Genomic DNA, 57,671 nt, shown 5'->3' on the forward strand with positions numbered 1-57,671 from the left:
GCCGGATCGCCTGAAGCTGCGTAAACCTTTCGAAAAGCTGATCTACACCGGTAGCCGGGCCAGCTTCCGCATGGCCGCCGAGCGCGCGGTGAAGAACAGCCGCGGCCCGCGCCAGGTCGATCCGGATGCGCTGTTCGACCTGTCGTTGTCCGATGAACAGCAGATGCTGGTGGAGATGCTGGAAAGTTTCGCCAGCGAAGTACTGCGCCCGGCGGCCCATGATGCCGATGCCAATGCGGCGCTGTCCGCCGAGTTGCTCAATCAGGCGCAGGAACTGGGCCTGACCCACTATGGTGTCAGCGAGGTGCATGGCGGTATGGCCGGTGAGCGCACCACGGTCAGCAATGCGCTGATCGCTGAGGCGCTGGCCAAGGGCGATCTGTCCCTGGCGGCGGCTTTGTTGGTGCCACTGTCCGCGGCTAATTGTATTCGCCGCTGGGGCTCGTCCGAACAGCAGGCGCACTGGTTGCCGGCGTTCGTCGGCGAGGATGCGGCGCCGGTCATGGCGATTGCGGTGAATGAGCCGACCGTGCTGTTCGACCCGCTGCAACTGAGCACGTGGGCCAAGCGCAAGGGCAAGCACTATCGCCTGTCCGGGGAGAAGTGCCTGGTGCTGCGCGGGTTGGATGCCAGCCAGTTGATCGTCGCGGCGCAGGCCGAGGACGGCCCTGCGTTATTCGTTGTCGAGGCCGGCACCAAGGGGCTTGAGCGGCATCCGGAACCGGCCATGGGGCTGAAGGCTGGCACGACTGCGCGGCTCAAGTTGAAGAACGTCAAAGTCGCGGTAGAGCAGCGGCTGGCGGCAGAGCATTTCGATTACCAAAGCTTCCTCGACCACGCCGCGTTGGCCTGGTGTGCGTTGGCCGTGGGTACGGCGCAGGCAGCACTGGATTATGTGGTCGGCTACTGCAACGAGAGGCTGGCCTTCGGTGAGCCGATCAGCCACCGCCAGGGCGTAGCCTTTATCGTCGCGGATATCGCCGTTGAGTTGGATGCCATGCGCCTGATGGTCTGGCGCGCCTGTGCTCGCTCCGAGCAGGGGCTGCCATTTCATCGTGAAGCGTACCTGGCGCGCCTGCTGTGTGCTGAGAAGGCGATGAAGATCGGTACCGATGCCGTGCAATTGCTTGGCGGCCACGGCTTTACCAAAGAGCATCCAGCCGAGCGCTGGTATCGCGATTTACGCGCCGTGGCGATCATGGCCGGCGGCCTACAGCTGTGAAGCGGTTTCAGCGCTGTTGCGCTTGTACGGGCGGTGTTGGGAACGGACTCGAAATGCTCATTTACTCATTCGTAAATTGCGCTTTCTCGTCCGTACCCGCCTTGCCCGTCCTGCGCTCACGACGCGCTGAATTCCGCTTCGAGGAAGAACGATGAATCTGGAAACCCCGAAGAAATTCACCGGCCTGGTCAATCAGGCGCACCAAGTGGCGGCCAACTATTTTCGGCCGATCTCGCGTAAGTATGACAAGGCCGAGCACGCCTACCCGAAAGAGCTGGATCTGCTCGCTGCGCTACTCGACGGCATGAACGCCGGCTCGCCGGAAGCCATTGGCGCGACCTCGGCCAGCAAGCGCGGTGCTGCTGCGTCGGTGGAGAGTGGGATCAAGAATGGCGGCAACCTGTCGGCCTGCCTGGGCGTGATCGAGTTGTGCTGGGGCGACGTCGGCCTGCTGCTGGCCATGCCACGGCAGGGGTTGGGCAATGCGGCGATTGCCGCGGTGGCCAATGATGAGCAGCTCAAACGCTTCGGCGGAACCTGGGCGGCGATGGCGATCACCGAGCCGGGCTGTGGCTCCGATTCGGCGGCGATTCGCACCACGGCGCGCAAGGATGGCGAGCACTACGTCCTCAATGGCGAGAAGATTTTCGTCACCTCGGGCGAGCGCGCCGATGCGGTGGTGGTCTGGGCAACGTTGGATAAAGGCCTCGGCCGTGCGGCGATCAAGTCCTTCGTGGTCGAGCACGGCACACCTGGGATGACGGTGACCCGGCTGGAGAAGAAGCTCGGGATCAAGGCATCCGACACTGCCTCGATCAGTTTCAGCGACTGCCGGGTGCCGGCCGCCAACTTGCTGGGCAACCCGGAAATCGATGTACAAAAGGGCTTCGCCGGGGTCATGGAGACCTTCGACAACACCCGGCCGCTGGTGGCGGGGATGGCGATCGGGGTGGCCAAGGCGGCGCTGGATCGCACCCGTGAGCTGTTGCAGAAAGTCTGGCGACTCGACTACGCCAAGCCCTTGCTGGCGGTCAGCCATGCCGAGGCGACCTTGTACCGCCTGGAAGCCGAGTGGGAAGCCGCGCGTCTGCTGACCCTGAAGGCGGCCTGGATGGCCGACAACAAACTACCCAACTCGAAAGAGGCTTCGATCGCCAAAGCCAAAGCCGGGCGGGTGGCCAACGAGGTCACGCTCAAATGCGTGGAGCTGGTGGGCGCCTTGGGTTATGCCGAGGACGAGTTGCTGGAGAAGTGGGCGCGGGATTCGAAGATCCTCGACATCTTCGAGGGCACCCAGCAGATCCAGTTGTTGATCGTCGCCCGGCGCCTGCTCGGGAAAAGCTCCAGCGAGCTCAAATAGTCGTTTCATCATCTGCAAGCCGATATAGCCCCACTTTGCTGGGGCTTTTTTCGCGCTGGCTGGGGGAGATGCTGTTGAGCCAGCCAGTCCTTCCAGCGAATCCGTTCATCGCGCACCAGCCAGCCTTCTTGCGTCGCGAAGCTTTCTGCCAGCCAGATGCCGCGGCTGCTGGCGGGTTGCAGGTTGCCCTTTTTCAGGGTCAGTAGCTCGGCGCAGGGTCGGCCTTGCTCCAGCGGGATCAGGTACAGGTCCGGGCGGCGGCGATCGAGGCGGGCGACCAGTTGGCCATTTTCCAGGCGCTCATCGACATGAAACAAGCTGAGTCGTTTGGCTTCTTTCGGCAGTTCCAGGCGCAGGTCGTAGACCAGTTGCAGCGAGGCGGTGGGTAGGTGGACATAGGCCCGTGGCCGCTCGAGCAAGGTCAGGTTGCCGCAACGTGTCGGGCGCGCGGCGCCGGACAGCGGGCTCAGGCTGAAGCTGATGGCCTCGCGGTAGTGCAGGGGGCCTTGATAGGGTGTCGGCAGCCAGGTGTCGCCGAAGCGCCCGCCGAGCCAGCCATGTGGAGTTTCCAGCAGGCATTCTTCGGCGACCTCTTGAATCGCCGTGAGCAAGGGCAGATTCAGCTCATGGGCCGGCACATAACCGGAGATCAATTTCAGCACTACGTCGCCGCGATCCTTGCGCCGCTGCCGAACCAGCACCCAGTAATCACGGCCTTGCCAACTGAGGGTCAGGCGTACCGAGACCCCGAGGTTGGCCAGCTCCACGGTAAAGCACTCACTATTGGCGATAGCTAGCGGTTGGCGGCGTTCGAGCATCTGGCTGAAATTCAACGGCCGGCCAAGGCTCTGGTAGCTCAGCCCGTTGGGGGTGGCCTCGACGGACAGTGCCAGGGTCTGAAAACTGCTGGGGTCCTTGCGGACGAGGATGCGCGGCATCTCGGCTCCTTCTTGCGTCGGGGTCGGCCGCGACTGTGGCGCTAGGACAGCTCGCGGATCACGCTGGCGGCGGTCGAGACATTATGGGTCAGATGCAGCGGGTTGATGGTGCCGACTATCGCGCTGGTCACTGCGGGGTGGGCGAAGATCAGCTCGAAGCTGGCGCGCACCGGGTCGACGCCCGGCTCCAGGCAAACGTGGCCGCTGGCCAGGGCCTTTTTCAGCAGAATGCCTTTGCCGTGGCTGGCGGCGTAATCCAGCACCGGTCGCTCCTGTTGCTCATTGAGGTTGTAGGTGACCATCGCGCAGTCACCCTGCTCCAGCGCCAGCAAACCGCCCTCGACGGTTTTGCCGGAGAGGCCGAAGCCACGGATTTTCCCTTCGCGTTTCAACTCTGCCAGAGTCTGATAAACGCCGCCGTCGCGCAGGATCGCCAGATCGTTGCCATCCGAGTGCACCAGCACCAGGTCGATAACTTCGGTTTGCAAACGCTTGAGGCTGCGCTCGACGGAGAAACGCGTGTGCTTGGCTGTGAAGTCGAAGCGTGACTGGCCGTTTTCGAACTCTTCGCCGACCTTGCTGACGATCACCCAATCCTGGCGTTGCCCGCGCAGCAGTGGGCCGAGGCGCTCTTCGCTGTTGCCGTAGGCGGGCGCGGTGTCGATCAGGTTGATGCCGAGTTCGCGCGCGAGGTTGAGCAGTTGCCGCGCGGCGGAGTCATCGGGAATGGTAAAGCCGTTGGGGTATTTCACCCCTTGGTCGCGGCCGAGCTTGACCGTGCCCAGGCCGAGCGGCGAGACCAACAGTCCAGTGCTGCCCAGCGGGCGGTGCAGGTCGTGCAGGTTGTTCATGGCAGCAGCGCCTCCCAGACCGGCGGTGCGACTGGCGGGCGCGGCAGGGCCGGCAGCGCCGGGTGCGTGCTGGGTTGGATGCCGTCGCGCGTCAACGCCGTCAGCACGCGGTCGGCGAAGTCCGGTGCCAGCGCCAGCTTGGTTGGCCAGCCGACCAGCAATTTATTTTGCTCGGCGAGGAAGGCATTGTCCGGGCGCACCAGCCCGGATTGTGCCGGCTCGGCGCGATCGACCCGCAGAGTGGCCCAGCGCGCCTGGCTGAGGTCGACCCAGGGCAGCAGGTTGCCCAATTCTTTTTGCGCGGCGGCGATTTGTGCCGTCTCATCGCGGGCCACGCCGTCGGCTTCGGCCAGGTCGCCGCCGAGATACCAGACCCATTGGCCATCGGCCGCCGGATGGCTGGTGACGGTGACGCGCGGCTTCGGTCCGCCGCCGAGGCAGTGGGCGTACAGTGGTTTCAGGCTCGGCGCCTTGACCATCACCATGTGTAGCGGGCGGCACTGCATGGCCGGTTGCGATAGACCGAGGGCACTGAGCAAAGCGGCATTGCCGGCCCCGGCGCTGAGGACGATGCGCTGTGCGCGGATGTCACGGCCGTCGACCCGCAGGCCGACCAGTTCGCCGTTCTCGTGCAGCGGTTCAAGTTGTTCGGCGGCCAGCAGACTGTCACCGGCTAGCTCGGCCAGCCGCTCGATCAGGCTCGGGACGTCGAGCACCAGTTCGCTCAGGCGATAGACCTTGCCCTTGAATTGCGGGTGTTGCAGTGCCGGCGGCAAGTCAGCGCCTTTGACTTGGTCGACGCGGGTGCGCACCGCTTTGCTGGCGAAGAAGCTGGTCAGGTTGCCGGCCAGGGTGCCGGGCGACCACAGGTAATGCGCATCGGAGAGCAGGCGTACGCCAGTCAGATCCACTTCGCCGCTGCCGGCCAACGCCTCGCGCCAGCGGCGCGGCATGTCGGCGATGGCTTCCGAGGCGCCGGTCAGCGCGCCATGCAGGGCGTATTTGGCGCCGCCATGGATGATCCCTTGCGACTTCACGCTCTGCCCGCCGCCGAGGCTGGCGCTCTCCACCAGCAGGGTGGCGAAGCCTTGACGGCGTAGACGGGCATTCAGCCAGAGGCCGGCAATGCCGCCGCCGACAATCAACACGTCAGTGGAAAGGGCTTGGGACATGGAGCGAACTGCCTTAGTCGGAAAACTGGCGGGCAGTATAACCCGTGGCCGGGCGATGCCCGAATGAGGCGGTGGCGTAGGCTGGGTTATCACGTAGGGTGGGCTTCAGCCCACCGATATACGGTGAGTGGTGGGCTGAAGCCCACCCTACAATGCTGTTTGGTGGATTACGCCGCCGTGCGGCTAATCCACCGAGCCGCAGGTTGGAACAGGCTCAATGCCCGGTGCTGGCGGAGAACAGCTGGATTACCACTACCCCGACGACGATCAGGGCCATGCCGAGTACGGCGGGCAGGTCGAGTTTCTGGCCATAGATAAACACCGCGGCGATGCTCACCAATACGATGCCCAGCCCCGCCCAGACGGCATAGGCCACGCCCACCGGAATCGTGCGGACCACTATCGTCAGCATCCAGAACGCGATGGCATAGCCGGCGATGACCAGCAGCAAGGGCAGCGGTTTGTTCACGCCGTCGATGGCTTTCATCGAGGTGGTCGCCACGACTTCGGCGGCGATGGCAATGCCTAAGTAGAGATAGCCGGACATGGGAGTGCACCTGTGAGTGATGGCGGGGATTCTAAGAATCTGTTCAATATCTGCTGCGCTTGGTCATGCGGCGTTGAAAACAGGCTCGGAAATGCTCATTTACCACTCGTAAATTCCGCGTCCTCGCCTGCGTTCGCCTTGCCTGACCTGCGCTCGCAACGATCTTGAGCGGATTCTAAACTGTTGGCTGATGGGATAAAGTCATTACCTATCTGCTTTGAAGATGGGTTGCATGGCCATGCAGTGGAATCTGGATCAACTCCGTTTGTTTGTCAGCGTCGCCGAGCGGCAGTCGTTCTCCGCCGCCGCGCGCCAACTGAATCGCGCGCAATCGGCGGTCAGTAGTGCGATTGCGCTACTGGAAGCAGATTTGGGAATGCTGTTATTCGAGCGCAGCAGTGGTCGCCAACCGCGCTTGACCGAGGCCGGTGTGGCGTTGCTCGAGGATGCGCGGGAAATTCTGCGGCAGTGCGAGAGGCTCGAAGGTCGCGCATTGGGGTTGGTGCGTGGCGAGGAGGCGCGCTTGCGACTGGCGCAGGACGAAGCCATGCCTTACCAGCCGGTGCTCGACAGCCTGGAGGCGCTGGCCCGGCAATTTCCGCTGCTGGAGGTGCAACTGGCCAGCGGCGCCCAGGGCGATGTGGCGCGCAAGCTGCTGGAGCGGCGCGCCGACCTCGGCCTGCTGTTCCACCATGAACGCATGCCGGAAGCGCTGGAGCGGCAGCGGCTCGGCACTATCGAGATGGTCACCGTGTGTGGCGCCGGCCATCCGCTGGCGGGCTCAAGCTACGTCGATCGCCGCGAGCTGGCTCGCCATCGGCAGTTGCTGATGGCGCCGCAAGATAGCCACTATCCCGGTGGCGAGCAGATCAGCCCCGCCGTCTGGCGTACCGACAGCTTCTACGCCATGGCTGAACTGCTGATGCGCAACCTCGGTTGGGCCTGGCTACCGCGCCATGTGGTGCAGTACCCGACTTACCAGAATCAACTGGTCGAGTTGCGCAGCGACTGGACGCCGCCGCCCCTCGTGGTGGAGCTGGTCTGTCGCCGGGATGAAGCGCTAGGCCCGGCGGCGCGCTGGCTGGCCGAGTGTTTTGCCGAGCATCTGCAGGCGATTGGTTGAGCCGAATACGCTCGGCCTGCTCGTACATGGAGTCTTCATCTCCTTGGCTAACCAAGTAAACTCCGCCCCCATGAATCGAAGTCTCTATACCGCCCTGTTTCACCTCGGCCTGCCACTGATCGGTGCGCGTCTGGCATTGCGTGCGCGCAGCGCGCCGGCCTACGCCAAGCGCATCGGCGAGCGCTTTGCCTGCAACCTGCCGCCATTCAAAACGGGCGGGATCTGGGTGCATGCGGTGTCGGTGGGCGAGAGCATTGCCGCCGCGCCGATGATCCGCGAGCTGCTGCTGCGTTACCCGGACTTGCCGATCACCGTGACCTGCATGACGCCAACCGGCTCCGAGCGTATTCGCGCACTGTTCGCCGGCAATGAGTTCGGCGGCCGCGTGCAGCATTGTTATCTGCCCTATGACTTACCGTGGGCGGCCGGGCGTTTCCTTGAGCGGGTTCAGCCGAAGCTGGCGGTGATCATGGAAACCGAGTTGTGGCCCAATCACATTCACCAATGCGCGCTGCGCAAGATTCCCGTGGTATTGGCCAACGCGCGCCTGTCCGAGCGTTCGGCTCGCGGTTATGCGCGCTTTGCCGGGCTGACGGCGCCGATGCTGGCGCAGATGAGCTGGCTGGCGGTGCAAACCGAAGCCGAGGCCGAGCGCTTTCGGGCGCTGGGCGCGCGGCCGGAATGCGTGACAGTGACCGGCTCGATCAAGTTCGACCTGAGCATCGACCCCGAACTGTTGCGGCGCGCGGCGGCTTTACGGGCGGACTGGCAGACCACTGCACGGCCGGTGTGGATCGCCGCCAGCACCCATGCCGGCGAAGATGAGTTGGTCCTCGCCGCGCATCGACAGCTGCTCCAGAGTGACCCCGACGCGCTGTTGATCCTGGTGCCGCGCCATCCCGAGCGCTTCGACAGCGTGTTCGAGCTGTGTAAAAAAGCCGGCATGACCACCGTGCGCCGTTCCAGCGCGGTGGCGCCGACAGCCGAGACCGCCGTGCTGCTTGGCGACAGCATGGGCGAGTTGCTGTTTCTCTATGCCTTGGCCGATGTGGCCATGGTCGGCGGCAGCCTGGTGCCCAATGGCGGGCATAATCTGCTGGAGCCGGCGGCCTTGGGTAAGCCGGTGCTGGCTGGGCCGCATCTGTTCAACTTCCTCGAGATCGCCGCGCAACTGCGTGAGGCCGGCGCGCTGCTGGAGGTGGCTGACACCGCGCAGCTGGCGCAACAGGTCGCCGCGCTGTGGCACGACCCGCAGGCGGCCGAACGGATGCGCGCTGCTGGGCTGGCGGTGCTGAAACGTAACCAGGGGGCGCTGGCGCGTCTGCTCGATGGCTTGGCGCGCCTGCTCGCCAGTGCTGCGCCGCGACCGCGAGGGTAGTTCGCCGCCGATTCAGAAGGTCGGCGGGGTAATCACCCAGAGCACCAGCGCGTCTACCTCGCCAGGATTACCGTAGCGGTGTGGTTCCTGGCTGGAAAAGCTGAAGCTGTCGCCTTCCTTGAGCTGGAAGTGCCGCTCGCCGACCCACAGCTCAAACGTGCCGGAGAGCAGGTAGCCGGCTTCCTCGCCTTCATGGCTGTAGCTCTGCTGGCTGTAAGTGCCGGGCGGAAAGCGTGAATGTAGGATCTCCAGCTGGCGATTGGGTTGCGGAGTCAGCAGCTCGTCGATGATGCCGTCTTCGTAGTGCACGCTGAGCCGGCTGTTCTTGCGCACCACGTAGCCACTGTCCTCGGGGGCCGTCGTGGTTTCGCTGGCGAAGAACCACTGGATGGTCACGCCAAGGCTACGGGCGATGTTGAACAGTGCCGGAATCGACGGGTACGCGAGGTTGCGTTCGAGTTGGCTGATGTAGCCCGCGGTGAGGCTGCTCAGCTCCGCCAGGGTGGCCAAGGTCATGCCGCGGCGCTTGCGCAGGCCGCGAATCCGCGAACCGAGGAAATGCGTTTCCGCCGTACCGCTCGGGCTCCCCATCGGCGGCTCGGAACTGGCGGGCGGCGGGTTGTTGCTGAGGCTCATGGCTTGCTCCGATCCTTGGCCAGGCCCGGTACGTTGGAACGCCCAGGTCTGCCGATGGCGAATCACGGTGAGCGGCAACCGCAGGGCTGCCGCTGACAAAGTGTCGGCATTGTAGAGCAGCTTGCCTAGGCCGTGAGCGTTCTTCCAGCCACAGCACACTAGATCTCCCAGGCAACCTTCATGCCTTCGAAGATAGCTTCCTCGGCCGTGCGCGGCGCCAGGCAATCGCCGATCCGACGGAACTCCACCAGCCCTTGTAGTTCTGCGCCGAGGGTATCCACCGGCTGATGGCCCTGGCAGAGCACCAGGGTGTCGATGCCCTCGAACATGATCGGTTCGCCGCTGGCGGTGTGCTGCATGTATACGGTGCTGTCATCGCAGCCATACAGGCGGGCGTAGGGGGTGATCGGAATGCCCAAACGGTGCAGCTCGCCGACCAGGTGGTCGCGCACATAGAGCGGCAGGCTTTCCCCGCAGTGAGTGCCGTTGACCGCCAGTTGCACCTGATGGCCGGCGCGCACCAGGCGCTCGGCAATGCCAGGGCCGATCCAGTCGCAGCGCCAGTCGACGACGAGTACCGAGCGCCCGAGTTTGACCTCATCGCGCAGCACCTGCCAGGCATCCACCACCTGCAGCTCACCGCCGCGCTCGAACGCCGGCCAATAGGGTTCGGCGCCTGTGGCGACGATCACCAGGTCGGGTTGCTCGCGTTCGACCAAGGCCCGGTCGACCCGGGTGTTGCGTACCACGCGTACGCCGGCCAGCTCCATCTCCCGCTGCAGGTTGGTGCTTGCGCCGCCGAACTCGCTGCGGCGTGGCAGCAGTTGCGCCAGCAGCACCTGGCCGCCGAGTTGCGCGTTGGCCTCGTAGAGTGTCACCTCATGGCCACGCTGCGCGGCCACAGCTGCGGCCTTCATGCCGGCCGGGCCACCGCCGGCGATCATGATGCGCTTGCGCTGCTGCGTGGGCTGCAGGCTGCCGTAGCGCAACTCGCGGCCGGTTTCCGGGTGTTGGATGCAGGAGATCGGTAAGCCCTTGTGGAAGTGCCCGATGCAGGCCTGGTTGCAGGCGATGCAGGCGCGGACGTCGTCGCTGCGACCGGTATCGGCCTTGTTCGGCATTTGCGGGTCGCAGATCAGCGCGCGGGTCATGCCGCAGACATCGGCCTGGCCGCGGGCAACGATTTGTTCGGCTTCCTGGGGTTGGTTGATCCGGCCGGTGACGAACAGCGGAATATCCAGACTGGCCTTGAAGGTTGCCGCATCCTTGGCCAAATAGGCCGCTTCAATCGCCATTGGCGGGACGATATGGATCGCACCACCCAGGGATGCCGAGGTGCCAGCGACTATGTGGACGTAATCCAGCTGCCCTTGTAGTGCTTGTACCGCCGCCAAGGACTCGCCTTCGGTCAGCCCTTCGGGGTCCCGTTCGTCGGCGGAAATGCGCAGGCCGATGATGAACTGTTCGTCCGTGTTGGCCCGCACGGCGGCGATCACTTCGCGCAGAAAACGCAGACGCTGGGGCAGGTCGCCGTTGTAGCCATCGGTGCGCTGATTGATCCGCGGGTTGATGAACTGCGCGGGTAGGTAGCCGTGGCTGGCGACCACTTCCACGCCATCCAGGCCGGCTTGATACAGGCGCCGGGCCGCAGCGCCGTAGCCGGCGATGATTTCGTCGATCATCGCCTGATCGAGCGCGCGGGGCATCACGCGGAAGCGTTCGTTGGGTGCTGCCGAGGACGAGTAGGCCACCGCCAGCAGGCCGTCGCTGGATTCCATGATTTCCCGGCCGGGGTGGAAAATTTGCGAAAGCACCACCGTGCCGTGCTGATGGCAGGTGTCGGCCAGCCGGCGGTAACCCTCGATGCAGGCATCGTCGGTGGCCATCAGCACGTGCGAGGTATAGCGCGCGCTGTCATGTACGCCCGCCACCTGCAGGACGATCAGGCCGGCACCGCCCTCGGCGCGGGCGCGGTGGTAGGCGATCAACTGCTCGTTGACCAGGTTGTCGGTGGGCATGGAGGTATCGTGGCCACTCGACATAATGCGGTTTTTCAGGCGCTTGCCCCGGATCACGAGCGGTTCGAAAAGGTGCGGGAAGGCCTGGGCTGGGGTCGTCATGGTGGCGGTTCTCGGTCTTGTTGTTTTTGGCGTGTTCTAACGACAGCGCGGCTGCTTCAGGCGTTTCTGGCCTGCCAGTCGACCGAGTAGAGCGCGTAGAACACCCGCGCCTGGTCGCCCTCGTAGGCCAGCGGCGTGCGTTCGGGCACCCAGATCACGTCGCCGGGAGTGGCTTCGATCACGCGTTCGCCGACGCGCAGGCGAAAGTGGCCTTCCAGCACCACGATCAATTCGTCATAGAGCACCGTCCACTCGATCGAGCAGCCGTCGAAGCAGGCCAGACCAGCGCCCATGCTGCTGCTGGCGTCGGGGCCGATCAGTCGACAGATCGACGCACGCTCCGGCGGTTGTCCGGAATAGGGCTGGAAGGAGAGCTCATCGCGTTTGAAGTGAATGAGGTTGGACATGCTGCTGCTCCTGGATGCCCGTGGCCGAAAAGGCCTACGGGGAGTTTTCAATAAATCTATGAAAATTTACCAGCAGTAAAAAATCAACTTGTTTTTTTAATTGCGACTCAGTAGTTTCGATTTGCGCCCGCTCGCTGGGTGCGCTCCACAAAAACAACAAGAGGAGATGTGCCATGGGCCGATGGTTATGGCTTCAGTCGCTTCGTCAGGGTTGCGGGTTTTGGCTCGATGCCGGTCATGCCCAGCTTTCCCGATGCGCCCCGCCGATCAGCCCGGCACTCCCGTCTAACCCTTTGCAGAGCCGTCGTCGCCAGTCGTGATGAGACTGCCTTCTCTCGCTCCGCTAAGGACTCAGAAGAGGAACTACTGATGAAAACGCACAAAAATAAAAACGCTTTTTATCCATTGCTCCTGGCCATGACCGCTGGTCTTGGCAGCGCCCAGGCAGCGGAAAATATGGTCGTGGTCGGTTATGGCGGCGCGGGGCAGAAAGCCCAGGACGCAGCCTTCTTCCAGCCCTTCGGCACCGCAGACGGCAGCCCGCTGATGCAAAGCGAATACAACGGTGAGATGGCCCGAATCAAAGTGATGGCCGACACCGGCAACGTCGATTGGGATGTGGTGCAGATCGAAGGGCCGGATCTGGCGCGCGGTTGTGAAGAGGGGATGTTCGAGCGGCTCGACTGGAATCAGCTCGGGCGTGCCGATCAGTTGATTCCGGATGCGGCGCAAGACTGTGGTTCGGCGGCGCTGGTGTGGAGCGTGGCGATTGCCTACGACACCGACAAGCTGGCTCAGGCGCCGGCCTCCTGGGCCGACTTCTGGGATGTGCAGAAGGTCCCGGGCAAGCGTGGGCTGCGCAAGCGTGCCGTCTACAACCTGGAGTTCGCCTTGTTGGCCGATGGGGTGAAAGTCGAGGACGTCTATACCGTGCTGGGTACGCGTGAAGGAGTCGATCGGGCTTTTGCCAAACTCACCGAGTTGAAACCCTATATCCAGTGGTGGGAAGCGGGCGCGCAACCGCCGCAGTGGCTGGCTTCCGGCGACGTGGTGATGACTTCGACCTATAGCGGCCGTGTCGCTGCCGCCGCCCAGGAAGGGCACCACCTGGCGCTGGTCTGGCCGGGCAGCCTGTATGGCATGGATTACTGGGCGATCATCAAGGGTTCCCAGCATGCCGAGCGGGCCAAAAAATTCATCGCCTTCACCAATCAGCCGGACGCCCAGGTCAACTATGTCGAACACATCCCCTATGGGCCGACCAACAAGCAGGCTGCTGAGCGCCTCGACCCCAAGCTGGCCAAGTGGGTGCCGACCTCACCGCAGAACCTCGCCGGCGCGCTGCCGATGAACGTGGAGTTCTGGGTCGATCACGGTGAAGAGCTCGAGGAACGCTTCAATTCCTGGGCGGCCAAGTAAGCTGCATGAGGTCGGGCGCCGCAGGGCGTCCGGCCGGCTTGCGCAATCGCGCCGGCAACTACGAGGGTTACGAGGATGAAAGACATCGCAGGAGCCGCTACGGCGACTGGGCATGCTGCGCTGATAGAGCGCTCGGCGACGGAACAGCGGTTGCGCCAGGAGTTGGCGGCTTGTTATCGGTTGATCGCGCACTTTCGCATGACCGACCTGATCTTTACGCACATCTCGGTGCGTCTGCCGGGGCCTGAACATCATTTTCTGATCAACCCGTATGGTTTGATGTTCGAGGAAATCAGCGCCTCGAATCTGGTCAAGATCGGCCTCGATGGGCGAGCGGTCGAGCCCTCGCCCTATCCGGTCAATCCGGCGGGTTTCGTGATTCACAGCGCTATCCATGGCGCTCGCGACGATGCGCAGTGCGTGCTGCACACGCATACCAAGGCCGGCTGCGCCGTAGCGGCTCAGGCCTGCGGGCTGTTGCCGGTCAACCAGATATCCCTGGAGTTCTACGGGCGGGTCGCCTATCACGACTATGAAGGCATCGCCCTCGACCTCGACGAACAGCAGCGGCTGGTACGCGACCTGGGCGACAAGCCGGTGTTGATGCTGCGCAACCACGGCCTACTGACCGTGGGCGAGACGGTCGCGCAGGCGTTTTTGCGTATGTATTACCTGGAGAAGGCCTGCGAAATTCAGCTGGCAGCGCAAGCGGGCGGTGAGCTGGTGCTGCCGGCGGCGTCCGTCTGTGAACACACCGAACGCCAGTTCAACGACCCAGGGCGAGCGCTGGTAGAGGGTGAGTTGAGCGATCCGGACGGGCCGCAACTGGCCTGGGCTGCCTTGCTGCGGTTGCTCGACCGGGTGGCGCCGGATTACCGCAACTGAGCGGGCTTGGCGTCACGTTCTACCTCAGTATTCCGGGCTAGAGCGCAGGCTGGTTTCGGCGGCTTTGGCCAAGTCCGGCGGCAGGAAGTCCTTGTCCGGGTTGTAATCGGGTTTGAGGAAGCGCGCCAGGGCCTCCAGATCCGCCGGGCTGAGGGTGCCGGCGGCCTGCTTCAGGCGCAGGTTGTCGAGGATGTAGTCGTAACGCGCGTCGTTGTAGTCGCGCACCGAGCTGTACAGCTGACGCTGGGCGTCGAGCACGTCGACGATGTTCCGCGTACCGACCTGATAACCGATTTCCGTGGCTTCCAGGGCGCTCTGGTTGGAGATGATCGACTGCTTGCGGGCCTGGACGGTTTCCACGTCGGTATTGACTGCGCGATACAGGTTACGGGTGCTCTCGACGACTTGCCGGCGCAGGCTTTCACGCAGTTGCTCGGTCTGGTTCAGGCGCTGGTAGGACTCACGCACCTGGGAACTGGTCAGCCCGCCGCTGTAGATCGGGATGTTCAGCTGCAGGCCGATGCTGCGTTGCTCCACGTCGCCACCGAAGGGCTCTTGGCCGGGCAGCGAAGTGCCGGTGTTGCTGAAGCCGAGGCTGTCATTGTCGCCGCGCTGGTATTGCGCGACCGCGTCCAGAGTCGGCGCATGCCCGGACTTGCGCTGACGCAAGGTCTCTTCGGCGGCATTGACCGCGTAGTTGCTGGCCTGCAGGTTGAGGTTCTGCTGCGCGGCGGTATCGACCCAGGCCTTGGCATCATTCGGCGTCGGCGCCAGCACCGGCAGGGTGTGCTTGATTCCTTCGACGGCGTTGTAGTCGCGGTTGGTCAGAGTGATCAAGGCCTGGAACGCATCATCCACCGCGCGTTGCGCGAGGATGCGGTTGGCCCGTGCGGTGTCGTAACTGGCCTGGGCTTCGAGGACGTCGGTCTTGTCCGACAGGCCGACATCGAAGCGCTCGTTGGCTTGATCCAGTTGGCGCTTGAAGGCGGCTTCCTCGGCCTTGGTCGAGGCCAGGGTGTCCTGGGCGCGGAGCACGGCGAAGTAGGTTTCGGCGCTTTGCAGAATCAGATTCTGCTCGGTGGCCGACAGCTCTATGGCCGCCTGCTCGTTGGTGGCCTCGGCGGCTTGCAGCTGGAACCAGCGATCAGCACGGAAAATCGGCTGGCTGAGGGTGGCTTGATACACCGTGCCGCTGCGGTTGGCCGTATTGGACGGCTGATCCAGCTTGGTGCGGGTGTTGCTCATGTCGGCGCCGGCGGACAGGTTCGGCAGCAGGCCGGCACGGGCTTGCGGCACCACTTCTTTACGCGCCTGGTAATCGGCCCGGGCGGCGGCCAGATCGGCGTTATTGTTCACGGCCTCCTGGTAGACGCTGACCAGGTCGGTCTTGGCTGACAGGGGGGCTTCCTCTGCCCAGGCCAGTCCGCTGGAAGCGGAGGCCACGGCGAGTGCCAGTGAGAGTCTGCGCAGCATGCTAATCATCCTAATCATTTGGCCTAATTTGGCGGTGATAGGCAAGGCTAAGGGGCGCCGCCAAGGGGGTCAAGCGCGCAGATAGCGGCGTGAGTGTAGTTTGCAACAAGCTATGTTGCTTCGCGGGAACAATCGGCTGTGCCGCTATCGAGTGCGTCATTTTCCGACGGGCTGGTCAGGGTTTTTTGACTTGTGGGTTGGTTTTCTCGGCGCGGCTTGATTAGACTGGCCACGTTCTTGTCGGGGTGCCTTGAGTTGAAGGCTGAGATCGGATAATTCCGGATTCCGTTGAACCTGATCAGGTTAACGCCTGCGTAGGGAACAAGATTTCTCGCCTCCTCGGCGAGTCCTCTAGCACCAGTCCTGGTGTGCCAACGCCCCGCCCGATCAGGCTCGCTCCGACAATCCACGCCCTGGATGATGTTTGGAGAGCCATGATGACGATACAACAACAAAAGAATTTGAGCGAAAGCGCTCAGGTCGACCAGCAATCGGTACAACCCTTCACTCGCTCGCAGAAGATCTACGTCGAAGGCTCGCGCCCGGACATTCTGGTGCCGATGCGCGAGATCAGCCTGGACGTCACGCCGACCGACTTCGGCGGCGAGATCAATGCCCCGGTCCTGGTCTATGACACCTCCGGCCCTTACACCGACCCGGCTGTGCAGATCGATGTGCGCAAAGGCCTGGCGGATATCCGTTCGCCGTGGATCGAGGCGCGCGGCGATACCGAGCGGCTTGCCGGTCTGAGTTCGCACTTCGGCCAAGAGCGCCTGAGCAATCCCGAGTTGACCGCCATGCGCTTCGCCCATGTGCGCAACCCGCGCAAGGCCCGCGCCGGCGCCAACGTCAGCCAGATGCACTATGCCCGCCAGGGCATCATCACGCCGGAGATGGAGTTTGTCGCGATCCGCGAAAACATGAAGCTGCAGGAGCACCGCGCCGCCGGTCTGCTCGATCAGCAGCATGCCGGCCATAGCTTCGGCGCCAGCATTCCGAAAGAGATCACCGCCGAATTCGTTCGCGAAGAAATCGCCCGCGGTCGCGCCATCATCCCGGCCAACATCAACCACGTGGAGCTGGAGCCGATGATCATCGGCCGCAACTTCCTGGTGAAGATCAACGGCAACATCGGCAACAGCGCCCTGGGCTCCTCGATCGAGGAAGAAGTGGCCAAGTTGACCTGGGGCATTCGCTGGGGCTCGGACACGGTGATGGACCTGTCGACCGGCAAGCACATCCACGAAACCCGCGAGTGGATCATCCGCAACTCGCCGGTGCCGATCGGCACCGTGCCGATCTATCAGGCGCTGGAAAAGGTCGGCGGTGCCGCCGAGGACCTGACCTGGGAGCTGTTCCGCGACACCCTGATCGAACAGGCCGAGCAGGGCGTGGACTACTTCACCATTCACGCCGGGGTGCTGTTGCGCTATGTGCCGCTGACCGCCAAGCGCGTCACTGGCATCGTCTCCCGTGGCGGCTCGATCATGGCCAAGTGGTGCCTGGCGCACCATAAAGAGAACTTCCTCTATACCCATTTCGAAGACATCTGCGAAATCATGAAGGCCTACGACGTCAGCTTCTCGCTGGGCGATGGCCTGCGTCCGGGCTCGATTGCCGACGCCAACGACGCAGCGCAGTTCGGCGAACTGGAAACCCTCGGCGAGTTGACCAAGATCGCCTGGAAGCACGACGTGCAAACCATGATCGAAGGTCCCGGCCACGTGCCGATGCAGTTGATCAAGGAGAACATGGACAAGCAGCTGGAATGCTGCGACGAGGCGCCGTTCTACACCCTGGGCCCGCTGACCACGGACATCGCGCCCGGTTACGACCACATCACCTCCGGCATTGGCGCGGCGATGATCGGCTGGTTCGGCTGCGCCATGCTCTGCTACGTGACGCCGAAGGAGCACCTCGGCCTGCCGAACAAGGATGACGTGAAGACCGGGATCATTACCTACAAGATCGCCGCCCACGCCGCCGACCTCGCCAAGGGCCACCCAGGCGCGCAGATCCGTGACAACGCGCTGTCCAAGGCCCGCTTCGAGTTTCGCTGGGAAGACCAGTTCAACCTCGGCCTCGACCCGGATACCGCGCGCGCTTATCACGATGAAACCTTGCCGAAGGACTCGGCCAAGGTCGCGCACTTCTGCTCCATGTGCGGACCGAAGTTCTGCTCGATGAAGATCACCCAGGAAGTGCGCGAATACGCCGCCAACCAGCGCATCGAAGCGGTGGATGTGGCCGTCGAGGACGGTTTGCGCGAACAGGCCGAGCGGTTCCGTCAGGAAGGCAGCCAGCTCTACAAAAAGGTCTGATCCATAAGATCGTTCCCATGCTCTGCGTGGGAATGTCTCTCTGGACGCTCCAGCGTCCGCTCTTCTGACGCGGAGCGTCACGGGCTGCGTTCCCACGCCGGAGCGTGGGAACGATCAAGTTATCCGGGTCAGCCCCTCACTCAGGTGAGGGGCTTTTCTATTTATAACTTCTAGGCAGTTCGCCATTGTGAATAGCGCTCCTCTCAGCACTTACGCACCCTCCATTGCGGTTCCGCTCACGCAGCGGGTCTTTGGTCTGCGTGATCTGTTTTCCCTGTGGTTCTCCCTCGGCATCGGCCTGATGGTGCTGCAGACCGGCGCACTGCTGGCGCCGGGGTTGGGCATGGCCGGCGCGCTGTTGGCGATTCTGCTCGGCAGTGCCGTCGGCGTGCTGCTGCTGGCCGCGGTCGGGGTAATCGGTAGCGATACCGGCCTGGCCTCGATGGCGGCGCTCAAGCTCAGCTTGGGCCGCCGCGGTGCCGCCTTGCCAGCGCTGCTGAACCTGCTGCAGCTGATTGGCTGGGGCGCCTTCGAAATCATCGTCATGCGCGATGCCGCCAGTTTGCTTGGCTCGCGTAACTTTGGTGCCGACAGCCAGTGGGCCAACCCCACGCTATGGACGCTGGCCTTCGGTGCACTGGCGACCTTGCTGGCGGTCAGCGGGCCACTGGCCTTCGTCCGCCGGGTGCTGCGCCGCTGGGGTATCTGGCTGCTGCTCGCCGCCTGCGTTTGGCTGACCTGGAATTTGCTGGCCAGGGCCGATCTGCCGGCGCTGTGGGCGCGGACTGGCGATGGTTCGCTGCCGTTCGCCCTGGGCTTCGATATCGCGATCGCCATGCCGCTGTCCTGGCTGCCGTTGATCGCCGATTACTCGCGATTTGGCAAACGTGCCGGCGGTGTGTTTGGCGGCACCGTGCTGGGTTTCTTCCTCGGCAACTTCTGGTTGATGAGTTTGGGCGTGGCATACACCTTGGCGTTCGCAGAGAGCGGCGATGTGAATACTCTGCTGTTGGCCCTGGCCGGGGCGGGGATGGGGATTCCGCTGCTGCTGATTCTGCTCGATGAGTCAGAAAAAGCCTTCGCCGATATCCATTCGGCGGCGGTCTCCACCGGTATCCTGCTGCCGCTGTCGGTGGAGCGCCTGGCGCTGATCATCGGCGCGATCTGCACCTTGATCGCCTGGTTCGCGCCGCTGGCGCAATACCAGAACTTCCTGCTGCTGATCGGTTCGGTGTTCGCGCCGCTGTTTGGTGTGGTGCTGGTCGATCACTTCATCCTGCGCCGCCGCGCCAGCATCACGGCACCTGCCGGGTTGCGCTGGGCGGCTCTCTCGGCCTGGGCCGGCGGTGTGGCGGTCTATCACCTACTGGCGCATTTCTATCCGGGCGTCGGGGCGACCTTGCCGGCCCTGGTGCTGGCCGGCGTATTGCAGTTCGGTCTGGGTAGCATGAGCGTACGTAAGGTGGCTTATTCGTCGTGAACGAAACAGCCGCTAGCGGCCTGAGCGGTTGATTCGTTTAGCTGTCGAGGTATCTGTATGAGCTGGGTTTCATGAGGCGCATCCATGCACCTCGCCCTACGGGCAGCTAAAGCTGTACAAAACGGCTTTCCTGCCGTTTTGTCGCTGCGCTCTACCCAGCCTACGGAGTCAGGCGCCAGCAGAAATAATTGGCCCGCTCCTACGGTTATCTACCCGCCTGAAAAAGATAGTCGCTCAGCCTCGGCCGGGGAAGTACTGCGGCTTCAGAATACCGTTGAGGCGTGGATAGGGAATCTTCAGCTCGGGATGGCCGGAAGCGTACGGACCGATGCTGTAGACCGCGTACTTGAGGGTCACCGCGCCGAAGGTCAGGGCCACGTTCTCGGTCGGCTGAAACGGCCAGCTCTTGACGAATTCGGGATCCTGGTCGAGCTTGTTCGCCACCAGCCAGCCCTGGTGCGCCAGTTGTGCGGCTTGCCAGAAGGCCTGCTCCTGACCAGGCAGCAGCATGTCTTGCAGGGTTAGCGCCCTGTGCAGCTTGCGATCGTAATTGATGAAACGCCGCCCGGGCATGCCGTGGGCGCCGCCGGTGGACAGGTAGCTGGACAGTTCGATAATCACCAACCCGTCATGCTGCTCGCGTACTTTCGCTTGCAAGTAGCTGTTCCAGCCGGGCTCCGCGGACTGGAGAAAGGCCTGTTCATAGGCTTTTAGCGAGGCGGGCAGTTGGGCGTCCGGGGAGTCGCCGGTCATTTCCAGCAACTCATGCTCGATCAGGCTGTTGAGCGCAGGCTCTTCGGCGAAGCTAAGCGTGTCGATGTTGACCAGTGGGCAGTCGTCACCCTGGCAGCCGGCTTGAGTGTGTTCCCAGGCCAAGCGCTCGGCGCTGATCGGCGCGTTGGGATCTGCCTGGAACAAACTCTGGCAGGCGCCTAAGGTCAGAGCCAGGGTGGCGAAGAGGGTGACTTTCAGCAGTTGCATGGCATTCCTTGGCGGTTCCGGGATTTCAATGAAGGTCGGGGTTCGACTGTCGCTGGCGAGCTGAGTTCGCTGCTCGTGGTCTGTACGGCTAGTTCGTTAGCTCAAGTTCGGATGCCTGGAGTCTCGAGACAAGGCGCGGCAACGCAGTATCGGGGCTTCAGGCGCCGAAGTTGACTAATGGAGCTGGCCACGCAGGCCGCTAGACCAACAGAATCGGCTGAGTATCCTGGCAGCCCGAGAGCGATCTTGAAAGGGGCTGCGGTGGTTGAACAGGCGCGCTAGGATGACGTGAAGCCAAGGACTTTTCAGGCTCGAACCAGTCAGGAGTGGGGAACCGATGAGCGACACTTTTATCCCAGGCCCAGAGGCTGTCGAAATCGTCGAACGGGAAAATTGTTTCCGCGGTTTCTACAAGCTCGACCGTGTGCATTTCCGTCATCGCCTGTTTGCGGGAGGCATGGGGCCGCAGATCAGTCGCGAACTGTTCGTGCGGCATGATGCGGTCTGCGTACTGCCCTACGACCCAAAGCACGATTGCGTGGTGCTGATCGAGCAGTTCCGCATCGGCGCCCTGGATAAGAGTCCGAATCCGTGGCTGTTAGAGTTGGTGGCTGGATTGATCGACCAGGATGAAGAGCCGGAAGACGTGGCCCGCCGCGAAGCCGTAGAGGAAGCCGACTTGACCCTCGGCGCGTTGTGGCCGATCAGCGTGTACTACCCTTCGCCGGGAGGTTCGGACGAGCGGGTTCACCTGTTTGTCGGGCGTTGTGACAGTGTGGGCGCTGGTGGCGTGCACGGGCTGGCCGAGGAAGGGGAGGACATTCGCGTGCATGTCTTGCCGCTGGAGGACGCCTTGGCGGCGGTACGCGATGGGCGTATCGACAACGCGGCGAGCATCATTGCGTTGCAATGGCTGGCACTCAATCGTGCCGAAGTGAGGGGATTGTGGGTGTAAACCTGCTGCGTGAACGTTACCGGGTCGACCTGATCGGGCTGCAGGCCGCGTGTGAGGCCAACTACGCGCGGCTGATGCGCCTGTTGCCGGCGATGCGTGACGAACGAAGCTCGCGCCGGGTGGCCTTGAGTCAGGGCGAGCGTTTGCTCGGTGTGCTGGCGCTGGATGTATTGGAGGCCTGCCCCTACACCACCACCCTGCAAGTGCGCCAGGAACATAGTCTGCCCTGGCTGCCGGTGCCGCAGCTGGAAGTGCGGGTCTACCACGATGCACGCATGGCAGAAGTGATCAGTGCGGAGAATGCGCGACGTTTTCGCAGCATTTATCCCTACCCGAATGCAGCGATGCACCAGCCGGATGAGAAGACCCAGCTCAACCTGTTTCTCGGCGAGTGGCTGAGCCATTGTCTGGCCTGCGGTCACGAGTTGGAGCCGGTGCGCTAGCAGTATCAGACGGTTCCTATTGCTTAGTGCTTGCTAACTGTGATCTATGCCCGCAACGCGGCTTTACCGTTACCCGCTTGAGCCACCATAATGCCAGCGATCCCGCTCAAGGAGACGGTCCTTGCCGAACTCGTCCACTCTCGCTGCTGATTCCTCAGTGCTGCTGGTGCAGTTATCCGATAGCCATCTGCTCGCTGACGCGCACGGCAAACTGCTCGGCATGGACACCCAGGACAGCTTGCAGCGGGTGATTGAACGGGTGCTCGAAGAACAGCCGCAGATTGATCTGGTGCTGGCCAGTGGGGATATCTCGCAGGACGGTTCGCTTGAATCCTATGCACGCTTTCGCCAACTGACCTCGGTGATTGCGGCCCCTGCACGCTGGTTTCCGGGCAATCACGATGAACTGCCAGCCATGCGCAGCGCAAGTGTCGAGAGTGAACTGTTGGAGCCGGTGGTGGATCTCGGCGGCTGGCGGATCACCTTGCTCGACTCATCCATCCCGGGCGCGGTGCCTGGTTATCTGGATGAGCAGCAGCTCGGCTTGCTCGCGCGGTCGTTGAGCGAAGCGCCTGAACGACACCATTTGATCTGCCTCCATCACCATCCTGTGTCGATTGGCTGCCGTTGGATGGAGCCGATTGGGCTACGTAACCCCGATGAACTGTTCGCCGTGCTGGATCGCTTCCCACAGGTGCGGGCATTGCTCTGGGGGCATATCCACCAGGAGTTCGACCAGCAGCGTAACGGCGTGCGTTTACTCGCCTCGCCGTCGACCTGCGTGCAGTTCGCCCCCGGTAGCGAGGAGTTTCAGGTCGACCAGGAGGCGCCGGGCTATCGTTGGCTGCGCCTGCATGCCGATGGCCAGCTGGAAACCGGGGTATCGCGGGTTACCGGTATTCCCTTTGTCGTGGACTACAGCGTCAAAGGTTATTGAGCCGATCCAGGTTGTGGGAAAACTACTGCGCTCGGCTAGACGGCCTGGATTGCCTGAGTTTGCCCATCTCATGTTAAAAGTTGGCTGACCAAGGCTCGCGAGGCTTTGCTAAAGTGCGCGGCAAACGGTTTAGGAATCGCCCGCGTGTTCGCTGAGACCCCTTCTCTTCTATATATACATGGCCTCAACAGTTCGCCGGCTTCGCACAAGGCCAGCCAATTGCTGCGCGTTATGCAGCGTCTGGGGTGGGGCGAACAACTGCGCGTGCCGGAGCTGCACCATCACCCGCGGCAAGCCATCCGGCAACTGGAGGCGGCCATTGCCGAGCTGGGCCGGCCGGTGCTGGTCGGCAGCTCCCTTGGCGGCTACTATGCGACCCACTTAGCCGAGCGGCATGGCCTGAAGGCCGTACTGATCAACCCGGCGGTCTGCCCGCACCGGTTGTTCGAAGGCCACCTCGGTACGCAACAGAATTATTACAGCGGTGAGACTTGGGAGCTGACGGCCGATCACGTAGCAGCTCTGGCCGAGCTGGAAGTGCCGCCGCCAAGTGATCCGGCGCGTTATCAGGTGTGGCTGCAGACCGCTGACGAGACGCTCGATTACCGCCAGGCCGAGGCTTACTACCGCGGTTGTGCGCTGCGGATCCAGGCCGGTGGCGATCATGGTTTTCAGGGTTTTGCCAGCCGCTTGCCCGCGCTACTGGCTTTCGCCGGTTTTGCTTCCGCCAACTGGCGTGATTTCGATTTTTCCGACATTTAACGACTGACGATACGAGACCCCATGGCCAGTTATAACGCAGACGCCATCGAAGTCCTCTCCGGCCTCGATCCGGTGCGCAAGCGCCCGGGCATGTACACCGACACCAGCCGGCCCAACCACTTGGCTCAGGAAGTCATCGACAACAGCGTCGACGAAGCCCTGGCCGGCCATGCGAAATCGGTGCAGGTGATTCTGCATGAGGACAACTCGCTGGAAGTCAGCGACGACGGCCGCGGCATGCCGGTGGACGTTCATCCGGAAGAGGGCGTGTCGGGCGTTGAACTGATCCTCACCAAGTTGCACGCCGGCGGTAAGTTCTCCAACAAGAACTACCAATTCTCCGGAGGTCTGCACGGCGTCGGTATTTCCGTGGTCAACGCGCTGTCGACCAGCGTCGAGGTGCGGGTCAAGCGCGACGGTAACGAATACCGCATGACCTTCGCCGATGGTTTCAAGGCCAGCGAGCTGGAGGTGACCGGCACTGTCGGCAAGCGCAATACCGGCACCAGCGTGCACTTCTGGCCGGACCCCAAGTATTTCGATACGCAAAAGTTCTCCGTCAGCCGCCTCAAGCATGTACTCAAAGCCAAGGCCGTGCTTTGTCCGGGGTTGGCGGTCAGTTTCGAAGACAAGGCCAGTGGCGAGCGCGTCGAGTGGTATTACGAAGACGGTCTGCGCTCCTATCTGGTGGATGCGGTCACGGAAGTCGAGCGGCTGCCCGATGAGCCGTTCTGCGGCAACCTCGCCGGTAACAAAGAGGCGGTGGATTGGGCACTACTGTGGCTGCCGGAAGGTGGCGAGAGCGTGCAGGAAAGCTACGTCAACCTGATCCCCACCGCCCAGGGCGGCACCCACGTCAACGGTCTGCGCCAAGGCTTGCTCGACGCGATGCGCGAGTTCTGCGAATTCCGCAGCTTGCTGCCGCGCGGGGTCAAGCTGGCACCGGAAGACGTCTGGGAGCGAATCGCCTTCGTCCTCTCGATGAAAATGCAGGAGCCGCAATTCTCCGGGCAGACCAAGGAGCGCCTGTCCTCGCGTGAGGCGGCGGCGTTCGTCTCCGGGGTGGTCAAAGACTCCTTCAGTCTGTGGCTCAACGAGCACCCGGAGTTGGGGCTGCAACTGGCTGAGTTGGCGATCAACAACGCCGGCCGTCGCCTCAAAGCCGGCAAGAAGGTCGAGCGCAAACGCATCACTCAGGGCCCGGCCTTGCCCGGCAAGCTGGCAGATTGCGCCGGCCAGGACCCGATGCGTTCCGAGCTGTTCCTGGTCGAAGGCGATTCCGCCGGTGGCTCGGCCAAGCAAGCGCGCGATAAAGAGTTTCAGGCGATCCTGCCGTTGCGCGGCAAAATTCTGAACACCTGGGAAGTCGATGGTGGCGAAGTACTGGCCAGCCAGGAAGTGCACAACATCGCCGTGGCGATCGGTGTCGATCCGGGTGCGGCCGACCTGACTCAGCTGCGCTACGGCAAAATCTGCATCCTCGCCGACGCCGACTCCGACGGCCTGCACATCGCTACCTTGCTGTGCGCTTTGTTCGTCCGCCACTTCCGTCCGCTGGTGGATGCCGGCCACGTGTATGTGGCAATGCCGCCGCTGTACCGCATCGACCTGGGCAAGGAGATTTTCTACGCCCTCGACGAAGGCGAACGCGACGGCATTCTCGACCGCCTAGTGGCCGAGAAGAAGCGCGGCAAGCCACAAGTCACGCGGTTTAAAGGCCTTGGTGAGATGAACCCGCCGCAGCTGCGCGAGACCACCATGGACCCCAACACTCGCCGCTTGGTGCAGTTGACCCTTGAAGATTTCGACGCCACCCAGGAGCTGATGGACATGCTGCTGGCAAAAAAGCGCGCTGGTGATCGCAAGAGCTGGCTGGAGTCCAAGGGCGACCTGGCCGAGGTTCTGGCTTAATGCGAACGCTGTTCGCGGCGTTGCTGCTGGTTGCCACACCGGCGCTGGCGCAACCGCTGGAAGCGTTGCAACCCCTCGAAGAGTTGCAACTACTGGCGGAACAACCAGTCGAGGGTATGCCCGGCGGCAATTTGTCCGGGCTGGCCTGGTGCGGCGATGCGCTGTGGGCGGTTTCCGATCGCGAGGATGACCGGCTGTACCGACTCGCTGCAACTGGTGGCGTATTGCACGCTGAAGCCGAAGTGTTCCAAGCCCCGGCGCCGCCGGACAGTGGCCAGCCCTGGGGGCTGCGCATGCGCACCTGGGTGGCTAGCCTGGCGCGTGGCGGAGCCCTGGACTTTGAAGGCTTGAGCTGTGACGCCAAAGGCAATCGTTATCTGCTTAGCGAGGCTCATGCCGGCGTACTGCAGCTTCCGCCGGCGGGCGCGGGGAGCTGGTTGAACCTGCCGCCCGGCCTGGTGCGGCAGGCGCGCGCCAGTGGCATGTTGTTGCATTTCAATGCGCTGTTTGAGGGGATTGCCGTCGATCCGGCCGGCGAGCGTCTGTGGCTGGCCGCCGAGCGCGAGCGCCGGGGTTTGCTGCTACTGCATAAACAGCAGTCGAGCTGGCGCTGTACCGGCGGTTGCGTACTGCTGGCCGAGGGCGGCAGGGAGGCGCCTCCGGCGCAACTCGGCAGCCGGCCGCAGGCGCGGGATTTCTCCGATGTCGCGCTGTTCCAGGGCCGGCTGTTTACCCTGGAGCGTCAGGCGCACCGCATCTGCCGACGTAAGCTGGAGACAGGTCAGGTCGAGCACTGCTGGTCCTTCGCCAATGAAGTGCTGACGGACGCGCGTCGCTACAGCCAGCCGTTCGGCGTGGCTGAAGGGCTGTGGGTCGATGCGCAAGGTGCCTGGATCGGCGTGGATAACGGCCGCAAGACGCGTGGCGATGGTGAGAAGCGGCCTGTCGTCTGGCGTTTCGCTGCCCCCGCCGCCGGCGGCTGGAGCGAGACGCCGTGAGCACGCAAACCGTCGGCCAGCGTGCCGGAAGGGTGATGCTGGTGCTGGCCTGGGGCGCCGGCCTGCTGCTCGCTACCCATTTCTTCGGCCAGTGGGAGAACGAGCAGCGCAACCCCAATCAGTCGCCGACCTCGTCCCGCGGTGATGGCTATATCGAGGTGCGGCTGGCCAGTAATGGCCAGGGGCATTTCGTGTCCAGCGGACAGATCAACGGCGAAACCGTGTTGTTTCTCCTCGATACCGGCGCCACCGATGTGGCGATTCCGGCCGGACTGGCCAAGAGCCTCGGCCTCAAACGCGGCGCGCCGGTCACTTTAAGTACCGCGAATGGCCTGAGTAACGGCTATCGCACCCATCTCGAGCGCCTGCAGTTGGGCGATATCGTCCTGCACGATGTGCGCGCACTGGTCGCCCCCGGCATGGACGGCGACGAAGTGCTGCTCGGCATGAGTGCGTTGAAACAACTCGAATTCACCCAGCGCGACGGCACTTTGGTGCTGCGCCAGACCACTACTCAATGAGGCACGCATGAGCGACTCTCTAGACCTGAGCCTGGACGGCGTGGAGCGACGCTCCCTGGCCGATTTCACCGAGCAGGCCTACCTCAACTACTCCATGTACGTGATCATGGACCGGGCCTTGCCGCATATCGGCGACGGCCTCAAGCCGGTGCAGCGGCGCATCGTCTACGCCATGAGCGAGCTGGGCCTGGATGCCGACTCCAAGCACAAGAAGTCGGCGCGCACCGTCGGTGACGTGCTCGGCAAGTTCCACCCGCATGGCGACTCGGCCTGCTACGAGGCCATGGTGCTGATGGCGCAGCCGTTCAGCTACCGCTACACCCTGGTCGACGGCCAGGGTAACTGGGGGGCACCGGACGATCCGAAGTCCTTCGCCGCCATGCGTTACACCGAGGCGCGGCTGTCGCGTTATTCCGAGGTGCTGCTCAGCGAGCTGGGCCAGGGCACTGCCGATTGGGTGCCGAACTTCGACGGTACCCTCGATGAGCCGGCTGTGCTGCCGGCACGCCTGCCCAACCTCTTGCTGAATGGCACCACCGGGATCGCCGTGGGTATGGCCACCGATGTACCGCCGCACAACCTGCGCGAGGTCGCCAGCGCCTGTGTGCGTCTGCTCGATGAGCCAAATGCGACGGTCGAGCAGCTCTGCGAACATGTGCTGGGGCCGGATTACCCGACCGAAGCCGAGGTCATCACCCCGCGTGCCGACCTGCTGAAAATCTATGAAAGCGGCCGAGGCTCGGTGCGCATGCGTGCGGTGTATCGCGTCGAGGATGGCGACATCGTCATCACCGCGCTGCCACACCAGATCTCCGGCGCCAAGGTGCTGGAGCAGATCGCCGCGCAGATGCAGGCGAAGAAGCTGCCGATGGTCGCCGACCTGCGCGATGAGTCGGATCACGAGCACCCGTGCCGCATCGTCATCATTCCGCGCTCCAATCGCGTCGATGCGGACGAGCTGATGCAGCACCTGTTCGCCACCACCGAGCTGGAGTCCAGCTACCGGATCAACATCAATATCATCGGCCTGGATGGCAAGCCGCAGGTGAAGAATCTGCGCGAGCTGCTCAGCGAATGGCTGGTGTTCCGCATCGGCACCGTGCGTCGGCGCCTACAGTTCCGCCTGGATAAGGTCGAGAAGCGCCTGCGGTTGTTGGAAGGTTTACTGATCGCCTTCCTCAATCTGGATGAGGTGATCCACATCATCCGCACCGAGGATCAGCCCCGAGCGGTGCTGATGGAGCGCTTTGGCCTGACCGAGGAGCAGACCGACTATATCCTCGACACCCGCCTGCGCCAGTTGGCGCGGTTGGAAGAGATGAAAATCCGTGGCGAGCAGGAAGAGCTGGCCAAGGAGCAGGCGAAGCTGCAAGCCCTGCTCGGCAGCGAAAGCAAGCTGCGTAAGCTGGTGCGTAGCGAGTTGCTTGCCGATGCTGAAACTTACGGTGATGACCGCCGTTCGCCGATCGTTGCGCGGGCCGAGGCCAAGGCACTGTCGGAAACCGAACTGATGCCGACCGAACCGGTCACCGTGGTGATCTCGGAGAAAGGTTGGGTGCGTTGTGCCAAGGGGCACGACATTGACGCCACCGGCCTGTCCTACAAGGCGGGCGATGGCTTCAAGACCGCCGCGCCGGGCCGTTCGAACCAGTACGCGGTGTTTATCGACTCCAGCGGGCGCAGCTACTCGCTGGCGGCGCATTCGCTGCCGTCGGCGCGTGGCCAGGGCGAACCGCTGACCGGTCGCCTGACCCCACCACCGGGCGCCAGCTTCGAGTGCGTGCTGTTGCCGGATGACGAGGCGCTGTATGTGATCGCCTCGGATGCGGGTTACGGCTTCGTCGTCAAAGGCGAGGATTTGCAGGCCAAGAACAAAGCCGGCAAGGCACTCTTGAGCCTGCCGAACGGCGCGAAGGTGCTGCTGCCGCGGCCGGTGGCCAATCGTGAAGAGGATTGGCTGGCTGCGGTGACGACCGAAGGGCGGCTGTTGCTGTTCAAGGTCAGCGATCTGCCGCAGTTGGGTAAAGGTAAAGGCAATAAGATCATCGGCATTCCCGGCGAACGCGTGGCCAGCCGTGAGGAATACCTCACCGATCTGGCCGTATTGCCGAGCGGGGCAACGTTGGTGCTGCAAGCCGGCAAGCGCACCTTGTCGCTCAAGGCGGATGACCTGGAACACTACAAAGGCGAGCGTGGCCGGCGCGGAAACAAGCTGCCGCGTGGCTTTCAGCGCGTCGATGGACTGTTGGTCGAGGCGCAGAACTAAGGCTGCCGGTCGCGTTGGATAGCGAGAGGCTGGAGTCGCGCGGTGGTTTAACGGATGATAGGCCGTCGTGGAACGTTTCGGTACGGCGTTTTGACTGCCGGCGGCCATCGGGCTGCCGCTTGGATGAGATGAATGATGGTGTCGCGTTTTTCCTTGGTTCTGTTACTGAGCAGCGTGCTCGGCCTGGTCGGTTGTGTCAGTCAGCCGCCGGTCACGCTCTATCAGCTGGATAATGGCAATCCGGGCGTGCCCGCGTCGAGCAAAGGGCTGGCCGTGCTGCTGGGGCCGGTCTCGGTTGCCGATTATCTGCAGCGCGAGACACTGCTGCAGCGGCAGCCGGACGGTAGCCTGACATCGGCCTCCGAGGCGCGTTGGGCCGGTAGCCTGGGGGCCGATATCGATCAGTTGCTGTTGCGCCAACTGGCCTGGCGTCTGGACAGTCAGCGTCTGGTGCTGGCGCCGAGCGCGGCGGGCTTCGTGCCGGATGTGCAGGTAGTACTCTCGATCACCCGTCTGGATTCCGGGCCACAGCAGCCGGCGGTACTGGATGCGCAGTGGCGCCTGCTGGATAAGCGCGGTCAGTTGCGCGACAGTCGCATCATCCATCTGGAGGAGCCACATCAGGGGGCTGCCGCCGACCAGGTGCGTGCGCAAAGCCTGGTCTTACGCCGCTTGGTGGAACAGTTGGCGACGGCTATCCAGCCGTTGTCCGAGCCGCCGGCCGAGGAGCCACGTAAGGCGGCGCCCGCTGCCCCAGCGCGTACTCGCGAGCCAAACGAGCCCAGCGGGCCGCAGATACCCAAGGCGGCGCCGGTACGAACCGATGTGGAAGTGTTTCGGTTCTAGCGATTCAGTAAAAAAAAGCCCGCGTAATGCGGGTTTTTTATGCGTCTTCCCGTTGCGCCAGCACGCGGCGCAAGCCGACTCCCAGGACCGTCAGCCCTAGGCAGGGCAGCCAGATCCAGCGCGCCTCCGACGCCAGCGCGGCGAGCCCGCGCGGACTGAAGAACCCGCCGATGAAAGGCGAGACCGCGATCGGCCGCCAAGGAAGGAAGTAGCGTTGCTCGCTCCAGGGCCAGAGCCAGGCAACGCCCAGACCACCATCGGTGAGCGCGTCCAGTAGGCTGTGGGAGGCGCAGGCCAGGGCGATCCACAACCCGCTCTTGCAGGGCCCGGCGCCGAGCAGGCGGCAACAGAGCGCGCCGAGTACCCCGAGCAGTCCGGCAAATAGCAGTGAATGACTGAAGCCGCGATGACCAAACGCATCGCCATAGGCGACGCCGAGCTTAAAGGCCAGCACATCGAGGTCGGGTAGGCAGGCGGCGAGCAGGCCGGCCAGCAATAGGCGCGGTGGAATCACCCGGCCGCCCAGTATCAGGCCTATGGCCAATACCGGCAGCGGATGGCTGACCAGCGTGGTCAAGAGCGCGCGCGGCTCTCGTGCATGCGTGTCAGTTGTCGTTCCAGCAGCGAAGGGTAGGGCTCCAGCAGGCGCTCGACGCAGCAGGCGCCTTCCGGGCTGGCGATGGCGCGGATGCGTACGCGTTGGCGCAGCAGCGGGTCATCGCCAATGCTGCGCTCGACCAGCAGCAGGTTACGGCTGTGCTGGGAGAGTGCCAGGGCATCCTGGGCAGTATCGCTGAGCAGCAACTCGCCCTGGCTGAGGTCGAGCAAGTCTTCGCCGTCGGTCAGGCCGAGCTGGAGCTGCAGGGTGATGCCGCTGTCGGCGACTTCGATTTGCAGGGCATGTCCGAGGGCGCGCATCAGCTCGCCGCAGCAGATGGCGTGGGTCAAATAGTCTTCGCCGCTGTCCTGGCTGTGGAACAGCATCAGGCTGCTGCCGTCGTTCAGGGTGTGCAGTACGCCCTGGTAGAGCGCGGCGGCCTGGTCGAGGCAGTCACGGTAGCGTTGCAGCAAATCCATCAGGCGTGCGCGCGGCAGGCGGCGCAATTGCTCCTGAGCACCCAATTGGATGGCCAGCACCGCGCTTTTCTGGGGCTCGCTGCTGACGGGGGTGAGGCTCGGCGTGGTGTCGGGTTGCGGGGCGCGCAGGTCGGCGAACGGGTCGTCCTCTTCGGCGACGACCTGGCGGCGCGGCGCTTCGGTGTACTCGTCATCACCATCAAAGCTGGGGTCGCGCAGGTCGCGGATCTCAAAAGCCGGTTCAGTGCCGACGTCGTCGAGGTAGTCCTCGTCCTCTTCGGCATACTCTTCTTCGGAGTAGCTGTCTTCGGCATAGTCGGCTTCGGTGTATTCAGGTTCCGCTGGCGCTTCAGGCTGCGGCTTCTCCGGCACCAGGCGGGCCTGGAGCTGGCGGGCCAGGTCGCCAATCTCGTCCTGACGCCCGGCGCCAGGGGCCGGATCGTCCGGATCACGCAACCACAGGCGCAGTTGCAGCAAGGGCGTGGAGATATGCCGACCCAGGCGCAGGCTCAAGGACAGGGTCAGCGCAAGCAGGATCAGGCTGAGCAGGCCCATGCTCTGCAAGCTGATGGTCATCGGCTGCTGGAACTGCTGCATATCCAAGCTGATGCGCAGGTGTCCGGCGATCACTTCCTGAAAGGTGACCGGCGTCGAGTACAGACCTTCGGCTTCCCCAAGCATGCCCTGGGTCGGCCGTGAGCCGGCTTCGGCGAGGATGCGATTATCCACGCTATAGATGGCTGCATGGGCCACCAGCGGGTTCTTCACCAGGTTGTTGAGCAGCACGTTGAGGCTGAGGATGTCATTCGACACCAGCAGCTCGGTGGCCGAGGAGGCGGTCTGGGTGATCAGGCTCTGCCCCAGGGCATCGGCCTGCTGCTGCATGGCCTGCTTGAACTGCATGCCCATGACCAAGGCGTAGATCACCAGTGCCAGCGCGACCAGCAGCAGACTGTGGCTGGCAATGCGCAGGGCCAGGGGCACACGTCGCTGACGCAGCGCGTGGAAGATCAACAGGAAGAAATTATCGGGTTTGACGGGCGCGGGCCGGTTCACAGAGCTCGGCTCTTCTTGAATGGAGTTGCCGCGCAGTATAGCGAGCGGCCAGGGGTGGGCAAAGCGCCACGCGTGCCCGTATGGCTGCGAAAGTGGTTAGAATGTGCGCCTTTTCATGGGCAACAGGCCCCAGGAGCTGCGCCTTGCGTGAAATCGTCCTGATCAACATCACCGGTGAAGATCGTCCCGGCCTGACCGCTGCCATCACTGGGGTGCTGGCGCAGGGTGGGGTGAATATCCTCGACATCGGTCAAGCGGTGATTCACGACACCCTGTCGTTTGGCATTCTGGTCGAGATTCCGGGCACCGAGCAGGCCTCGATAGTGCTCAAGGATGTGCTGTTCACTGCTTATAAGCTGGATCAGCAGGTGCGTTTCACCCCGGTCTCCGAGAGTGATTACCAGCAATGGGTCGGCGGCCAAGGCAAGCCACGGCATATCGTGACCCTGCTGACGCGCAAGGTGACCGCCGAGCAACTGCAACGGGTCAGCTCGATCACCGCGAAGTACGGCCTGAATATCGACCATATCGATCGCCTGTCCGGGCGCATGCCGTTGGACACGCCGGCCGATCAGAGTAAGGGTTGCATCGAGTTCTCCGTGCGCGGTGAGCCCGCCGATCCGGTGGCGCTACGCGCCGAGTTCCTCAGCGTGGCGCAGGAGCTCAACGTCGATATCGCTTTCCAGCAGGATTCGGTGTTTCGCCGCAACCGGCGCCTGGCGGTGTTCGATATGGACTCCACGCTGATCGAGGCTGAGGTCATCGACGAACTGGCCAAAGTGGCTGGCGTCGGTGAGCAAGTCGCGGACATCACCGAAAGAGCCATGCGTGGCGAGCTGGATTTTCGTGCCAGCTTCAAAGAGCGGCTGGCGCTGCTCAAGGGTTTGCCCGAGACCGAGTTGGCTGCGATCGGTGCATCTCTGCGGCTGACCGAGGGCGCCGAAACGCTGTTCGCCGAACTCAAACGGCTGGGTTACAAAACGGCCATTCTGTCCGGCGGCTTTAGCTACTTTGCCAAGCAGTTGCAGGCCAAGCTGGGCATCGATTACGTCTTTGCCAATGAATTGCAGATCGTCGCTGGCAAGCTCACCGGAGTGGCGATCGAGCCGATCGTCGATGCCCAGCGCAAAGCGGACTTGTTGCGCGAGTTGGCGCAGCAGGAAGGTTTGCGCCTGGAGCAGACCATTGCTGTCGGCGATGGCGCGAACGATTTGCCGATGCTGGCGATTGCCGGTCTGGGGGTGGCGTTCCGCGCCAAACCGTTGGTTAAACAGTCGGCCAAGCAAGCGATCTCGACCTTGGGATTGGATGGGGTTCTCTATTTGTTGGGCTATCGCGATCGCGATGGTCAGGATTGAGTTCTTCTGCGCATGAAAAAGCCGCCTGTGGGCGGCATTTTTCATGGCGGAGGCAATTACTCGTCGCCGGCGGAGAAGTCGTAATCCATCGACTGGCTGGGGCCCTGCAGGTAATAGCCTTGGATATAGTTGACCCCGGCTTGCCAGAGGGTGGCCAGCACGCTGGCGCTCTCGACGAAGGGCACGATGGTCAGCTTGGCCTGGGCGTGCAGGCTGCTCAGCAAGGTTTTCAGCGCTTCCTGATTCTCCGCCTTGGACAGATCCTGGGAGAAGGAGCCGTCGACTTTGACGAAGTCGATGCTCAGGTGCTTCAGGGTATTGAAGGGGTTGAGTGAACAGCCGAATTGACTGAGGGCCACTTTGCAATGCAACTCGGCCAGCCCTTGAGTCAGCGCCTTGGCCTGCTTCAGGTAGGCAATGGCATCGGGCTCATTGATTTGGAAAGCCAGTGCGTCGGAAGGCAGGCGTGCGGCCTTCAGCGCCACACTGAGCCAAGGCAGTAGCGTTTGATCCTGCAGGCTGACGCTGGACAGGTGCACGAACAGGCAGGTGTTGTGACCTTTTGAGCGATGGTCGGCGAGCAGCTTGATAGAGTTGAGAATGACCCAGCGATCAATCTTCTCGGCCAGGCCGGCTTCCTTGGCCGCATCGAGGAAATCACTCGGCGGCACTTCTACGCCTTGCGGATTGAGCAGGCGCAACAGCACTTCATAGTGTTCGTGGCTGTCGCCGCGCAGACTAATGATCGGCTGGAACAGCAGGCGGAAGCTGTTGTTCTCCAGCGCCTGTTGCACCATGGCGACGATATTGCCGCGGTTGGCTGCGGCAGCCAGTTCCTGCGCCGGATTGAACAGTTGGAGGGCGTTGCCCTCGCTGAGCTCGTCGGCACAACGGTGGGCGCGGTCGATCACTTCCTGGGCTTTCGGGGTTTTCTCGTTGAGCCCGGCAATGCCGATCGACAGGCTGGTCTGCACAGTTCGACCGCTGACATCGAACATATGGCTTTCGACTTTCTTCAGTAGTTCAGCCAGGCCCGCCTGAGTTTGCTCGGGGGGTTGTCCGGGTTGTAGTACGGTGAAAACGTCGTCGCCAAAGCGTGCCAGCTGCGCCTCGCCGGCAAAGTGAGCACGGAGCAGGTTGGCCAGGTCGGTCAGCAGCAGGTCGATGCCGGCGAGGCCGGTTTCGGCCAGCAAGCTGGTGTAACGGTCGACGCGTATGTAAGCCAGGCTGGCCGGTTGTCCGGCATTCACGGCGCGCTCGACGGCGGTGTCCATCAGTTCAAGGAAGTGGCTGCGGTTGTAGAGCCCGGTGACCAGATCCTGGCTGCTGATCTCGCGCAATTTCTCTTCCAGTTCGGCGTTGCCGCTTTCCGCGCGGATCACCACTTGGGTGCAGGGTTCGCCGTCGTAAGTCGCTGGCGAGAAGCTCATGCATGCCTGGAAGCTCTGGCCGTTGGCCTTGATCCCACTGCAGGCCAGCTCGGCGTTGCCTTCTGCACTCTGGTAGTTCTTCAGGAAATCTTTGAAGTTGATCTGATCGCAACTGGCGATCAGGTCGATCATCGGCATGCCTTCCAGCTCGTCGGCGTCTTCATAACCGAAGAGTTCGAGGTAGGCGCGGTTGGCATAGATATGCATGCCTTCGTGGACGTAGGTGATGGCGTCGACCGAACTGTCGAGCAGCAGCTGGCAGCGTTTTTCGGCTTCGCGCAGGGCGACCTCGGCTGCGCGGCGGGCACGGCGCTCTTCCAGATTGGCCAGCTCACGGTTCGCCACCAGGATCAGGCGCTCGTCCTCACCCTGCGGCAAGGCATCCTGGGCGCCAAGTGCCAAGGCTTCGGTAATGGCGTCGGAGTCATTGCCGTCGATCAACTGGATCAGCGGAATATCTTTAGCTTGGCGGCGAATCGCGCTGATCGCTTCGCTGGATTCAATATTTTCGCTGCTGGGGGCGGCGATCAGCAGGTCCCAGCTCTGTTGAAGAGCTGCGGCGAGGTCGTCGCTGGATGTCAGGCGGTGCACGCGAGTGGCGCGACCGGCATTGCGAAACAGGCTGACGAGACGCTCGGCCTCGTTCTGCGAGTCCTCAAGAATCAGCAGCCTTATAGTTTTCTTTTCGATGGCCATGAGGTGTGCTTAGACTGCGCCGAACGGGCGCGAAAAAACGACAAAAAGGAGTGTGCCGGCAATCTACAGCGACTTCCAGAGTGAGTCAAAGTCTTCCTCGCCGCCGTTACTCTGGCTTGTCGGGGCTGTGACCGGCTTCCCGTGGCTGCTCGGGGTTTGTTCGACCGTGCGGTACTCGAACTGGTTGAAACTTCCGGTACTGGTCTGCTTGCGGCTCAAGACCGCGCGCAGTGTTTCGCCATTCAAGTTGATCTGCACTTTGTTGCCTTCCTGAAATGGCAGGCGTGGTGTGATCAGGGTCGCGGGGCGAGAAATTACGCTGATTTCCGGAAGTAGCAAGGCGCGTAGGTACTGGCTATTTTGCTCGGCTTTGCGCAGCAGCTGCAGGCCGCAGGGCTGCGCGTGCGGGGCGATCAGCTCAATGCCCATCTGGGTGCCGCCGCCGCGTACTTGGCGAATCCAGCGCACCAGGGCGATGCTCCAGCTCTGCTCGGGAGCGTCTTGGATGCCCAGCAGCTCGCCGGCCTGGAGTTGGCTGGGGACTTCTTTCGGCCAGCTTAGGCAATAGCCCCCCGGGCTATGGTTGACGATCGCCAGTTCGAAGGTGGGGTAGCTCTCGCTGGGGATTTTGGGCGGCGATTCTTTTTCCTCGACTACCGGCCGCTTGTACTGGATTTCATCGAGAGGCACGCCATGCTCCCAGTCGGTGGTCGGCTGAGCATCGAAGGCATTGCGCCAAATGTCCGGCGCATCAGTGGTTACTGGTTTGAAAATGGCGGCTTGTACTTCTTCTGGACGCTTGAGTACTTCGTTGAAGGGCTTTTGTCCGGCCAGGAAGTAATGCACTGCACTCATGCCAATACTCAGGGTCAGGTTGCCCTGGCCAGCACTGCGCTGGAACGTCCGCTCGGCAATATCGCCCCATGCCGAGCTCAGATGTTGCAGCAAGTCCAGGCTCAAGCCCTCAGGGACCAGCAGGCGTGCGGCGCCGCGGCTTTCTGTGGGTAATAGCAGGTATTCCTTGATCGCATCGACCAGCAGCTGCGGATCGATGCCTAGCAGGTTGTGCAGTTCGCCTTCCTGAATCAGCGATTTGTAGCGCGGCGGGCCATCGACTTGCGTGGCAACCGCGAACAGGCTGCTAGGCTCGTCGGCCGCTTGCAGATGCACCAGTGCGCTCCAGGACTCCAGGATTTCCGCCAAGTGGGCAATGCCGCTCTGGCGCATTTGATTGCAGCGTGCGCAGCCGAGTAACAAGGCGACCAGGTAGGTTTGCTCAACGCTCAAGCCTTTGGTGTGGCGCGCCAGGTGGTCGCGCACCACGATTGCTTGCAGGCCGCGCTCGTGGGCAATTTGATAGAGCTTATGCAGCTCCAGCCACAGCCCTTCCGGTACTGGACAGTACAGTTGGCTGGCGCGAATCAGTGGGCTGCAGAGGCTGTGCGCGGCGCGCTGCAAGGCGACCGTCAGCAATTGCAGCTGGGCGCGTTCGCGGGACGGGCGCGGAGCCTCTTGTGCAATGATCAGTTTGTAGCCGGCGGCCAGATGGTTCTGTAACGCCTGACAGAGGTTGGCGACTTTGCGCGGGCGCTCATCGAGCACGATCGCTTGGTTGAGGAAGTGCCGTTCCAGGTGCTTGCAGACGAAATAGACTTCGGTGCGCAGCAGTTCCAGAAGCTGTAGGCGATTCTCCGCCGGGGTCACCAACTGATTGAGTTCCACCAGGCTCTGATAAAGCTGACGTGCGGTTTCCCCCAGGTTGGCTTTGGGCAGTCCGGCGATCCAGCGTTTTAGGTCACGAGGACTAGAGTCACAGAAGGAGAGTTTCTGCTGGCTGGGCGTCGGGACACGTAACAGCAGGTGGGGACTCTGTTTATCCATGTAGCTCGTTATCCATGTGGCTGGATACTCCAACGGCGCAGGGTGCGGCAAGTGATTCTAAACATTGGGTTTTGCCGAACTCTAGCAGCATCTCGCGGTGCTCGCAGCCCATCGCTGGGATGGGTTGTGAGCTGTCGCCCAGGGAGCGGTCAGTAACACCGAGGCCAGTCGATACCGATTGTGACCGCAAGGGTTGTCGAGATGTTCAACCACGCGCCTGATTTAACGGCCCTCGGCCTGCTCGCCGGCTGTACGCGCAACGCGCGTGTGGTTGGCGGGCCGCCGAGGTGGCCCGCTCAGTCGAACGTTTACTGTCCATTGCCAAGGCGCTGGCCCATGCGGACGGCGCTGCCGGCTGCCAACTCTTCAGTCCACTTCACTTGGTTCGGGCCAAACAGCACGATAGCGGTGGAACCCAGCTTGAAGCGGCCGAGTTCCGCGCCTTTCGCCAGTTCAACTGGCGCGCGTGCCGCCGCGTCGTAACGGGTGGTCTTCAATTCGCGCTTGGGTGGTGTGATCAAGCCGGTCCAAACCGTTTCGATCGCGGCGACGATCATCGCGCCGACCAACACTACGGCCATCGGTCCGCGCTCGGTATCGAACAGGCACACCAAGCGCTCGTTACGGGCGAACAGCTCGGGAACATTTTCGGCCGTGGTCTGGTTGACCGAGAACAGCCGGCCTGGCACGTAAACCATCTCCTTGAGGGTGCCGGCCAGCGGCATGTGCACGCGGTGGTAGTCCTTCGGCGAGAGGTAAATAGTGGCGAACTCACCGCCCATGAACGGCGCAGCTCGTTCGGCATCGCCGCCGAGCAGTTCGAGTGCGCTGAAGCCGTGGCCTTTAGCCTGGAACAGGCGGCCGTGTTCAATCGAGCCGAGCTGGCTGACGGCGCCGTCAGCCGGGCAGAGAATCGCCCCGGGGGTGTCATCCAGCGGGCGCGCGCCGTCTTTCAGGGCGCGGGTGAAGAACGCGTTGAAGTGCTCGTAGGCAGTCGGTTCCTCGACCTGGGCTTCACTCATATTCACTTGGTAGTGCTGGACGAACCAGGTGATCAGGCGGTTCTTGAACCAGCCAGCACGACATTCGGCAGCGTAACCGATCAGGCGCGACAGCAGATGGTGAGGCAACAGGTACTGGCTGAGGATAAACAAACGCTGTTTCATGAGTGTCCTTAGTAATTAGAGAGCCTTGGAGCGACGAGGGCATAGAGCCTACTCACGATCCGCTGCGGGCGTTACTCCGCTGCGCTGCGTTGCGTTGCGCCTTGTGACCCACATGGATGTGGGGAATGCCGCTGCCCGTAGGGAACGGGTGCGACCCTGACCTTCGCTCGCTTGAATCGTGAACAGGCTCTTACACCTCGACAGGTGTGTCTGGGTGATTGCCCCATTCGCCCCAGGAGCCGGCATAGCCTTTTACCCGCGGATAGCCGAGGGCCTTGGCGACCAGATAGGTGAAGCCTGAGCGGTGGTGAGTCTGGCAGTGGGTGATGATTTCTTTGTCTTTGGTGATACCCAGGCTCTCCAGAATCGCCGGCATATCCTCGCGGATGCGCAGGGCGCGCGCTGGGTCCATGCCGGCGGTCCATTCGAAATTGACTGCGCCGGGAATATGCCCGGCTTTGGCGGTGAGGACTTTCTCGCCGCGGTACTCGCTCGGTGCGCGGGCGTCCCAGATGGCCAGGTCGGCTGCGCCTAAACGGCTTTGCAGGTATTCGCGGGTCGCGCTCGGCTCGTCGTGCAGTTCCAGCGCAACCGGGCCGCCGGCGCTGGTCGGGGTGGTATGGGACAGCTCGCGAACCTCCGCCAGCCAGGCCTGCAGGCCGCCATTCAGATAGTGGTAGTGGCTATGGCCGATCACGTCCAGCAACCAGATAAAGCGCCCGGCCCAGCCACCGCCTTCGTCGTCGTAGACCACGTACACGGCATCCGGGTTATGTCCCAGTTCGCCGAACAGGGCTTCCAGTTGTGCCTGCGCCGGTAGCAGGCCTGGCGCCGGTGGCTGGCCCAGCTGTGTGCGTTTAGGGTCGACGAAGCGCGCACCGGGAATATGCCCGGCGGCGTAGCGGGCTGCGCTGGTCAGGTCGACCAGGATCAGCTCCCGAGTCGCCAAGCGTGTAGCCAGGTCGGCGGGTTCGATGACCAAGGGCAAAGTAGAGAAGGCGGACATGAAAGGCCTCCGAATCAGGGAAAGGGGCGAATTGTAGCGGAAAGGCTACCGCCCGCGTTTGGCAAAGCTGGCCAAGGCGCGCTCAATACATTGCGCGGTTTTGCTGAAGGCTTGCACGCTGGCCTCGGCGAGAGGCGCGCCATGTTGGTCGGCGAGCAGCAGCATCACCACCCGACCATTGCTCGCCAGCGAGCGTAGCAGCAGGTGTTCGCTGGGGAGCAGGGCCTTCAAAGTGCCCGGCAGCAGTGCAGAGAACTGCGCGATATTGGCAGGGGTCAGGCGCAGGTGGCCTGGTTGCGCGAGCAGGCGGCGTAAGACTTGGCTCTGGCTCGGATCAAGCGTGAGGCCGCTGGCTTCTTTGGGCAGTCCAACGGCCTGCTGGGCGATCAGGCGAGTGTGCGTGCGGTCGGCGAGCAGCAGCAGGGCTCGGCTCAGGCCGCTGGACTGGAGCGCATCGCGGGCGCAGGTGGTCAGTTGCATGACGCTGGCGAACGGGCTGGGTTCGCGTAACAGTTCGCGGCAGTGCTGGCGCCAGGCACTTAGTGCCTCGCTCTGCGGGGCCGGGGTAGCCGTCGTGGGTTGCAGGCGACGTGCAGCCCAGGGCCAGAGTAAGGCTTCGGCCGGGTGCCAGAGGTCGGCGGCAGCGTGCAGGTGCGCGCTCTGCACCGCCTGCTGGTGAACCAGTTGTTGTAGTTCGCTCAGCGGCAGTTGCAGGTACAGGCCAGTCAGGCGTTGCCAGCGCAGGCTTTGCGGGCTATCCCAGGCCTGATGTGCCGCTAGCGCCAGGCCGTTGGCCAGCATGGTGGTGTTAGCCGGTTGGGTCAGCCAGCGGCGTAGTGTGCTATCGGCGTCAAGTGCCTGTTGCTGCTGGAGTGGATGCTGATTGTCGCGGGCGATATGCAGCGCTTTGACCAGTAAGCGTCGTTCGCCTGCGAGCAGGCGGTAACCCTGAAGTATCCACTCCGGCAGCCGCCAATGTTCGGCGAGGGCCAGGCACAGACTGAGCAGCGATACGCCCAGCAGTTCGTGTTCGACCTTGCTAGCCGGCTCGCCCTTGCCCAGCACGCGCTGTTCCCAGGCCTCGAACAGTTCGGGGTGGGCGGCGGCCAATGGCCAAAGCGGCGCCAGGAACAGCAGGCTGCTCCAATGGATTTCTTGCCAGAGTCGCGCCAACCGATTGGCGAACAGGCCGTTAGCCTGTTGCGCCGCGTGCTGGCTAATCAGTTGCAGTTGGCGCAGAGGGCGGGGGATTTCTTCTGTGGCGGCCGAGGGCAGGTGGTTCAGCAGCGCTTCGGTACGCTGCAGGCCCAGGCGAGTCAGAGCGATTTCCAGGCTTTCCGCCGGCTCGCTGAAGTTGGCGGTGTTGCGGTTAGCCTCGCGCAGCACCATCAAGGCGAGGGCCGGGCTGTTCTGGATCAGCTGGGCGACCTCGCGCAGCGAGCAGTTGCTGTTGGCCAAGGCGCGGCGCACCTGCTCATGGTTGGCAGGGAGGATAGGCAGCCGCACGCTATCGAGCTGCTTGAGCCAGGTCTTGAGGCTGCGTGGTAGAGGGGGGGAGGTCGGCATGTCGGTTGAGCCAATTGGCTTTTAGCCTTAACTGGCTATAGTCTGGCGTATAAGTTCCGATAATTAGAAGGGTTGTTTTTAATAACTCTTACTCTTGGTTGTGCAAGCATCTTTTTATGGCAAAAATCATTGGCATTATCGTTGTCTTCGCCGCCGTGTTCGGCGGGTATGTTTTATCGCATGGCAAAATCGCCGCACTGGTCCAACCTTTTGAGGTGCTGATCATCGGTGGCGCAGCGCTGGGGGCCTTTCTCCAGGCGAACCCTGGCAGCACGACCATGCATGTGTTCAAGAAGTCGCTGAAGATGTTCAGCACGCGCTTCACCCATGCCTTCTACCTGGAAGTGCTGGGCATGCTCTACGAGATCCTCAACAAGAGCCGCCGTGAAGGGATGATGGCCATCGAGGCGGATGTAGAGGACCCCAACGCCAGCACCATTTTCAGCAAGTATCCCAGCGTGCTGAAAGATGAGCGGATGACCGCTTACGTCTGTGATTACTTGCGCATCATGTCCTCCGGCAATATGGCGCCGCACGAGTTGGAAGGCCTGTTCGACATGGAACTGGTGAGCCTCAAGGAGGAGCTGGAGCATCCTTCGCATGCCGTGACACGGGTCGCCGATGCTCTACCGGGCTTCGGTATCGTTGCCGCGGTATTGGGGATTGTGGTGACCATGGCCTTGCTCGGCGAAGTCGAGCAATCCGCCCTCGGTCAGCATGTGGGGGCGGCGTTGGTCGGGACCTTCCTCGGTATTCTCGCGGCGTATGGCTTCTTCGGGCCGTTGGCGAACGCGCTGGGGCACGATGCCAAGGAAGAGCTGAACGTGTTCGAGGCGATCAAGGCTTGCCTGGTGGCTTCGGCCTCGGGCATGCCGCCGTCACTGGCGGTAGAGTTCGGTCGCAAGGTGTTGTTCCACTCACACCGGCCGAGTTTCAGCGAGCTGGAGCAAGCGATTCGCGGTCGCTGAGTCATGGATAACAACCAGCCAATCATCGTCAAGCGCGTCAAGCGCTACGCCGCGGGGCACCATGGCGGCTCCTGGAAGATCGCATTCGCCGACTTCGCCACGGCGATGATGGCGTTCTTCCTGGTGCTCTGGCTGCTGTCCTCGGCCACGCCGGAGCAGAAGAAGGCTATCTCGGGTTATTTCCAAGACCCCGTCGGTTTCTCCGAAAGCGCCAGCCCGTATGTCATCGACCTCGGTGGCACGCCGACCCCAGCACCGGACAAGACCCTCAGCCCGGAAGCCAAGGATGCGCGGGCGGTCGATGACACGCAAACCGATGTTGAACCGGTCGATGCCGCGCAAGTCGAGACTCTGGCGGAGCAGATAGAGCGCGAGCGACTGGAGTTGCTGCTGCAAGAACTGCAGAACAAGGTCAATGAAAACCCGCAGTTGCAGCGCTTCAAGGATCAAATCCTGTTCGAAATCACCCAGGACGGCCTACGCATCCAGATCATGGATGCGGCGAACCGGCCGATGTTCGATCTCGGCAGCGCGCGCCTGCAACCCTATTTCGAAGACATCCTGCTGGCCATGGCCGACACCATCAAAGCGGTGCCGAACAAGATCAGCGTCAGCGGGCATACCGACGCCAAGCCCTTCGTTGGGCGTGGCGATTTTGGCAACTGGGAACTGTCGGCCGAACGGGCCAATGCGGCGCGGCGCACCTTGGTCGCCGGCAGCTATCCGGATGAGCAGGTGGCGCGGGTGGTCGGCTACGCCTCCTCGGCGCTGTTTGATCGGCAAGACCCGCTTAACCCGGTCAATCGACGGATCGACATCATCGTCCTGACCAAGAAGGCGCAGCGCGCCATCGAGGGCGAACAGGATGCTGAGCCGGCGGGCGCCGAGCCGACTGTGCCGGCCGCAGGGCAAGCCGCACCTGCCGTGCCGGCAGAAGAGGGTGCGCCGCTGCAGCCGCCGCAGCTGCGCGAGAAGTTGAATATCTTCGAGGATGGCACGCTCAAATTGGACGAGCCTGGCGGGCAATGAGTTGCTGAAAGCTAAAAGGCCGCGGTTGATCGCGGCCTTTTAGTTTCAGTATTCCGTCTCTGGCAGGCTAGCGAGGATATGTCGGTAGCTGGCCATCCGCTGCGGCTGGATGCGGCCCTCTTGCAGGGCTTGCAACAGCGCGCAGCCGGGCTCGCGATCATGCTTGCAGTCGCGGAAGCGACAATGGCCGAGCAGGTCGTGGAACTCGATAAAGCCGGCTTCGACATCATCTCGGCTAACGTGCACCAGGCCGAACTCGCGAATGCCGGGTGAGTCGATCAGCTCGCCGCCACCAGGGAAGTGGAACAGGCGGGCGGTGGTGGTGGTATGCGTGCCTTTGCCGGTGAGCTCCGACAGCGGGCCGACACGGGTGTCGACCTCCGGCAGCAGGCTGTTGACCAGCGATGACTTGCCGACTCCAGACTGGCCGACAAACACGCTGACATGCCCGTCCAGCAAAGCCTGTAACTGCTCCATACCGCCGCCGTGGTGGGCGGAAACCTCCAGCAATGGGTAGCCCAGTTGGCGATAGACGCCGAGTAACGCATTCAGCGCCACGGCGTTTTTCTCGTCGATCAGGTCGGCCTTGTTCAGCAGCAACAGTGGACGAATGCCCGCATGTTCGGCGGCGACCAGATAGCGGTCGATCAGATTGGCGTGTGGTTCGGGCAACGGAGCGAAGACGATGACGATCAGGTCGACGTTGGCCGCCACCGGCTTCAATTGGCCGCGGCTGTCCGGGCGGCACAGTTCGGTGTTGCGCGGCAGTTGCGCGACGATCACCCCGATGCCTTGATTGCCGGCGCGCCAGACCACCCGGTCGCCGGTGACCAGGGTGGGCAGGTTGGCGCGCAGGTGGCAGCGGAAGACTTGGCCGGCCAGCTCGCCGTCCTGAGCCTCGACCTCGACCTGCACTCCGAAGTGGGCGATCACCAGGCCGATCTGTTCGGGGCCGAGGTCGCCGCCCTCCAGAGCGTCCAGAGTTTGCGACTCGCGCTTGGCGGCGCGCGCGGCGCGCTCACCCTGAATCTTCTCGATGCGCCAGTTTTGGCGGCGGTTGAGCTGGCGTTTGGCCATGGGGTTTCCGATAAATAAAAACAGCGAAATAGATAAAGCAGCGGATAAGTCAGTCGGCAGCGAGTTTAGCATGCTGTCTGTTGGCTTAAGCTCGTAGGAGTACGGCGATAGCCTTAGTTCACCACGGCGGACAACTCGCTCCGCGAGATGCCACGCCCTACGCTAAACTGCGCAGCTAAGCCGAGGAGTTCGATTATGCAAAACCCACAGAACTTGATCTGGATCGACCTGGAAATGACCGGTCTGAATCCGGACACCGATGTCATCATCGAAATAGCCACCATCGTCACCGACAGCAACCTCAATGTACTGGCAGAAGGGCCGGTTATTGCCGTGCATCAGAATGATGAGGTTCTTGCCGGCATGGACGAGTGGAACACCAAGCAGCACGGTGGCTCTGGCCTGACCCAGCGTGTGCGCGAGAGCAAGATCAGCGCGGCGGAGGCGGAAGCGCAGACTATCGCCTTCCTCGAACAATGGGTGCCGGCGAATAGCTCGCCGATTTGCGGCAACAGCATCTGTCAGGATCGGCGCTTCCTGTATCGCCACATGGGCAAGCTGGAAGCCTACTTCCACTATCGCAACCTGGATGTTTCCACCCTGAAAGAGTTGGTCACTCGTTGGGCGCCGCAGGTGCATAACGGCTTCAAGAAGAGTGGCGCGCACCTGGCCATGGACGATATTCGTGACTCCATCGCCGAGCTCAAGCACTACCGCGAACATTTCATCAAATTCTGATCGGCCCTACCGGCCGTGCCGGCTCAGGGCCCACTCGACATGCTCGCGCACCAGCTCTGAGGGGTGCGCGCGGCGCGCCTCTAAGGCTTCCAGAACCGGAATGGTCGAAGGCGCATTGCCTAGTCCGACGGCCAGGTTGCGTAGCCAGCGCTCATAGCCGGCGCGACGCAACGGTGATCCTTCGGTGCGGGCGAGGAACTCGTCCTCGCTCCAGAGGAACAGCTCGGCCAGTTCGGCGCTATCCAGATTATGCCGTGGTTGGAAGTCGCCCTGGCTGGTCGGGCGGGCGAAGCGGTTCCAGGGGCAGACGATCTGGCAGTCGTCGCAACCGAACACCCGATTGCCGATCAACGGGCGCAGCTCCGCTGGGATCGGGCCCTTTAGCTCGATGGTCAGATAGGAGATGCAGCGCCGCGCATCCAGCACATAAGGGCTGACGAAGGCCTGGGTCGGGCAGATGTCCAGACAGGCGGTGCAGCGCCCGCAATGTTCGCTGCCGTGTGCCGGATCAACCGGGAGCGGCAGGTCGACAAACAGCTCGCCGAGAAAGAAATAGCTGCCGGCTTTGCGGTTGAGCACCAGGGTGTTCTTGCCGATCCAGCCGAGCCCGGCCTGTTCGGCGATGGCTTTTTCCAGCACCGGGGCGCTGTCGACGAAGGCCCGATAGCCGAACGGGCCAATCGCCTGCTGAATGCGCTCGGCCAGTTGTTGCAGGCGTTTGCGGATCAGCTTGTGGTAGTCGCGGCCCAGCGCATAACGCGACACGTAGGCCTTCTCCGGTTGGCCCAGGCGCTGCGCCATCAGCGTGTCGCCGGGCAGGTAATCCATCCGCAGCGAAATCACCCGCAAGGTGCCGGGCACCAGCTCCGCCGGGTGCGAGCGTTTACTGCCGTGGGCGGCCATGTAGTCCATCTCGCCCTGGTAGCCGGCTGCCAGCCAGCGTTCGAGATGCGCCTCGTGCTCGGCCAGATCCAGCCCGGCAATGCCGACCTGTTGAAAGCCCAGCTCGCGGCCCCAGTCTTTGATCGACTGGGCGAGCGCGGCGAGATCGAGCGGGGAGGTGGACATTCGAGTACCTCGATACACAAGTTTCGGACAAATCCTGGCGGCGTCTTTTATCGCCATGCAGCGTTGCCATTCCTCGCCATAGCCGGGCTATGACTCGTCGTGGCGCCTTGCCTGACGACAAAATCCACTCGCCATCCCTTCGCCAAACTCATGTGTCGAGGTACCAGACAGGAAACTGGGGCGGAGGTAGGTATAATTCTGCCAGACATCTGAGCTAACCGACGCATGCCGCATTCTCACGACGCTTTTCCGACTGCTTTATATAGCGCCGCGCAGGTGCGCGACCTCGATGCGCGCCTGATCGCCGCCGGTACGCCCGGCTTCGAGCTGATGCAGCGTGCTGCCCATGCGGCCTGGCGTGCGTTGCGCCGGCGTTGGCCGACGGCCGAGGTGGTGACGGTATTGGCTGGGCGCGGCAATAACGCCGGCGATGCTTATCTGCTGGCGGCCTTGGCCGTACGTGCCGGCTGGCGCGTGCAGCTGTTGGCGGTTGGCGATCCGGCGCAGTTGGCCGGCGATGCGGCGTTGGCGCGGGATGCGGCGCGCCAGGCCGGTGTGACGATTCAACCGTGGAGCGAGTGCGCCGAGCTGGCCGGCGTGTTGGTCGATGGGTTGCTCGGCACCGGCCTGAGTGGTGCTGTGCGCGAGCCATATGCCCAGGCGATCCGCCTGCTGAATGCCAGCGGTTTGCCGGTGCTGGCGCTGGATCTGCCCTCGGGGCTCTGCGCCGACACCGGCCGAGAGCTGGGAGTGGCGGTGCGCGCGGAACTGACGGTGTGCTTTGTCGGGTTGAAGATCGGTCTGTTTACCGGCGATGCCCCAGGGTTGGTCGGTGAGCTGGTGTTCGATGATTTGCAGGCGGATCCGCAAATCGTTGCGCAGGCGCCAGCGCAGGCGCAGCGCTTGGCTCCAGGCAATTTGCCGCGGCTAGCGGCCCGTCAACGTACTGCGCATAAGGGCCAGTTTGGCCATCTGCTGGTGGTCGGTGGCGATCGCGGGCTGGGTGGTGCGGCCTTGCTGGCGGCAGAAAGCGCGTTGCGCAGCGGGGCGGGGCTGGTGTCCCTGGCGACACGGGCAGAGCATGTGCCCGCCGCGCTGGCACGGCGGCCGGAGCTGATGAGTGTGGACGTGGCTTCGGCCAATCAATTGCGGGGCCTGGCCGAGCGCGCACAGGTGCTGGTGGTGGGCCCGGGCTTGGGTCAGGCGGCCTGGGGGCGCAGCCTGATATCGGTGGCGGCGAGCTGTGCGCGGCCACAGGTATGGGATGCGGATGGGCTCAACTTGTTGGCAGCGGGTGCGCTGATGATGCCCACGGATAGCGTCATCACCCCGCATCCGGGGGAGGCGGCGCGCTTGTTGGGCATTTCGACTGCCGAGGTGCAGGCCGATCGCCCAGTCGCGGCGCTGGCGCTGGCGAAAAAGTACGCGGCCGTCACTGTACTTAAAGGCGCCGGCAGCCTGGTCGCCGCGCCCGACGGGCGGCTGGGCCTGTGCGATCGCGGTCATCCGGCCATGGCCGGCGCCGGCCTGGGGGATGTCTTGGCTGGGCTGATTGGCGCCTTGATAGCCCAAGGTTTGCCGGCGTTTGAGGCCGCGAGCCTGGCGGTCTGGCTGCATGCTACGGCCGGTGAGTGTCTTGGGGCGCAGGGCCGCGGACTGGCCGCCAGTGATCTGATCGCGGTTATTCGTCAGTTATTAGAGGAACAGTCGCCTTGTCTGAACTAACCCTGTACGCGGCGGACGAAGCCGCGATGCTGGTTCTGGGCGCGCGAATCGCTCAGGCGACCGGCGGTCGTGGGATTATTTATCTGCACGGCGATCTGGGGGCCGGTAAAACCACCCTGTCGCGCGGGATTATTCGCGGTTTGGGGCATGTCGGTGCGGTCAAAAGTCCGACCTTCACCCTGGTCGAGCCTTACGAACTCGGCGATCTGCAGGCCTTTCACTTCGACCTGTACCGGTTGGCCGATCCCGAGGAGTTGGAGTTTCTCGGCATCCGCGATTACTTCGAGGGCGATGCGCTTTGTCTGATCGAATGGCCGCAGCGTGGGGCTGGCGTTTTGCCAAAGGCTGACCTGACCATTACCATTACCCCGCAAGAGGACGGCCGTTTGCTGCGTTTGCTGCCACAAACCGTGCGCGGCGAGGCCTGGTGTGCCGCCTTGACCATAGGACATGAATAATAACGTGGAGTTGGGTATGCGCATGCGCGCGCTGATTACCGGGGTGGGTGTGCTGCTTGTGGCGTTGGCCGCCGACGTTTTTGCCGCCGCGGATATCCGCGGTGTGCGGCTGTGGCGGGCGCCGGATAACACTCGGCTGGTATTTGACTTGTCCGGCCCGGTGCAGCACAGCGTTTTTATCCTGACCGCACCGAACCGCATCGTCATCGATGTCAACGGGGCGCAGCTGGCGACCAAGCTGGAGCAGCTATCTATCGCCAATACCCCGATTACCAGCGTGCGCTCTGCACAGCGTACGCCGACCGACCTGCGCATCGTGATCGACCTCTCGGCGCCAGTGACACCGAAAAGCTTCAGTCTGGCGCCCAATCAGCAGTACGGCGACCGGCTGGTGGTCGATCTGTTCGATCAAGGCGCCGACAGCTCGCCCAATCTGCCTTCGACGACGACCGCCAGCGCTCCTGAGGTTCCGGTCTCGCCGACCCAGGCGGCACCTAAGCTGACGCCATTGCCGAGCGGCAAGCGTGAGATCGTCATCGCCATCGACGCCGGGCACGGCGGCGAAGACCCCGGCGCCCTCGGCCCGAAAGGCGCGCGTGAGAAAGATGTGGTGCTGGCCATCGCCAAAGAACTGCAGCGGCAGATCAATGCCGACAAAGGTTTTCGCGCCGAGCTGGTGCGCACCGGCGACTACTTCATCCCGCTGCGTAAGCGCACCGAGATTGCGCGCAAAAAAGGTGCTGACCTGTTCGTTTCCATCCATGCCGACGCCGCGCCGCGTGCCTCGGCGTTCGGTGCCTCGGTGTTTGCCTTGTCCGATCGTGGTGCGACGTCAGAAACCGCACGCTGGTTGGCCGACAGTGAAAACCGCTCCGACCTGATTGGTGGCGCCGGTAACGTCAGCCTGGATGACAAAGACCGCATGCTTGCAGGCGTGTTGCTCGATCTGTCGATGACCGCCTCGTTGTCCTCCAGCTTGAACGTTGGGCAGAAGGTGTTGAGCAACTTGGGCCGCGTCACCCCCCTGCACAAGCGTCGAGTGGAGCAGGCCGGGTTTATGGTGCTGAAGTCGCCGGATATCCCCTCGATCCTGGTGGAAACCGGTTTTATCTCCAACCCTAACGAGGCTCTGAAGCTGGCGGCGGGCGGTCATCAGCAGTCCTTGGCGCGTTCGATCCATAGCGGTATCCGCCAGTTCTTCCAGCAAAATCCACCACCTGGGACTTATATCGCCTGGTTGCGAGATGAGGGCAAGATTGCCCCGGGGCCGCGCGAGCATGTGGTCAGCTCGGGCGAAAGTCTGGCGCTGATCGCGCAACGTTACCAAGTCAGTCTGCCGGCGCTGCGTAGCGCGAATGGGCTGAAGTCCGACGCCATCAAAATCGGCCAGAATCTGCATATTCCGGCGACCGCGCTGGCGGCGCAGCCATGAGTAGCCATGAGCCCTCGATGAAAGAGCAAGCGCGTATCCAGCTGCTGAGTCCGCGGCTGGCGAACCAGATTGCCGCCGGTGAAGTGGTCGAGCGGCCCGCCTCGGTGATCAAAGAGCTGCTGGAGAACAGTCTGGATTCCGGCGCCAAACGCATCGAAGTGGATGTTGAACTGGGTGGCAGCAAGCTACTGCGGGTGCGCGATGATGGCGGCGGAATTGCCGCTGACGATCTGCCGCTGGCGTTGGCGCGCCATGCCACCAGCAAAATCCGTGAGTTGGAAGACCTCGAGCGTGTGATGAGCATGGGCTTTCGCGGCGAGGCGTTGGCCTCGATCAGCTCAGTAGCGCGGCTGACCCTGACCTCACGTACCGCCGAGGCGGATCAGGCCTGGCAGGTGGAAACCGAGGGGCGTGACATGGCGCCACGGGTACAGCCGGCGGCGCATCCGGTTGGTACCTCGGTGGAGGTGCGCGATTTGTTCTTCAACACCCCGGCGCGGCGCAAGTTCCTCCGCGCCGAGAAAACCGAATTCGATCACTTGCAGGAAGTCATCAAGCGCTTGGCCCTGGCGCGCTTCGATGTGGCTTTTCATCTGCGGCATAACGGTAAAAACGTACTGGCGCTGCACGAAGCGCCGGATGAGGCCAGTCGTGCGCGTCGTGTGGCGGCCGTGTGTGGGCCGGCTTTCCTAGAGCAGGCGCTGCCGATCGAGATCGAGCGTAACGGCTTGCGGTTGTGGGGCTGGGTTGGCTTGCCGACCTTCTCGCGCAGCCAGGCGGATCTGCAGTATTTCTATGTAAATGGCCGCATGGTGCGTGACAAGTTGGTCGCCCACGCGGTGCGTCAGGCTTATCGCGATGTGCTGTTCAATGGCCGTCATCCGACTTTTGTGCTGTTTCTTGAGATCGATCCTGCGGTCGTCGACGTCAACGTGCATCCGACCAAGCATGAAGTGCGCTTTCGCGACGGGCGCATGGTGCATGACTTCCTCTATGGCACCTTGCATCGCGCCCTCGGTGAGGTGCGCCCGGAAGATCAGTTGGCGGCGCCGGCCGCTGTGGCGGGCATGTTGCGTCCAACCGGTCAGGCGGCAGGTGAGTTCGGTCCGCAGAACGAGATGAGCCTGTCGGCCAATGTGCTGGAACGGCCGGCATCCGAGTCGACCTGGCGCGCACCAATTGGCGGTTATTCGGTGCCACGGCCTGGCCAGAGCCTGCCGGTTGCTGAGGCGCAGGGCGCTTACCGGGAGTTTTTCTCGCCGCTACCGGGTGCGCCTTCGGCAGTGTTGCCGGATAGCCAGGGCGATGTGCCGCCGCTCGGCTATGCCCTGGCCCAACTTAAGGGCGTGTATATCCTCGCCGAAAATGCCCAGGGCCTGGTGCTGGTAGATATGCACGCGGCCCATGAGCGCATCACTTACGAGCGCTTGAAGATCGCCATGGCCAGCGAAGGCTTGAGTGGCCAGCCCTTGCTGGTGCCCGAGTCGATTGCGGTCAGTCAGCGTGAGGCGGATTGTGCCGAAGAGCACGGCGCCTGGTTCCAGCGTTTGGGCTTCGAGTTGCAGCGTCTCGGCCCGGAAACCTTGGCGATTCGCCAGGTCCCCGCATTGCTCAAACAGGCGGAGGCCAATCGCTTGGTCCACGATGTGGTGGCAGATCTGATGGAATATGGCACCAGTGACCGCATTCAGGCGCATCTCAATGAGCTGCTTGGCACTATGGCCTGTCATGGCGCAGTGCGTGCCAACCGGCGGTTGACCTTGCCGGAGATGAACGCTCTGCTGCGCGATATGGAGCACACCGAGCGCAGTGGTCAGTGCAACCATGGTCGGCCGACCTGGACGCAACTTGGCATGGATGATCTCGATAAGTTGTTCCTGCGGGGTCGCTAGAATAGCCCCCGAAGCTATTGTGCTTGGCCATGCCGCGTTAAAACCGGCTCGGACGACCGCTTGCGTGGGAGCGTCCGCGAGACGGCCCGAAGGGCGAGTGAAACGAGTAATACGCCGTTACTGGCTGTAAACTCGGCTCGGGCTTCCTGCTTCGCTCTAACTCCTGCATCCATGCAGTCGTCGGCTCGGGTTCCCTGCTTCGCCCTAACTCCTACATCCATGTGATCGTCCGCTTCTTCGCCGATTTTTGCCTTGCCTGGCCGGCGCTCACGACGCTTAGAGAGCAACTTTGATGGCTGAACGCCTGCCTCCGGCGATCTTTCTGATGGGCCCGACCGCGGCCGGCAAGACCGACCTGGCCATTGAGCTGACCCGGGTATTGCCCTGCGAGCTGATCAGTGTCGACTCGGCATTGATCTATCGGGGGATGGATATCGGTACGGCCAAGCCGTCGAAAGTGCTGCTGGCGGAGTTTCCTCATCGTCTGATTGATATTCGTGACCCGGCTGAGCGCTATTCGGCCGCCGAGTTTCGCGCCGATGCCCTGGCGGCCATGGCGGATATTACGGCCAGAGGGCGGATCCCGTTGCTGGTCGGCGGCACCATGCTTTATTACAAGGCATTGCAGGAAGGCTTGGCGGATATGCCGGGTGCCGATCCGCAGGTGCGTGCCGAGTTGGAGGCACGCGCTGCAGTCGAAGGCTGGGAGGCTTTGCATCGCGAGCTGGCGGCGGTAGACCCGGAATCGGCGGCGCGTATCCATCCGAATGATCCGCAGCGACTGACCCGTGCGCTGGAAGTCTTTCGTGTCAGCGGATTGACGATGACTGCACATCGTCAGCTTCAGGCTGGGCAAAACTCCGGTTTAGGCGCATCAGGCCGCGAGCAATTGCCTTATACTGTGGCGCACTTGGCGATCGCTCCAGCGCAGCGTCAGGTGCTGCATGCGCGGATCGCCGAAAGATTTCAGCTGATGTTGGAACAAGGCTTTATCGAAGAGGTCGAAGCGCTGCGCAAGCGCGGCGACCTGCACACCGGATTGCCGTCGATTCGCGCGGTGGGCTATCGCCAGGTATGGGATTATCTGGATGGCAACCTAGACCGAGCGGAGATGGCCGAGCGCGGCATCATCGCCACGCGGCAGTTGGCCAAGCGGCAGTTCACCTGGCTGCGTAGCTGGTCTGATTTGCACTGGTTGGACAGTCTGGCTTGCGACAATCTGCCACGCGCCTTGAAATACTTGGCATCGGTCTCCATATTGAGCTGAGACCTTGCTTGTAGCCGTCTATCCTTGGGGGTAAGACGGCATAAGTCGTTTACTTTTCATTACTAAAACTATTGATCCACAAAGGAGTGCGGCACATGTCAAAAGGGCATTCGCTACAAGACCCTTACCTCAATACCCTGCGTAAGGAACGCGTACCGGTTTCAATCTATCTGGTTAACGGCATCAAGCTACAAGGCCAGATCGAGTCCTTCGACCAGTTTGTAATTTTGCTGAAGAACACTGTCAGCCAGATGGTCTACAAACACGCTATTTCCACAGTGGTTCCGAGCCGTCCGGTTCGTCTGCCTAGCGCGACTGAAGGCGAGCAAGCCGAAGTCGAGCCAGGTAACGCCTGATAGGAGTCTGCCTTGTTCTTCGAGCGCCATGAAGGGGGTGAGCGGGCGATCCTGGTCCATCTGGACGGCCAAGATCCCGAGGCGCGCGAAGATCCGCAGGAGTTTCAGGAGCTAGCGCTTTCAGCGGGTGCGGACACGGTAGCGTTTATTAGCGTGCCGCGTAATCGGCCGACCGCTAAGTATCTGATCGGCAGTGGCAAGGTCGATGAGTTACGCGACCTGGTCAAGGCTGAGCAGGCTGACCTGGTGATTTTCAATTACACCCTAACGCCCAGTCAGGAGCGCAACCTCGAGCGCGTGTTCGAGTGTCGCGTGCTTGATCGCACCGGGCTGATTCTCGATATTTTCGCTCAGCGCGCACGGACCCATGAGGGCAAGCTGCAAGTTGAGTTAGCCCAGTTGGATCACTTGAGCACCCGGCTGGTGCGCGGTTGGACTCACTTGGAGCGGCAGAAAGGCGGTATTGGTCTGCGCGGTCCAGGTGAAACTCAGCTGGAAACCGACCGTCGTTTGCTGCGTGTACGCATCCGTCAGATCAAGCAAAAACTCGAGAGAGTTCGCAGTCAGCGTGAGCAGGCGCGGCGCGGGCGTAAGCGTGCTGATATTCCTTCGGTTTCTCTGGTGGGCTACACCAACGCCGGCAAGTCCACGCTGTTTAATGCGCTGACCGCGTCCGAGGTTTACGTCGCCGACCAGCTCTTCGCGACTCTTGATCCCACTCTGCGTCGTCTGGAGCTAGATGATCTGGGGCCGGTGGTGTTGGCCGATACCGTGGGTTTTATCCGTCATCTGCCGCACAAGCTAGTCGAGGCCTTCCGCGCTACTCTGGAAGAGTCGAGCAACTCGGATCTGCTGTTGCATGTGATCGACGCTCATGAGCCGGAGCGCATGCAGCAGATCGAGCAGGTCATGGCGGTGCTCACCGAGATTGGCGCCGAAGCTCTTCCGACTCTCGAGGTGTACAACAAGCTGGATCTGCTCGAAGGCGTAGAGCCGCAGATTCAGCGTGACGCCGAGGGTAAACCGCAGCGAGTCTGGTTGTCGGCCCGTGATGGGCAGGGGCTGGATCTGTTGCGTCAGGCGATTGCTGAGTTGCTGGGTGAGGATTTGTTTGTCGGCACTCTATGCTTGCCACAGCGTCTTGGCCGGCTGCGGGCGCAGTTTTTTGCTTTGGGTGTCGTGCAAAGCGAAGGGCATGACGAGGAGGGTGATAGCCTGCTGGCGATTCGCGTGCCGCGGGTTGAGCTACATCGGTTGATCAGTCGTGAAGGCTGGCAGCCGTCAGAATTTCTCGAGCAACACACTTTGCAATAAAGCCTGTGACTGTGGCTTTGCTGCTGGTGATCGGCATCTGTAGCATTGGTGGGCGTGCCGTGGGTGCGTCTTTGCTTTATCAGTATGGAGAGCGCTATGGCTTGGAATGAGCCGGGTGGCAACTCGAACAATCAGGATCCCTGGGGTGGGCGCAAAGGCGGCGACCGCAAGGGACCGCCGGATCTCGACGAAGCCTTCCGCAAGTTGCAGGAAAGCCTGAACGGGCTGTTCGGCAGCGGTAAGAGACGTGGCGCTGGGGATGGCTCGGGCAGTGGTGGTGGCTTCGGCTTGCTCGCCATTGGCCTGGGGCTGCTGGCTGCTGTTTGGCTGTATAGCGCCGTTTATGTCGTGGATGAGCAGGAGCAGGCCGTTGTGCTGCGCTTCGGCAAGTACTACGAAACTGTCGGCCCGGGCCTGAATTTCTATTTCCCGCCGATTGATCGCAAGTATCAAGAGAACGTCACCCGCGAGCGCGCTTACAGCAAGCAGGGGCAGATGCTCACCGAAGATGAAAACATCATCGAAGTTCCGCTGACTGTGCAGTACAAGATCAGCAACTTGCAGGACTTCGTGCTTAACGTCGATCAGCCGGAAGTCAGTTTGCAGCAAGCTACGGACAGTTCCGTGCGCCACGTTGTGGGTTCCACGGCGATGGATCAGGTGCTGACCGAGGGGCGTGAGCTGATGGCCAGCGAGGTTAAAGAGCGCCTGCAGCGTTTCATGGATACCTATAAAACCGGTATCACTGTGACCCAGGTGAACTTGCAGAGCGCCGCGGCTCCGCGTGAAGTGCAGGAAGCCTTCGATGACGTGATTCGTGCTCGTGAAGATGAGCAGCGTGAGAAGAACCTGGCGGAAACCTACGCCAATGGCGTGGTGCCCGAAGCGCGTGGCCAGGCTCAGCGCTTGATCGAGGACGCTAGCGGTTATCGCGATGAGGTGGTTTCCCGGGCTACCGGTGAGGCCGACCGCTTCAGCAAGTTGGTTGCTGAGTACCGCAAGGCGCCGGACGTCACGCGTGAGCGTCTCTACCTGGACACCATGCAAGAGCTGATGAGTAACAGCAGCAAAGTGTTAGTGACTGGCGAGAAGGGGCAAAACAATCTGCTCTATCTACCGCTGGATAAGATGATCGACAGCCGTGGCACTGCCGCTCCGAGTGTTCCTGCGAGCGCCGCGAGTGGCGATCTGGGATCTCGCGTGAGTGCTGAGCTGCAGCAGCGTGATCTGCGTTCTAGGGAGACTCGCTGATGAGCAATAAATCGCTGATCGCCCTGATTGTCGGCGTGGTAGTCGCGCTGGTCGCTTGGAATTGCTTCTATATCGTCGCTCAGACCGAGCGTGCGGTGCTGTTGCAGTTTGGTCGTATCGTCGAGGCGGACGTGCAGCCGGGCCTGCATGTGAAGGTTCCGTACGTCAACCAGGTGCGCAAGTTCGATGCCCGGCTGATGACGCTCGATTCCTCCACTTCGCGCTTCCTGACCCTGGAGAAGAAGGCGTTGATGGTCGATGCCTTCGCCAAATGGCGAGTGCTGGACGCCGAGCGTTTCTATACCGCAACTTCTGGTCTCAAGCAGATTGCCGATGAGCGACTGTCGCGTCGCCTTGAAGCCTCGCTGCGTGACCAGTTTGGTAAGCGCACCCTGCACGAGTCGGTGTCGGGTGAGCGTGATGCGTTGATGGCTGACGTGACCGCGACCCTTAACAAAGCGGCGCAGCGCGAGCTGGGTATCGAAGTGGTGGATGTGCGGGTCAAGGCCATCGACCTGCCGAAAGAAGTTAACCGCAGCGTCTTCGATCGCATGGGCTCTGAGCGTGAGCGTGAAGCGCGTGAGCACCGCGCCAAAGGTAAGGAGCTGGCTGAGGGGATTCGTGCTGATGCTGATCGGCAGAAGCGCGTGATCCTGGCTGAAGCCTACCGTGAGGCGGAAGAGACGCGCGGTGATGGTGACGCTAAAGCGGCAGCCATCTACGCCAGGGCTTACGGTCTGGATCAGGAGTTCTACTCGTTTTATCGCAGCCTGCGCGCCTACCGCGAAAGCTTTGCGGATAAGCGCGATGTGCTGGTGCTGGATCCGAGCAGCGACTTCTTCCGCTACCTGGAAAAGTCCAAGCAGTAATCAGTGCTCCGGCGGGCGCCAGTCGTCCGCCGGGGTGACCGATCAAGGAAACGTGTTATCATAGGCCAGCCGGGAAAATCCCGGCTTTTTTGCGTCTGTGGGAATCATGTGGCAGGAACTCGGCATAGCGTTTTGTCTGTTGCTGGTGCTGGAAGGCATCTTGCCCTTCCTTTATCCACGAGGTTGGCGCGAGACGTTCACGCAGTTGTTGCAGCTGCCTGATCGCCACCTGCGCCTAATCGGGCTAGCCAGCATGCTGCTGGGAACGGCCCTCCTTTATCTGCTTCACTAAAGGCTTGCCGCCCGGATCAAGAGGGGAATGGCGAAATGGCAACGGTAGACCGCTGGCTGCTGCCAGATGGCATCGAAGAAGTACTGCCGCCGGAAGCGGCGCGCATTGAAGCGGCGCGCCGCCAGGTGCTGGATCTATTCCAGCGCTGGGGCTATGAGTTCGTCGTTACGCCACATATTGAATATCTCGAATCGCTGCTCACTGGAGCTGGCCAGGATCTGGATCTGCGCACCTTTAAGGTGATCGATCCGCAGACCGGTCGGCAGATGGGCTTTCGTGCCGATATCACGCCGCAGGTCGCGCGGATCGATGCGCACACCTTGCGGCGCGAGGGGCCAAGTCGCCTCTGCTATGCGGGGAGCGTTCTGCATGCTCAGCCGCGGGCGCTGACAACCTCGCGCAGCCCGATCCAGCTGGGCGCCGAGCTGTATGGCGATGCCAGTCCGGCCAGTGATGTCGAGGTGATCAGCTTGCTGCTGGAAATGCTCGAGCAGGCTGCCGTGCCGGATGTGCACATCGACCTGGGGCATGTCGGTATCTACCGCGGCTTGGCGCGTGCGGCAGGTCTCTCTGGCGAGATCGAACAGCAGCTGTTTGATGCGCTGCAGCGCAAGGCCGTTGATGAAGTGGCTGCGCTGACTGAGGCGTTACCGTCGGAACTGCAAAAGATGTTGCGTGCGCTGGCTGAGCTTTGCGGTGATCGCGATGTGCTGGATCTGGCTCAGGCTTGTCTGGTCGAGGCGCCGG

The 57,671-nt window shown here is 62.5% G+C and carries 50 protein-coding genes and 1 riboswitch (2 of these 51 cut by a window edge); of the genes, 32 read left to right on the forward strand and 18 right to left on the reverse strand.

All coding sequences use genetic code 11. The annotated features are described in order from the left end of the window. On the forward strand, positions 1-1,222 hold the 3' portion of the coding sequence (locus D3879_RS08015; RefSeq protein WP_119953521.1) for an acyl-CoA dehydrogenase family protein. Its footprint begins 68 nt before the window's first position; 1,222 of the gene's 1,290 nt are visible here — the last part of the coding sequence; the start codon falls outside the window, past its left edge; the stop codon is at positions 1,220-1,222. Positions 1,223-1,373: 151 nt separating this feature from the next. Beyond that, entirely contained in the window at positions 1,374-2,582 is a 1,209-nt protein-coding gene (locus D3879_RS08020; RefSeq protein WP_119953522.1) for an acyl-CoA dehydrogenase family protein, read from the forward strand. A gap of 8 nt (positions 2,583-2,590) precedes the next feature. On the opposite strand, the gene D3879_RS08025 is transcribed toward D3879_RS08020, so the two are convergent. From D3879_RS08025 to D3879_RS08040, 4 genes are all read right to left on the reverse strand, one after another. After that, entirely contained in the window at positions 2,591-3,520 is a 930-nt protein-coding gene (locus D3879_RS08025) for a metal ABC transporter ATPase (RefSeq protein ID WP_119953523.1), read from the reverse strand. A gap of 41 nt (positions 3,521-3,561) precedes the next feature. Next, positions 3,562-4,371 carry an aldo/keto reductase gene (locus tag D3879_RS08030; RefSeq protein WP_119953525.1) on the reverse strand — a complete coding sequence of 270 codons (810 nt, stop codon included), beginning with the start codon at positions 4,369-4,371 and terminating at the stop codon, positions 3,562-3,564. Beyond that, complete coding sequence (locus tag D3879_RS08035; protein WP_119953526.1) at positions 4,368-5,543, reverse strand: NAD(P)/FAD-dependent oxidoreductase; 1,176 nt, start codon at positions 5,541-5,543, stop codon at positions 4,368-4,370. Before D3879_RS08035 ends, D3879_RS08030 begins: the two co-directional genes overlap by 4 nt. Before the next feature lie 214 nt (positions 5,544-5,757). Next, entirely contained in the window at positions 5,758-6,090 is a 333-nt protein-coding gene (locus D3879_RS08040; RefSeq protein WP_119953528.1) for a DMT family transporter, read from the reverse strand. Positions 6,091-6,328: 238 nt separating this feature from the next. On the opposite strand from D3879_RS08040, the gene D3879_RS08045 reads away from it, so the two are divergent. Further along, positions 6,329-7,213 carry a LysR family transcriptional regulator gene (locus tag D3879_RS08045; RefSeq protein ID WP_119954926.1) on the forward strand — a complete coding sequence of 295 codons (885 nt, stop codon included), beginning with the start codon at positions 6,329-6,331 and terminating at the stop codon, positions 7,211-7,213. 70 nt (positions 7,214-7,283) lie between these two features. Further along, the gene (gene waaA, locus D3879_RS08050; RefSeq protein WP_119953530.1) at positions 7,284-8,591 is read left to right on the forward strand and encodes a lipid IV(A) 3-deoxy-D-manno-octulosonic acid transferase; all 1,308 of its coding nucleotides are present in this window, start codon (positions 7,284-7,286) and stop codon (positions 8,589-8,591) included. 12 nt (positions 8,592-8,603) lie between these two features. On the opposite strand, the gene D3879_RS08055 is transcribed toward waaA, so the two are convergent. From D3879_RS08055 to D3879_RS08065, 3 genes are all read right to left on the reverse strand, one after another. Continuing rightward, positions 8,604-9,182, reverse strand: a complete 579-nt coding sequence (locus D3879_RS08055; protein WP_119954927.1) for a cupin domain-containing protein — start codon at positions 9,180-9,182, stop codon at positions 8,604-8,606. Positions 9,183-9,385: 203 nt separating this feature from the next. Then, positions 9,386-11,347 (reverse strand): oxidoreductase, encoded by a 1,962-nt coding sequence (locus tag D3879_RS08060; protein ID WP_119953531.1) that lies wholly within the window; start codon positions 11,345-11,347, stop codon positions 9,386-9,388. Between the two features lie 56 nt (positions 11,348-11,403). Next, positions 11,404-11,754: a cupin domain-containing protein gene (locus D3879_RS08065; protein ID WP_119953534.1), complete on the reverse strand. Its 351-nt coding sequence runs from the start codon at positions 11,752-11,754 to the stop codon at positions 11,404-11,406. Positions 11,755-12,123: 369 nt separating this feature from the next. Between D3879_RS08065 and D3879_RS08070 the strand changes: the two genes are divergently transcribed. After that, entirely contained in the window at positions 12,124-13,173 is a 1,050-nt protein-coding gene (locus D3879_RS08070; protein ID WP_119953536.1) for an ABC transporter substrate-binding protein, read from the forward strand. Between the two features lie 75 nt (positions 13,174-13,248). Then, the gene (locus tag D3879_RS08075) at positions 13,249-14,058 is read left to right on the forward strand and encodes a class II aldolase/adducin family protein (protein ID WP_119953537.1); all 810 of its coding nucleotides are present in this window, start codon (positions 13,249-13,251) and stop codon (positions 14,056-14,058) included. Between the two features lie 24 nt (positions 14,059-14,082). On the opposite strand, the gene D3879_RS08080 is transcribed toward D3879_RS08075, so the two are convergent. Beyond that, on the reverse strand, positions 14,083-15,531 hold the full coding sequence (locus D3879_RS08080) for a TolC family outer membrane protein (RefSeq protein ID WP_119953538.1): 1,449 nt from the start codon (positions 15,529-15,531) through the stop codon (positions 14,083-14,085). 231 nt (positions 15,532-15,762) lie between these two features. Next, positions 15,763-15,869: riboswitch (TPP riboswitch) on the forward strand. 99 nt (positions 15,870-15,968) lie between these two features. On the opposite strand from D3879_RS08080, the gene thiC reads away from it, so the two are divergent. After that, positions 15,969-17,852, forward strand: coding sequence for a phosphomethylpyrimidine synthase ThiC (gene thiC, locus D3879_RS08085; RefSeq protein WP_119953539.1), 1,884 nt, complete (start codon positions 15,969-15,971; stop codon positions 17,850-17,852). 187 nt (positions 17,853-18,039) lie between these two features. Beyond that, a complete protein-coding gene (cytX, locus tag D3879_RS08090; protein ID WP_119953540.1) occupies positions 18,040-19,332 on the forward strand; it encodes a putative hydroxymethylpyrimidine transporter CytX in 1,293 nt (430 codons plus the stop codon). A 234-nt stretch (positions 19,333-19,566) separates the two neighbouring features. Here cytX and D3879_RS08095 read toward each other — a convergent pair whose 3' ends face one another. Beyond that, positions 19,567-20,313, reverse strand: a complete 747-nt coding sequence (locus D3879_RS08095) for an RsiV family protein (RefSeq protein WP_119953541.1) — start codon at positions 20,311-20,313, stop codon at positions 19,567-19,569. A gap of 337 nt (positions 20,314-20,650) precedes the next feature. Here D3879_RS08095 and D3879_RS08100 point away from each other — a divergent pair, with 337 nt between their 5' ends. The 9 genes from D3879_RS08100 (at position 20,651) to D3879_RS08140 (ending at position 29,952) form a co-directional block, all read left to right on the forward strand. Continuing rightward, a complete protein-coding gene (locus D3879_RS08100) occupies positions 20,651-21,268 on the forward strand; it encodes an NUDIX domain-containing protein (RefSeq protein ID WP_119953542.1) in 618 nt (205 codons plus the stop codon). Beyond that, positions 21,259-21,711 (forward strand): DUF1249 domain-containing protein, encoded by a 453-nt coding sequence (locus D3879_RS08105; RefSeq protein ID WP_119953543.1) that lies wholly within the window; start codon positions 21,259-21,261, stop codon positions 21,709-21,711. Before D3879_RS08100 ends, D3879_RS08105 begins: the two co-directional genes overlap by 10 nt. Positions 21,712-21,832: 121 nt before the next feature. Continuing rightward, positions 21,833-22,648, forward strand: coding sequence for a 3',5'-cyclic-AMP phosphodiesterase (gene cpdA, locus D3879_RS08110; protein ID WP_119953544.1), 816 nt, complete (start codon positions 21,833-21,835; stop codon positions 22,646-22,648). Positions 22,649-22,792: 144 nt separating this feature from the next. Then, positions 22,793-23,410, forward strand: a complete 618-nt coding sequence (locus tag D3879_RS08115; RefSeq protein ID WP_119953545.1) for a YqiA/YcfP family alpha/beta fold hydrolase — start codon at positions 22,793-22,795, stop codon at positions 23,408-23,410. Between the two features lie 21 nt (positions 23,411-23,431). Further along, positions 23,432-25,321, forward strand: coding sequence for a DNA topoisomerase IV subunit B (gene parE / locus D3879_RS08120; RefSeq protein WP_177412382.1), 1,890 nt, complete (start codon positions 23,432-23,434; stop codon positions 25,319-25,321). Next, positions 25,321-26,319 (forward strand): esterase-like activity of phytase family protein, encoded by a 999-nt coding sequence (locus D3879_RS08125; RefSeq protein ID WP_119953547.1) that lies wholly within the window; start codon positions 25,321-25,323, stop codon positions 26,317-26,319. Before parE ends, D3879_RS08125 begins: the two co-directional genes overlap by 1 nt. After that, a complete protein-coding gene (locus D3879_RS08130; protein WP_177412384.1) occupies positions 26,316-26,840 on the forward strand; it encodes a retropepsin-like aspartic protease family protein in 525 nt (174 codons plus the stop codon). Before D3879_RS08125 ends, D3879_RS08130 begins: the two co-directional genes overlap by 4 nt. Before the next feature lie 7 nt (positions 26,841-26,847). Continuing rightward, positions 26,848-29,106: a DNA topoisomerase IV subunit A gene (parC, locus tag D3879_RS08135; RefSeq protein WP_119953548.1), complete on the forward strand. Its 2,259-nt coding sequence runs from the start codon at positions 26,848-26,850 to the stop codon at positions 29,104-29,106. 132 nt (positions 29,107-29,238) lie between these two features. Continuing rightward, positions 29,239-29,952, forward strand: coding sequence for a PqiC family protein (locus D3879_RS08140; protein WP_238474216.1), 714 nt, complete (start codon positions 29,239-29,241; stop codon positions 29,950-29,952). A 37-nt stretch (positions 29,953-29,989) separates the two neighbouring features. On the opposite strand, the gene D3879_RS08145 is transcribed toward D3879_RS08140, so the two are convergent. Both D3879_RS08145 and D3879_RS08150 read right to left on the reverse strand, forming a co-directional pair. Continuing rightward, positions 29,990-30,529, reverse strand: coding sequence for a metal-dependent hydrolase (locus tag D3879_RS08145; RefSeq protein ID WP_119953550.1), 540 nt, complete (start codon positions 30,527-30,529; stop codon positions 29,990-29,992). Beyond that, complete coding sequence (locus D3879_RS08150; RefSeq protein WP_119953551.1) at positions 30,526-32,085, reverse strand: AhpA/YtjB family protein; 1,560 nt, start codon at positions 32,083-32,085, stop codon at positions 30,526-30,528. The genes D3879_RS08145 and D3879_RS08150 overlap by 4 nt, the downstream gene beginning before the upstream one ends. Before the next feature lie 143 nt (positions 32,086-32,228). Between D3879_RS08150 and serB the strand changes: the two genes are divergently transcribed. Further along, positions 32,229-33,443 carry a phosphoserine phosphatase SerB gene (serB, locus tag D3879_RS08155; RefSeq protein ID WP_119953552.1) on the forward strand — a complete coding sequence of 405 codons (1,215 nt, stop codon included), beginning with the start codon at positions 32,229-32,231 and terminating at the stop codon, positions 33,441-33,443. 56 nt (positions 33,444-33,499) lie between these two features. Here serB and D3879_RS08160 read toward each other — a convergent pair whose 3' ends face one another. The 5 genes from D3879_RS08160 to D3879_RS08180 all read right to left on the reverse strand — a co-directional run bounded on the left by D3879_RS08160 (position 33,500) and on the right by D3879_RS08180 (position 41,188). Beyond that, complete coding sequence (locus D3879_RS08160; protein ID WP_119953553.1) at positions 33,500-35,569, reverse strand: EAL domain-containing response regulator; 2,070 nt, start codon at positions 35,567-35,569, stop codon at positions 33,500-33,502. A 63-nt stretch (positions 35,570-35,632) separates the two neighbouring features. Next, on the reverse strand, positions 35,633-37,450 hold the full coding sequence (locus tag D3879_RS08165) for a molecular chaperone (protein ID WP_119953554.1): 1,818 nt from the start codon (positions 37,448-37,450) through the stop codon (positions 35,633-35,635). 308 nt (positions 37,451-37,758) lie between these two features. Continuing rightward, positions 37,759-38,616 (reverse strand): archaetidylserine decarboxylase, encoded by an 858-nt coding sequence (gene asd / locus D3879_RS08170; protein WP_119953555.1) that lies wholly within the window; start codon positions 38,614-38,616, stop codon positions 37,759-37,761. 190 nt (positions 38,617-38,806) lie between these two features. Then, the gene (rhdA, locus tag D3879_RS08175) at positions 38,807-39,622 is read right to left on the reverse strand and encodes a thiosulfate sulfurtransferase (RefSeq protein WP_119953556.1); all 816 of its coding nucleotides are present in this window, start codon (positions 39,620-39,622) and stop codon (positions 38,807-38,809) included. A gap of 45 nt (positions 39,623-39,667) precedes the next feature. Beyond that, a complete protein-coding gene (locus D3879_RS08180) occupies positions 39,668-41,188 on the reverse strand; it encodes an HDOD domain-containing protein (RefSeq protein WP_119953557.1) in 1,521 nt (506 codons plus the stop codon). Between the two features lie 116 nt (positions 41,189-41,304). Here D3879_RS08180 and motA point away from each other — a divergent pair, with 116 nt between their 5' ends. Both motA and motB read left to right on the forward strand, forming a co-directional pair. Beyond that, positions 41,305-42,156: a flagellar motor stator protein MotA gene (gene motA, locus D3879_RS08185; protein ID WP_119953558.1), complete on the forward strand. Its 852-nt coding sequence runs from the start codon at positions 41,305-41,307 to the stop codon at positions 42,154-42,156. Between the two features lie 3 nt (positions 42,157-42,159). Further along, complete coding sequence (gene motB / locus D3879_RS08190) at positions 42,160-43,185, forward strand: flagellar motor protein MotB (protein ID WP_119953559.1); 1,026 nt, start codon at positions 42,160-42,162, stop codon at positions 43,183-43,185. Between the two features lie 45 nt (positions 43,186-43,230). Here motB and rsgA read toward each other — a convergent pair whose 3' ends face one another. Beyond that, positions 43,231-44,262, reverse strand: a complete 1,032-nt coding sequence (gene rsgA / locus D3879_RS08195) for a small ribosomal subunit biogenesis GTPase RsgA (protein ID WP_119953560.1) — start codon at positions 44,260-44,262, stop codon at positions 43,231-43,233. A 195-nt stretch (positions 44,263-44,457) separates the two neighbouring features. On the opposite strand from rsgA, the gene orn reads away from it, so the two are divergent. Beyond that, positions 44,458-45,000, forward strand: a complete 543-nt coding sequence (orn, locus tag D3879_RS08200; RefSeq protein WP_119953561.1) for an oligoribonuclease — start codon at positions 44,458-44,460, stop codon at positions 44,998-45,000. A 6-nt stretch (positions 45,001-45,006) separates the two neighbouring features. Here orn and queG read toward each other — a convergent pair whose 3' ends face one another. Beyond that, a complete protein-coding gene (gene queG, locus D3879_RS08205) occupies positions 45,007-46,068 on the reverse strand; it encodes a tRNA epoxyqueuosine(34) reductase QueG (RefSeq protein ID WP_119953562.1) in 1,062 nt (353 codons plus the stop codon). 225 nt (positions 46,069-46,293) lie between these two features. Between queG and D3879_RS08210 the strand changes: the two genes are divergently transcribed. The 11 genes from D3879_RS08210 to D3879_RS08260 all read left to right on the forward strand — a co-directional run. After that, the gene (locus tag D3879_RS08210) at positions 46,294-47,793 is read left to right on the forward strand and encodes an NAD(P)H-hydrate dehydratase (RefSeq protein ID WP_119953563.1); all 1,500 of its coding nucleotides are present in this window, start codon (positions 46,294-46,296) and stop codon (positions 47,791-47,793) included. Next, a complete protein-coding gene (tsaE, locus tag D3879_RS08215; RefSeq protein WP_119953564.1) occupies positions 47,781-48,251 on the forward strand; it encodes a tRNA (adenosine(37)-N6)-threonylcarbamoyltransferase complex ATPase subunit type 1 TsaE in 471 nt (156 codons plus the stop codon). The genes D3879_RS08210 and tsaE overlap by 13 nt, the downstream gene beginning before the upstream one ends. Then, complete coding sequence (locus tag D3879_RS08220; protein WP_420800906.1) at positions 48,244-49,683, forward strand: N-acetylmuramoyl-L-alanine amidase; 1,440 nt, start codon at positions 48,244-48,246, stop codon at positions 49,681-49,683. Before tsaE ends, D3879_RS08220 begins: the two co-directional genes overlap by 8 nt. Positions 49,684-49,700: 17 nt before the next feature. After that, positions 49,701-51,575, forward strand: a complete 1,875-nt coding sequence (gene mutL, locus D3879_RS08225; protein ID WP_119953566.1) for a DNA mismatch repair endonuclease MutL — start codon at positions 49,701-49,703, stop codon at positions 51,573-51,575. A gap of 292 nt (positions 51,576-51,867) precedes the next feature. Then, the gene (gene miaA / locus D3879_RS08230; RefSeq protein WP_119953567.1) at positions 51,868-52,842 is read left to right on the forward strand and encodes a tRNA (adenosine(37)-N6)-dimethylallyltransferase MiaA; all 975 of its coding nucleotides are present in this window, start codon (positions 51,868-51,870) and stop codon (positions 52,840-52,842) included. Positions 52,843-52,937: 95 nt separating this feature from the next. Continuing rightward, complete coding sequence (hfq, locus tag D3879_RS08235; RefSeq protein WP_119953568.1) at positions 52,938-53,198, forward strand: RNA chaperone Hfq; 261 nt, start codon at positions 52,938-52,940, stop codon at positions 53,196-53,198. A 12-nt stretch (positions 53,199-53,210) separates the two neighbouring features. After that, on the forward strand, positions 53,211-54,512 hold the full coding sequence (gene hflX, locus D3879_RS08240) for a ribosome rescue GTPase HflX (protein ID WP_119953569.1): 1,302 nt from the start codon (positions 53,211-53,213) through the stop codon (positions 54,510-54,512). A gap of 96 nt (positions 54,513-54,608) precedes the next feature. Further along, a complete protein-coding gene (gene hflK, locus D3879_RS08245; RefSeq protein ID WP_119953570.1) occupies positions 54,609-55,763 on the forward strand; it encodes an FtsH protease activity modulator HflK in 1,155 nt (384 codons plus the stop codon). After that, positions 55,763-56,632 (forward strand): protease modulator HflC, encoded by an 870-nt coding sequence (gene hflC, locus D3879_RS08250; RefSeq protein WP_119953571.1) that lies wholly within the window; start codon positions 55,763-55,765, stop codon positions 56,630-56,632. Before hflK ends, hflC begins: the two co-directional genes overlap by 1 nt. Before the next feature lie 106 nt (positions 56,633-56,738). After that, on the forward strand, positions 56,739-56,924 hold the full coding sequence (locus D3879_RS08255; RefSeq protein WP_119953572.1) for a DUF2065 domain-containing protein: 186 nt from the start codon (positions 56,739-56,741) through the stop codon (positions 56,922-56,924). A 35-nt stretch (positions 56,925-56,959) separates the two neighbouring features. Then, a protein-coding gene (locus D3879_RS08260) for an ATP phosphoribosyltransferase regulatory subunit (protein ID WP_119953573.1) crosses the window boundary here: on the forward strand, positions 56,960-57,671 show its 5' portion. Its footprint extends 476 nt past the window's final position; only the first 712 of its 1,188 coding nucleotides appear in the window; the start codon lies at positions 56,960-56,962; the stop codon falls past the right edge of the window.

The organism is Pseudomonas cavernicola, assembly GCF_003596405.1.
GTDB classification, from domain to species: domain Bacteria; phylum Pseudomonadota; class Gammaproteobacteria; order Pseudomonadales; family Pseudomonadaceae; genus Aquipseudomonas; species Aquipseudomonas cavernicola.

Bases quoted from the DNA above. Each gene is read 5' to 3' on its own strand.
- D3879_RS08020 (WP_119953522.1), top strand. From the start codon at position 1,374: ATGAATCTGGAAACCCCGAAGAAATTCACCGGCCTGGTCAATCAGGCG.
- D3879_RS08025 (WP_119953523.1), bottom strand. From the start codon at position 3,520: ATGCCGCGCATCCTCGTCCGCAAGGACCCCAGCAGTTTTCAGACCCTG.
- D3879_RS08030 (WP_119953525.1), bottom strand. From the start codon at position 4,371: ATGAACAACCTGCACGACCTGCACCGCCCGCTGGGCAGCACTGGACTG.
- D3879_RS08035 (WP_119953526.1), bottom strand. From the start codon at position 5,543: ATGTCCCAAGCCCTTTCCACTGACGTGTTGATTGTCGGCGGCGGCATT.
- D3879_RS08040 (WP_119953528.1), bottom strand. From the start codon at position 6,090: ATGTCCGGCTATCTCTACTTAGGCATTGCCATCGCCGCCGAAGTCGTG.
- D3879_RS08045 (WP_119954926.1), top strand. From the start codon at position 6,329: ATGCAGTGGAATCTGGATCAACTCCGTTTGTTTGTCAGCGTCGCCGAG.
- waaA (WP_119953530.1), top strand. From the start codon at position 7,284: ATGAATCGAAGTCTCTATACCGCCCTGTTTCACCTCGGCCTGCCACTG.
- D3879_RS08055 (WP_119954927.1), bottom strand. From the start codon at position 9,182: ATGGGGAGCCCGAGCGGTACGGCGGAAACGCATTTCCTCGGTTCGCGG.
- D3879_RS08060 (WP_119953531.1), bottom strand. From the start codon at position 11,347: ATGACGACCCCAGCCCAGGCCTTCCCGCACCTTTTCGAACCGCTCGTG.
- D3879_RS08065 (WP_119953534.1), bottom strand. From the start codon at position 11,754: ATGTCCAACCTCATTCACTTCAAACGCGATGAGCTCTCCTTCCAGCCC.
- D3879_RS08070 (WP_119953536.1), top strand. From the start codon at position 12,124: ATGAAAACGCACAAAAATAAAAACGCTTTTTATCCATTGCTCCTGGCC.
- D3879_RS08075 (WP_119953537.1), top strand. From the start codon at position 13,249: ATGAAAGACATCGCAGGAGCCGCTACGGCGACTGGGCATGCTGCGCTG.
- D3879_RS08080 (WP_119953538.1), bottom strand. From the start codon at position 15,531: ATGCTGCGCAGACTCTCACTGGCACTCGCCGTGGCCTCCGCTTCCAGC.
- thiC (WP_119953539.1), top strand. From the start codon at position 15,969: ATGACGATACAACAACAAAAGAATTTGAGCGAAAGCGCTCAGGTCGAC.
- D3879_RS08095 (WP_119953541.1), bottom strand. From the start codon at position 20,313: ATGCAACTGCTGAAAGTCACCCTCTTCGCCACCCTGGCTCTGACCTTA.
- D3879_RS08100 (WP_119953542.1), top strand. From the start codon at position 20,651: ATGAGCGACACTTTTATCCCAGGCCCAGAGGCTGTCGAAATCGTCGAA.
- parE (WP_177412382.1), top strand. From the start codon at position 23,432: ATGGCCAGTTATAACGCAGACGCCATCGAAGTCCTCTCCGGCCTCGAT.
- D3879_RS08125 (WP_119953547.1), top strand. From the start codon at position 25,321: ATGCGAACGCTGTTCGCGGCGTTGCTGCTGGTTGCCACACCGGCGCTG.
- parC (WP_119953548.1), top strand. From the start codon at position 26,848: ATGAGCGACTCTCTAGACCTGAGCCTGGACGGCGTGGAGCGACGCTCC.
- D3879_RS08140 (WP_238474216.1), top strand. From the start codon at position 29,239: ATGATGGTGTCGCGTTTTTCCTTGGTTCTGTTACTGAGCAGCGTGCTC.
- D3879_RS08160 (WP_119953553.1), bottom strand. From the start codon at position 35,569: ATGGCCATCGAAAAGAAAACTATAAGGCTGCTGATTCTTGAGGACTCG.
- D3879_RS08165 (WP_119953554.1), bottom strand. From the start codon at position 37,450: ATGGATAAACAGAGTCCCCACCTGCTGTTACGTGTCCCGACGCCCAGC.
- asd (WP_119953555.1), bottom strand. From the start codon at position 38,616: ATGAAACAGCGTTTGTTTATCCTCAGCCAGTACCTGTTGCCTCACCAT.
- rhdA (WP_119953556.1), bottom strand. From the start codon at position 39,622: ATGTCCGCCTTCTCTACTTTGCCCTTGGTCATCGAACCCGCCGACCTG.
- D3879_RS08180 (WP_119953557.1), bottom strand. From the start codon at position 41,188: ATGCCGACCTCCCCCCCTCTACCACGCAGCCTCAAGACCTGGCTCAAG.
- motA (WP_119953558.1), top strand. From the start codon at position 41,305: ATGGCAAAAATCATTGGCATTATCGTTGTCTTCGCCGCCGTGTTCGGC.
- motB (WP_119953559.1), top strand. From the start codon at position 42,160: ATGGATAACAACCAGCCAATCATCGTCAAGCGCGTCAAGCGCTACGCC.
- rsgA (WP_119953560.1), bottom strand. From the start codon at position 44,262: ATGGCCAAACGCCAGCTCAACCGCCGCCAAAACTGGCGCATCGAGAAG.
- orn (WP_119953561.1), top strand. From the start codon at position 44,458: ATGCAAAACCCACAGAACTTGATCTGGATCGACCTGGAAATGACCGGT.
- queG (WP_119953562.1), bottom strand. From the start codon at position 46,068: ATGTCCACCTCCCCGCTCGATCTCGCCGCGCTCGCCCAGTCGATCAAA.
- D3879_RS08210 (WP_119953563.1), top strand. From the start codon at position 46,294: ATGCCGCATTCTCACGACGCTTTTCCGACTGCTTTATATAGCGCCGCG.
- D3879_RS08220 (WP_420800906.1), top strand. From the start codon at position 48,244: ATGAATAATAACGTGGAGTTGGGTATGCGCATGCGCGCGCTGATTACC.
- mutL (WP_119953566.1), top strand. From the start codon at position 49,701: ATGAAAGAGCAAGCGCGTATCCAGCTGCTGAGTCCGCGGCTGGCGAAC.
- miaA (WP_119953567.1), top strand. From the start codon at position 51,868: ATGGCTGAACGCCTGCCTCCGGCGATCTTTCTGATGGGCCCGACCGCG.
- hfq (WP_119953568.1), top strand. From the start codon at position 52,938: ATGTCAAAAGGGCATTCGCTACAAGACCCTTACCTCAATACCCTGCGT.
- hflK (WP_119953570.1), top strand. From the start codon at position 54,609: ATGGCTTGGAATGAGCCGGGTGGCAACTCGAACAATCAGGATCCCTGG.
- hflC (WP_119953571.1), top strand. From the start codon at position 55,763: ATGAGCAATAAATCGCTGATCGCCCTGATTGTCGGCGTGGTAGTCGCG.
- D3879_RS08255 (WP_119953572.1), top strand. From the start codon at position 56,739: ATGTGGCAGGAACTCGGCATAGCGTTTTGTCTGTTGCTGGTGCTGGAA.